This is a genomic window from Mycolicibacterium palauense (assembly GCF_002592005.1).
GTDB classification, from domain to species: Bacteria; Actinomycetota; Actinomycetes; order Mycobacteriales; family Mycobacteriaceae; genus Mycobacterium; species Mycobacterium palauense.
On sequence record NZ_NVQF01000035.1, the window covers coordinates 1 to 57,671 of the forward strand.

General features: G+C 70.8%; 52 protein-coding genes (1 of these 52 running past the window's edge). 21 read left to right on the forward strand and 31 right to left on the reverse strand.

Features of this window, described 5'->3' with window-relative positions; translation table 11 throughout:
• Positions 1-955: phosphopantetheine-binding protein (locus tag CSR00_RS15325; protein WP_245906062.1), on the reverse strand; the 955-nt coding region annotated here is incomplete at its 3' end.
• Positions 956-1,059: 104 nt separating this feature from the next.
• On the opposite strand from CSR00_RS15325, the gene CSR00_RS15330 reads away from it, so the two are divergent.
• Positions 1,060-2,739, forward strand: coding sequence for a (2,3-dihydroxybenzoyl)adenylate synthase (locus tag CSR00_RS15330; protein ID WP_099023276.1), 1,680 nt, complete (start codon positions 1,060-1,062; stop codon positions 2,737-2,739).
• Here the strand turns inward: CSR00_RS15330 and CSR00_RS15335 are convergent.
• The 4 genes from CSR00_RS15335 to hemW form a co-directional block, all read right to left on the reverse strand.
• Positions 2,720-4,459, reverse strand: coding sequence for an ABC transporter ATP-binding protein (locus CSR00_RS15335; RefSeq protein ID WP_099023277.1), 1,740 nt, complete (start codon positions 4,457-4,459; stop codon positions 2,720-2,722). The genes CSR00_RS15330 and CSR00_RS15335 overlap by 20 nt on opposite strands.
• Complete coding sequence (locus tag CSR00_RS15340) at positions 4,456-7,023, reverse strand: ABC transporter ATP-binding protein/permease (RefSeq protein ID WP_099023278.1); 2,568 nt, start codon at positions 7,021-7,023, stop codon at positions 4,456-4,458. Before CSR00_RS15340 ends, CSR00_RS15335 begins: the two co-directional genes overlap by 4 nt.
• Complete coding sequence (locus CSR00_RS15345) at positions 7,023-8,444, reverse strand: salicylate synthase (RefSeq protein WP_245906078.1); 1,422 nt, start codon at positions 8,442-8,444, stop codon at positions 7,023-7,025. The genes CSR00_RS15340 and CSR00_RS15345 overlap by 1 nt, the downstream gene beginning before the upstream one ends.
• A gap of 137 nt (positions 8,445-8,581) precedes the next feature.
• A complete protein-coding gene (gene hemW, locus CSR00_RS15350) occupies positions 8,582-9,766 on the reverse strand; it encodes a radical SAM family heme chaperone HemW (RefSeq protein ID WP_099023280.1) in 1,185 nt (394 codons plus the stop codon).
• Between the two features lie 61 nt (positions 9,767-9,827).
• Between hemW and CSR00_RS31800 the strand changes: the two genes are divergently transcribed.
• The 4 genes from CSR00_RS31800 to CSR00_RS15365 all read left to right on the forward strand — a co-directional run bounded on the left by CSR00_RS31800 (position 9,828) and on the right by CSR00_RS15365 (position 13,202).
• Entirely contained in the window at positions 9,828-9,935 is a 108-nt protein-coding gene (locus CSR00_RS31800) for an Ms4527A family Cys-rich leader peptide (protein ID WP_407662451.1), read from the forward strand.
• Between the two features lie 113 nt (positions 9,936-10,048).
• The gene (locus tag CSR00_RS15355; protein WP_099023281.1) at positions 10,049-11,728 is read left to right on the forward strand and encodes a nitrite/sulfite reductase; all 1,680 of its coding nucleotides are present in this window, start codon (positions 10,049-10,051) and stop codon (positions 11,726-11,728) included.
• Positions 11,725-12,438, forward strand: coding sequence for a phosphoadenylyl-sulfate reductase (locus CSR00_RS15360; protein ID WP_176562077.1), 714 nt, complete (start codon positions 11,725-11,727; stop codon positions 12,436-12,438). Before CSR00_RS15355 ends, CSR00_RS15360 begins: the two co-directional genes overlap by 4 nt.
• Positions 12,435-13,202 (forward strand): sirohydrochlorin chelatase, encoded by a 768-nt coding sequence (locus CSR00_RS15365; RefSeq protein WP_099023282.1) that lies wholly within the window; start codon positions 12,435-12,437, stop codon positions 13,200-13,202. The genes CSR00_RS15360 and CSR00_RS15365 overlap by 4 nt, the downstream gene beginning before the upstream one ends.
• A gap of 25 nt (positions 13,203-13,227) precedes the next feature.
• Here the strand turns inward: CSR00_RS15365 and CSR00_RS15370 are convergent, their stop codons facing one another.
• Positions 13,228-14,490 (reverse strand): ROK family transcriptional regulator, encoded by a 1,263-nt coding sequence (locus CSR00_RS15370; protein WP_099023283.1) that lies wholly within the window; start codon positions 14,488-14,490, stop codon positions 13,228-13,230.
• A gap of 225 nt (positions 14,491-14,715) precedes the next feature.
• Positions 14,716-15,861 carry an LLM class flavin-dependent oxidoreductase gene (locus CSR00_RS15375; RefSeq protein ID WP_099023284.1) on the reverse strand — a complete coding sequence of 382 codons (1,146 nt, stop codon included), beginning with the start codon at positions 15,859-15,861 and terminating at the stop codon, positions 14,716-14,718.
• Positions 15,862-16,069: 208 nt separating this feature from the next.
• Here CSR00_RS15375 and CSR00_RS15380 point away from each other — a divergent pair, with 208 nt between their 5' ends.
• From CSR00_RS15380 to CSR00_RS31270, 8 genes are all read left to right on the forward strand, one after another.
• Positions 16,070-17,089: a methionine ABC transporter ATP-binding protein gene (locus tag CSR00_RS15380; RefSeq protein ID WP_099023285.1), complete on the forward strand. Its 1,020-nt coding sequence runs from the start codon at positions 16,070-16,072 to the stop codon at positions 17,087-17,089.
• A gap of 92 nt (positions 17,090-17,181) precedes the next feature.
• The gene (locus CSR00_RS15385; protein ID WP_407662452.1) at positions 17,182-17,826 is read left to right on the forward strand and encodes a methionine ABC transporter permease; all 645 of its coding nucleotides are present in this window, start codon (positions 17,182-17,184) and stop codon (positions 17,824-17,826) included.
• A 14-nt stretch (positions 17,827-17,840) separates the two neighbouring features.
• Positions 17,841-18,752: a MetQ/NlpA family ABC transporter substrate-binding protein gene (locus CSR00_RS15390; protein WP_099023287.1), complete on the forward strand. Its 912-nt coding sequence runs from the start codon at positions 17,841-17,843 to the stop codon at positions 18,750-18,752.
• Positions 18,753-18,785: 33 nt separating this feature from the next.
• Positions 18,786-20,237: an LLM class flavin-dependent oxidoreductase gene (locus CSR00_RS15395; protein WP_099023288.1), complete on the forward strand. Its 1,452-nt coding sequence runs from the start codon at positions 18,786-18,788 to the stop codon at positions 20,235-20,237.
• A 44-nt stretch (positions 20,238-20,281) separates the two neighbouring features.
• The gene (gene sfnG / locus CSR00_RS15400) at positions 20,282-21,394 is read left to right on the forward strand and encodes a dimethylsulfone monooxygenase SfnG (RefSeq protein WP_099023289.1); all 1,113 of its coding nucleotides are present in this window, start codon (positions 20,282-20,284) and stop codon (positions 21,392-21,394) included.
• Complete coding sequence (locus tag CSR00_RS15405; RefSeq protein ID WP_099023290.1) at positions 21,394-22,617, forward strand: SfnB family sulfur acquisition oxidoreductase; 1,224 nt, start codon at positions 21,394-21,396, stop codon at positions 22,615-22,617. Before sfnG ends, CSR00_RS15405 begins: the two co-directional genes overlap by 1 nt.
• Positions 22,618-22,723: 106 nt before the next feature.
• Positions 22,724-24,118 (forward strand): MASE1 domain-containing protein, encoded by a 1,395-nt coding sequence (locus CSR00_RS15410; protein ID WP_245906066.1) that lies wholly within the window; start codon positions 22,724-22,726, stop codon positions 24,116-24,118.
• Positions 24,119-24,154: 36 nt separating this feature from the next.
• Positions 24,155-24,766, forward strand: coding sequence for a PP2C family protein-serine/threonine phosphatase (locus tag CSR00_RS31270; RefSeq protein ID WP_281259723.1), 612 nt, complete (start codon positions 24,155-24,157; stop codon positions 24,764-24,766).
• Positions 24,767-24,790: 24 nt separating this feature from the next.
• Here CSR00_RS31270 and CSR00_RS15415 read toward each other — a convergent pair whose 3' ends face one another.
• Complete coding sequence (locus tag CSR00_RS15415) at positions 24,791-25,792, reverse strand: sulfate ABC transporter substrate-binding protein (RefSeq protein WP_407662453.1); 1,002 nt, start codon at positions 25,790-25,792, stop codon at positions 24,791-24,793.
• 79 nt (positions 25,793-25,871) lie between these two features.
• Positions 25,872-26,075: a hypothetical protein gene (locus CSR00_RS15420; RefSeq protein ID WP_099023292.1), complete on the reverse strand. Its 204-nt coding sequence runs from the start codon at positions 26,073-26,075 to the stop codon at positions 25,872-25,874.
• Positions 26,076-26,176: 101 nt separating this feature from the next.
• On the opposite strand from CSR00_RS15420, the gene CSR00_RS15425 reads away from it, so the two are divergent.
• A complete protein-coding gene (locus tag CSR00_RS15425; RefSeq protein ID WP_099023319.1) occupies positions 26,177-27,334 on the forward strand; it encodes an FAD-dependent oxidoreductase in 1,158 nt (385 codons plus the stop codon).
• A gap of 77 nt (positions 27,335-27,411) precedes the next feature.
• Positions 27,412-29,427: a glycoside hydrolase family 15 protein gene (locus CSR00_RS15430; RefSeq protein WP_099023293.1), complete on the forward strand. Its 2,016-nt coding sequence runs from the start codon at positions 27,412-27,414 to the stop codon at positions 29,425-29,427.
• 81 nt (positions 29,428-29,508) lie between these two features.
• Here the strand turns inward: CSR00_RS15430 and CSR00_RS15435 are convergent, their stop codons facing one another.
• The 3 genes from CSR00_RS15435 to lepA all read right to left on the reverse strand — a co-directional run bounded on the left by CSR00_RS15435 (position 29,509) and on the right by lepA (position 33,474).
• Entirely contained in the window at positions 29,509-30,684 is a 1,176-nt protein-coding gene (locus CSR00_RS15435; protein WP_176562078.1) for a sensor domain-containing phosphodiesterase, read from the reverse strand.
• Between the two features lie 133 nt (positions 30,685-30,817).
• Complete coding sequence (locus tag CSR00_RS15440) at positions 30,818-31,543, reverse strand: sensor domain-containing protein (RefSeq protein WP_176562079.1); 726 nt, start codon at positions 31,541-31,543, stop codon at positions 30,818-30,820.
• Between the two features lie 32 nt (positions 31,544-31,575).
• Positions 31,576-33,474 (reverse strand): translation elongation factor 4, encoded by a 1,899-nt coding sequence (gene lepA, locus CSR00_RS15445; RefSeq protein WP_099023296.1) that lies wholly within the window; start codon positions 33,472-33,474, stop codon positions 31,576-31,578.
• A 116-nt stretch (positions 33,475-33,590) separates the two neighbouring features.
• Here lepA and CSR00_RS15450 point away from each other — a divergent pair, with 116 nt between their 5' ends.
• Positions 33,591-34,238 (forward strand): type II toxin-antitoxin system PemK/MazF family toxin, encoded by a 648-nt coding sequence (locus CSR00_RS15450; protein ID WP_245906068.1) that lies wholly within the window; start codon positions 33,591-33,593, stop codon positions 34,236-34,238.
• Between the two features lie 58 nt (positions 34,239-34,296).
• Here CSR00_RS15450 and CSR00_RS15455 read toward each other — a convergent pair whose 3' ends face one another.
• Entirely contained in the window at positions 34,297-35,664 is a 1,368-nt protein-coding gene (locus CSR00_RS15455; protein ID WP_328514716.1) for an MFS transporter, read from the reverse strand.
• Here CSR00_RS15455 and CSR00_RS15460 point away from each other — a divergent pair.
• Entirely contained in the window at positions 35,578-35,940 is a 363-nt protein-coding gene (locus CSR00_RS15460; protein WP_099023320.1) for a MerR family transcriptional regulator, read from the forward strand. The two genes, CSR00_RS15455 and CSR00_RS15460, sit on opposite strands and share 87 nt — an antisense overlap.
• Positions 35,941-35,973: 33 nt before the next feature.
• Here CSR00_RS15460 and CSR00_RS15465 read toward each other — a convergent pair whose 3' ends face one another.
• The 10 genes from CSR00_RS15465 to CSR00_RS15510 form a co-directional block, all read right to left on the reverse strand.
• A complete protein-coding gene (locus tag CSR00_RS15465; protein WP_099023299.1) occupies positions 35,974-37,359 on the reverse strand; it encodes an NADH-quinone oxidoreductase subunit N in 1,386 nt (461 codons plus the stop codon).
• Positions 37,360-37,380: 21 nt separating this feature from the next.
• Positions 37,381-38,877, reverse strand: coding sequence for a complex I subunit 4 family protein (locus CSR00_RS15470; protein ID WP_099023300.1), 1,497 nt, complete (start codon positions 38,875-38,877; stop codon positions 37,381-37,383).
• 2 nt (positions 38,878-38,879) lie between these two features.
• Entirely contained in the window at positions 38,880-40,736 is a 1,857-nt protein-coding gene (locus tag CSR00_RS15475; protein WP_099023321.1) for a proton-conducting transporter transmembrane domain-containing protein, read from the reverse strand.
• A gap of 8 nt (positions 40,737-40,744) precedes the next feature.
• A complete protein-coding gene (locus CSR00_RS15480; RefSeq protein ID WP_099023301.1) occupies positions 40,745-41,047 on the reverse strand; it encodes an NADH-quinone oxidoreductase subunit NuoK in 303 nt (100 codons plus the stop codon).
• Complete coding sequence (locus tag CSR00_RS15485; protein ID WP_099023322.1) at positions 41,044-41,607, reverse strand: NADH-quinone oxidoreductase subunit J; 564 nt, start codon at positions 41,605-41,607, stop codon at positions 41,044-41,046. The genes CSR00_RS15480 and CSR00_RS15485 overlap by 4 nt, the downstream gene beginning before the upstream one ends.
• 81 nt (positions 41,608-41,688) lie before the next feature.
• Complete coding sequence (locus tag CSR00_RS15490; protein ID WP_099023302.1) at positions 41,689-42,624, reverse strand: NADH-quinone oxidoreductase subunit H; 936 nt, start codon at positions 42,622-42,624, stop codon at positions 41,689-41,691.
• The gene (locus tag CSR00_RS31275) at positions 42,621-43,862 is read right to left on the reverse strand and encodes a hypothetical protein (protein WP_245906073.1); all 1,242 of its coding nucleotides are present in this window, start codon (positions 43,860-43,862) and stop codon (positions 42,621-42,623) included. Before CSR00_RS31275 ends, CSR00_RS15490 begins: the two co-directional genes overlap by 4 nt.
• The gene (locus CSR00_RS15500) at positions 43,853-44,197 is read right to left on the reverse strand and encodes an NADH-quinone oxidoreductase subunit A (RefSeq protein WP_099023323.1); all 345 of its coding nucleotides are present in this window, start codon (positions 44,195-44,197) and stop codon (positions 43,853-43,855) included. Before CSR00_RS15500 ends, CSR00_RS31275 begins: the two co-directional genes overlap by 10 nt.
• 178 nt (positions 44,198-44,375) lie before the next feature.
• Positions 44,376-44,984 carry a GNAT family N-acetyltransferase gene (locus CSR00_RS15505; protein WP_245906074.1) on the reverse strand — a complete coding sequence of 203 codons (609 nt, stop codon included), beginning with the start codon at positions 44,982-44,984 and terminating at the stop codon, positions 44,376-44,378.
• A gap of 19 nt (positions 44,985-45,003) precedes the next feature.
• The gene (locus CSR00_RS15510; protein WP_099023304.1) at positions 45,004-45,432 is read right to left on the reverse strand and encodes a CBS domain-containing protein; all 429 of its coding nucleotides are present in this window, start codon (positions 45,430-45,432) and stop codon (positions 45,004-45,006) included.
• A 189-nt stretch (positions 45,433-45,621) separates the two neighbouring features.
• On the opposite strand from CSR00_RS15510, the gene CSR00_RS15515 reads away from it, so the two are divergent.
• The gene (locus tag CSR00_RS15515) at positions 45,622-46,458 is read left to right on the forward strand and encodes a ribonuclease Z (protein WP_099023305.1); all 837 of its coding nucleotides are present in this window, start codon (positions 45,622-45,624) and stop codon (positions 46,456-46,458) included.
• A gap of 17 nt (positions 46,459-46,475) precedes the next feature.
• Here the strand turns inward: CSR00_RS15515 and CSR00_RS15520 are convergent, their stop codons facing one another.
• Genes CSR00_RS15520 through CSR00_RS15530 form a run of 3 tightly spaced genes read right to left on the reverse strand, consistent with a single transcriptional unit; the run spans position 46,476 to position 50,084 of the window.
• The gene (locus CSR00_RS15520; RefSeq protein ID WP_099023306.1) at positions 46,476-47,315 is read right to left on the reverse strand and encodes a transglutaminase family protein; all 840 of its coding nucleotides are present in this window, start codon (positions 47,313-47,315) and stop codon (positions 46,476-46,478) included.
• Positions 47,316-47,346: 31 nt separating this feature from the next.
• On the reverse strand, positions 47,347-48,324 hold the full coding sequence (locus tag CSR00_RS15525) for an alpha-E domain-containing protein (protein WP_099023307.1): 978 nt from the start codon (positions 48,322-48,324) through the stop codon (positions 47,347-47,349).
• Positions 48,324-50,084 carry a circularly permuted type 2 ATP-grasp protein gene (locus CSR00_RS15530; protein ID WP_328514717.1) on the reverse strand — a complete coding sequence of 587 codons (1,761 nt, stop codon included), beginning with the start codon at positions 50,082-50,084 and terminating at the stop codon, positions 48,324-48,326. The genes CSR00_RS15525 and CSR00_RS15530 overlap by 1 nt, the downstream gene beginning before the upstream one ends.
• A gap of 292 nt (positions 50,085-50,376) precedes the next feature.
• Here CSR00_RS15530 and rpsT point away from each other — a divergent pair, with 292 nt between their 5' ends.
• Positions 50,377-50,637, forward strand: coding sequence for a 30S ribosomal protein S20 (gene rpsT / locus CSR00_RS15535; protein WP_099023308.1), 261 nt, complete (start codon positions 50,377-50,379; stop codon positions 50,635-50,637).
• Positions 50,638-50,766: 129 nt separating this feature from the next.
• Here the strand turns inward: rpsT and holA are convergent, their stop codons facing one another.
• Genes holA through CSR00_RS15550 form a run of 3 tightly spaced genes read right to left on the reverse strand, consistent with a single transcriptional unit; the run spans position 50,767 to position 54,247 of the window.
• The gene (gene holA / locus CSR00_RS15540) at positions 50,767-51,741 is read right to left on the reverse strand and encodes a DNA polymerase III subunit delta (RefSeq protein ID WP_099023309.1); all 975 of its coding nucleotides are present in this window, start codon (positions 51,739-51,741) and stop codon (positions 50,767-50,769) included.
• Positions 51,738-53,312: a ComEC/Rec2 family competence protein gene (locus CSR00_RS15545; protein WP_245906076.1), complete on the reverse strand. Its 1,575-nt coding sequence runs from the start codon at positions 53,310-53,312 to the stop codon at positions 51,738-51,740. The genes holA and CSR00_RS15545 overlap by 4 nt, the downstream gene beginning before the upstream one ends.
• Positions 53,313-53,320: 8 nt before the next feature.
• Entirely contained in the window at positions 53,321-54,247 is a 927-nt protein-coding gene (locus CSR00_RS15550; RefSeq protein WP_099023310.1) for a ComEA family DNA-binding protein, read from the reverse strand.
• Between the two features lie 144 nt (positions 54,248-54,391).
• On the opposite strand from CSR00_RS15550, the gene CSR00_RS15555 reads away from it, so the two are divergent.
• Positions 54,392-55,042, forward strand: a complete 651-nt coding sequence (locus tag CSR00_RS15555; RefSeq protein ID WP_099023311.1) for a TetR/AcrR family transcriptional regulator — start codon at positions 54,392-54,394, stop codon at positions 55,040-55,042.
• An 86-nt stretch (positions 55,043-55,128) separates the two neighbouring features.
• A complete protein-coding gene (locus CSR00_RS15560; RefSeq protein ID WP_099023312.1) occupies positions 55,129-56,181 on the forward strand; it encodes an NAD(P)H-dependent amine dehydrogenase family protein in 1,053 nt (350 codons plus the stop codon).
• A gap of 22 nt (positions 56,182-56,203) precedes the next feature.
• Here CSR00_RS15560 and CSR00_RS15565 read toward each other — a convergent pair whose 3' ends face one another.
• Entirely contained in the window at positions 56,204-57,088 is an 885-nt protein-coding gene (locus CSR00_RS15565; protein WP_099023313.1) for a DegV family protein, read from the reverse strand.
• A gap of 3 nt (positions 57,089-57,091) precedes the next feature.
• On the reverse strand, positions 57,092-57,671 hold the 3' portion of the coding sequence (gene octT, locus CSR00_RS15570; protein ID WP_099023314.1) for a diglucosylglycerate octanoyltransferase. 170 nt of this gene lie beyond the right edge of the window; the window shows 580 of its 750 coding nt (coding positions 171-750); the start codon falls outside the window, past its right edge; it ends in the stop codon at positions 57,092-57,094.

The window sequence follows — 57,671 nt, forward strand, 5'->3', positions numbered from 1 at the left end:
GCCAGTGCCAGTGCCGGGTGCTGCGCCGGGGGTCGGGCTGCTCGGCGGGCGGCACGGTGGGCAGGGCCGGGGGGCCGGGCAGCTCGGAAAGCCTTTCCCGCCACCAGGACACGTCGGCGGCCCGGGGGGCGTGCCGCGGCGACTCCTCGACCGCGGCGCGGTACCGGCGGTAGCTGTAGGTCAGCTCAGGCAGCGTCGCGCCCCGGTAGAGCCGCGCCAGGTCGCTCATCAGGGTGCGGTAGCTGACGGCGTCGGCGGCCTGCATGTCCAGGTCGACGTGCAGGCGGGTGCGCCCGCCCGGCAACAGCGACAGGGCCAGCTGGAGCACCTCACCGTCGAGCAGCTGGTGCGAGCGCGTCTCTCGGGTGCGCAGCAGCGCCGCGCCGGCCGCGTCGTCGTCCAGATCGCGCAGGTCCTCGACGGTGACGTCGAGGACGCGGGCGCCGATGCGCTGGGTGCCGTCGGGCAGGAATTCCACCCGCAGCATCGGGTGGCGGGCCGACAGCGCGGCCGCGGCCTCGCGCAGGCGCGGCGCCGAGACGCCCGCGCCGTCGAACTCCACGTAGAGGTGTCCGGCGACGCCGCCGAGTTGCTGATCGTCGTTGCGGCCCACCCACATCGCGTGTTGCATGGGCGCCAGCGCGAACGGCTGCCCATCGTGGTCGTGGGACGCGGCGCCGTCGGGGGTGGCCGGCTCGGGTGCGGGGGCGTCCGGTGCGGCGGGCCGGCCCTCGATCAGGGTGCGCCACGCCCGCACGGTCGGGTTGGCGACCAGGGCGGCGAAATCGACGTCGATGCCGCGCTTCCGCCACCGCCCGGACAGCGTCATGATGCGCAGCGAGTCCAGGCCCTCGGCCAGCAGGTCGGCGTCGGCCGCGAGGGTCTGCGCGTCGACACCGAGCAGTTCGGCGACCTCCTCGCGGACGGTCTGGGGACCGCTCGCCGGCTCACCCACGAATTCCCTCCTCCGCATACTTAGTACAGGCTGTCCTAATTTTGTGGAGGCTACCCTATATTTGGGTCGTCGAACACGCCTACCCCAGGACCGGTGAGGACCCGATGAACCCAGAATCCGGACTCGTGCACACGGGTTTCGTGCCCTTCCCCGCCGACCGCGCCGCGGCCTACCGCCGGGCCGGCCACTGGGCCGGGCGCACCGTCGACACGCTGCTCGCCGACTCCGCGGCCCGCCACCCCGACACCACGGCCGTCGTCGACGCCACCACCGCCCACACCTACGCCGAACTGGACCGGCTCGCCGACCGCGCCGCCGCGGGATTCGCCGCGCTGGGCATCGGCCGCGGTGACCGGGTGCTGCTGCAACTGCCCAACACCTGCCGCTTCGCGGTCGTCCTGTTCGGCCTGCTGCGCGCCGGGGCGATCCCGGTGATGTGCCTGCCCGGTCACCGCGCGGCCGAGCTGGAACACTTCGCCGTGGTCGCCCAGGCCGCCGCCCTGGTCATTCCCGACGCCGCCAACGGTTTCGACTACCGGGAGATGGCCGCCACGCTGTGCGCACGCTGCCCGAGCCTGCAGCGGGTGGTCGTCGACGGCGACCCGGGCCCGTTCACCTCCCTGGGCGAGGTGCTCACCGGGGGGCCCACACCACCGGTCGACGGCACCCAGGTCGACGGCACTCAGGTCGACGGCACTCAGGTCGACAGCACGGCCCCGGCGCTGCTGCTGGTCTCCGGCGGCACCACGGGATACCCCAAGCTGATCCCCCGCACCCACGACGACTACGTCTACAACGCCACCGCCAGCGCCGAGCTGTGCCGGCTGGGCGCCGACGACGTCTACCTGGTGGCGCTGCCGGCCGGGCACAACTTCCCGCTGGCCTGCCCGGGCCTGCTCGGTGCGCTGGCGGTCGGTGCGACGACGGTGTTCACCACCGACCCCAGCCCGGAGTCGGCGTTCGCGCTGATCGACCGCCACCGTGTCACCGTCACCGCGCTGGTACCGGCGCTGGCCAAACTGTGGGCCCAGGCCTGCGAGTGGGAACCGCTGGCACCCAAGACTCTTCGCATTCTGCAGGTCGGCGGCGCCAAGCTGGGCGCGGACGACGCCGCCGCGGTACGCGCGGCGCTGACCCCGGGCCTGCAGCAGGTGTTCGGCATGGCCGAGGGACTGTTGAACTACACCCGCCTCGACGATCCGCCCGAGCTCCTCGACCACACCCAGGGGCGGCCGCTCAGCGCGGACGACGAGATCCGGGTGGTCGACGACGACGGCGTCGAGGTCGCCGAGGGCCAGGAGGGTGAACTGCTGACCCGGGGGCCCTACACCATCAACGGCTACTTCAACGCCGAGGCCGTCAACGCCCGCTCGTTCTCCCCCGACGGCTTCTACCGCTCCGGCGACAAGGTGCGCCGCTTCGCCGACGGCTACCTGGAGGTCACCGGCCGGGTCAAGGACGTGATCCACCGCGGCGGTGAGACCGTCTCCGCGCTCGACCTCGAAGAGCATCTGATGTCGCATCCGGCGATCTGGGCGGCGGCCGCGCTGGCCGTCCCCGACGAGTATCTCGGTGAGAAGATCTGCGCCGCCGTGGTGTTCCACGGCGCCGAGCTGACACTGGCCGACGTCCACCGCCACCTCGACGGCCGCGGGGTGGCGACCCACGCCCGCCCGGATGTCCTGGTGCCCGTCGGCTCGCTGCCGACCACGGCGGTGGGCAAGGTCGACAAGAAGGCCATCGCCGCGAGTGTGACCGCGACCCTCAGTGCGGCGCGGCGTTGAGTTCCCACCGCGCCACCGCCTGCTGATGACGCCAGAACTGCGCGAAACGCCCTCCGGCGGCAAGCAGTTCGTCGATGGCGCCGTCCTCGAGAACCGCTCCCCCATCCAGGAACAGCACCCGGTCGGCATGCCGGATGCAGGCTGCCCGGTGGGCGACGATGACCCTGGTGCGCGGCTGCAGGTCTGCGGTGAGCGCATCGACGATAGCGTCCTCGTTCTCGGCATCCAGCGCGCTGGTGGCTTCGTCGACGAGCAGCACCGGTGCGTCCTTGGCCAGGGCGCGCGCGATGCCGACGCGCTGGCGTTCTCCCCCGGACAACGCGGCACCGGCCTCGCCCACCGGTGTGCGATCGCCCCGGGGTAGCCGGGCGACCACGTCGTCGACCCGGGCCAGCCGCATCGCCGCGGCCAGCCGTTCGGGCCCGGCCTCGGGGGCACCGACGCCGACGTTGTCGCGGATCGTGCCGTCGAACAGATACGGGTGCTGGAAGACCACGCTGGTGAGTGCGCGGCGGGCCGGCACGCTCAGCGTCGCCGCGTCGATGCCGTCGATGAGCACCCGTCCACCGGTCGGTTCCCGCAGCCCGGCGATCAGCGCCAGAATGGTGCTCTTGCCGGATCCCGACGGGCCGACGATCGCGGTGGTCTGCCCGGCGTCGAGCACGAAACTGACCTCGTCGAGCACCGGGGTGGACCCGTATCCGAAACTGACCCGGTCGAATTCGATCCACGGCGGCGACACCGGCGCGGCCGGCTCGACGGTGCCCGCCGCGGTGACCGGCGCGGCCAGCACCGTCGCGATCCGGTCCAGGGTGGCGCGGGTGGACTCGATGGCCGGTGCCAGCTCCGAGAGCGCGGTGAACGGTTCGAGGTAGCGGGCGATCACCACCAGCAGCGCGACCGCCTCCGCGACGCCGAGGTGGCCGCGCACCGTCAGCAGCGTGGCCACGCCGGCGAACAGGATCAGCGCGAGCTGGCTGGCCAGGCTGAACAGCAGCTGACCGGGGATCTGCATGGTGAGCAGCCGCATGGTGGCGCCGTGCTGGGTGGCCAGCGCGGCGCCGACCTGGCTGTGGGCGGGTTCGACGCGTCGCGCCGCTCGCAGTGGCTGCTGGGTGCGGGCGAACTCGATCAACCGTTCGCTCAGTTCGGTGTTGGCCGCCTCCGCGGTGGTGTCGGCCGTCCGGGACAGCCGGATCGAGGCCCAGGTGGCGCCCAGCAGCACCGCGACACCGGCCAGCGCGGCCAGCCCCAACGGCCACGACACCGCCAGCAGGGCCACCGCGATGGCCAGGGGCAGCAGCACCGCACCGATGAGCGGGGTGAGCAGATTGACCACCAGGCCCACCAGTTCCGGGCCGGTCGCGGCGATCGCCTGCCGCGCCGTCGCGGTGTTCTCGGCGGTCAGCCAGTCCAGCCGGATGGTCGGTAGCCGGTCGGCGAGGTCGTGCTGGGTGCGGTCCAACAGGGTGAACCCCAGGTCGAAGCCCAGGCGCGCGTTGACGGTGTCGACCACCCAGCCCGCCACCGTGACCCCGGTCAGCCAGCCCAGCCACACCCAGGCCCGCCCCGGGTCGGTGCCGAACAGCGCGGCGATCAGCGGCACGAGCAGCACCGTGCCCGCCGCGCGGAGCAGCACCGACAGGACCGCCAGCACAAGGTAGCCGCGGAACCGGCGCCTGCCGCGCGCCGTCAGCAGTGCGCTCAGCGTGCGGATCATCGGGTGGCTCCCTGCGGTTGGCCGGTGGTGGTGCGTCCGGTGTCCCACAGCCGGCGGTAGCGTCCGCCGGCGGCCAGCAGCTGCTCATGGGTTCCCGTTTCGGCGACGGCACCGTCCTCGAGCACGACGATCTGGTCGGCGTGGGTGATGGTGTGCAGCCGGTGGGCGATGACCAGCACGGTGCGGTCCCGGGTCAGCCGGGTGATCGCCTGTTGCACCAGGTATTCCGACTCGGGATCGGCGAAGGCGGTGGCCTCGTCGAGGATCAGCACGGGCGGGTCGGCGACGAGGGCACGGGCGATGGTCAGCCGTTGCCGCTCGCCCCCGGACAGCCCGGATTCGGCCCCCAGGACGGTGTCGTAGCCGTCCGGCAGCCGGGACACCCGGTCGTGAATCTGCGCGTCGAGGGCCGCCGACCGGACCGTGTCGGGATCGGCGCCGGGGTCGGCCAGGGCGATGTTGTCGGTGACCGTGCCGCGCAGCAGCTGCGACTCCTGCAGCACGAAACCGACTCGGCGGTACAGGTCGTCGGCGCTCAGCGCCCGGATGTCGTCACCGTCGACGAGGATCGCGCCGTCGTCGACGTCGTAGAAGCGGGCCAGCAGCGCCGCCAGCGTCGACTTGCCCGACCCCGACGGCCCCACCAGCGCGGTCATCGTGCCCGGCCGCAGCGTCAGGCTGACGTCGCGGATGACCGGGGTACCCGGACGGTAGCCGAAACCGACCCGGTCGAACACGACACCGGCGGCCGGTCGACCCGGGTGCCGCGCCGCCGGGGCGCCGGCCAACTCGGGTTCGTCGAGGGCTCCCTGGATACGGCGCGCGGCCAGCATTCCGGCGCGGATGCCGCCCAGGCCGTAGCCGATGCCCAGCAGTCGGACCCCGAAGGTGGTGCCCAGCAACAGGAACGGCAGCAGATCCACCGGGTTCATCCGGCCGGTGACGATCAGCGGTGTGCCGACCGCGGTGATCAGCCACAGGAAGGTCGCCGGCCGGGTGACCAGGTCCATCATCGTCTTCTTGCCGGTGAACGGCCGCTGCCAGGCGACCAGGAAGTCGATGTAGTCGTCGAGGCGGCGGCGGAAGCTCGACGACGCCGCCCCGCCGAAGGCCCGGACCACGGGCTGGCCTTCGAGGTAGGCGGTGGCCTCGTTGTTCATCCGCTCGGCCCACCGCTGCGCCTGGGCGATCCGGGGCCCGGACTGCACCGTCATGATCCACATGGTGACGATGTAGAGCAGCACGGGAACCAGCAGCACCAGTCCCAGGCGCCAGTCCACCACGAACAGGTAGGTCAGCACCGCCAGGGGGGCAACCACCGCGGCGACCGCGTCGGGGACGGCGTGGGTGACCAGATAGTGCAACGAGAGCGTGTCGTCGGCGATCAGCTGTTTGATGGAGCCGGACCCGCGGTCGGTGAACCAGCCCAGCGGGAGCCGGGACAGTTTGGCCAGCAGCCGTTTTCGCAGGTCCCGCGCGAACCGGGCGTCGACGGCGTGCAACCACAGGGTCAGCCCCGCCGCCAGTACGGTGCCCGCGCCGAGCAGCACCACCGCGGCGATCCCGACCGGCCAGAGGCGATCCTCACCCGCGCCGGAGAGCAGTCGCGGCGCCAGTTCGACGAGCAGGACATACGGCGCGAGCGCCAGTACCGTGACCACGGCCTGCAGCGCGCCCGCGAGCAGCAGGGTGGTGCGCAGCGGCGCCAGCAACCGGCCGGCGCCCTGGGAGTTCCAGCTGCCGCGGACCGCCGCCGCCGGGGCCTCCGGCGTGTCCGGCGTGCCGGTCGGGGGCTGCGCCGGACTCTTGTCGGCGCCTTCGCCGCGGCGGGTGCCCATCGCGCGGCCCTCGGTCCAGTAGGCCTGCGGGTGCATCTCGGACTTGGGGAAGCCGAACTCGTCGCGCAGCCGGGGCCGAAGCGCCTTGAGCGCACCGGCTTCCGGGGTCACCCAGCAGTACCAGTTGGACCAGTCCCGGCTCTCGATGGCCGCGGCCAGCGATGATGCGTCCCGGCGCACCACCCGGTGCACCCGGGCCCGCGGGTGCTCGGTGATCGGGATCAGCACGTCGTTGTCGTCGTGCTGCTCGAGGTAGATCTCGATCGGGATGTCCGGCGGTACGGCGCCGAGGATGCCGTTGATCGCCGGGGTGGACGCGGCGTCACCGATCAGCAGGTAGCCGGCCGGGGGCGGGTCGGGCACGCCGAACGGCGCCGAGCCCAGCGTCATCACCGCGATGGTGTCCCCCGGCCCCGCGGTGCGGGCCCACCGGCAGGCCGGCCCGGCGGGCTCGTGCAGGACGACGTCGACGGCGAACCGCCCGCCGGCCGGGTCGGCCTCGGTGATCGTGTAGGCGCGCTGGAACTCGGTGTCCGAGCCGTCGGGGTCGGGGAACCAGAAGCGCAGCCACGCCGCCGGTCCGGCGACGGACTCGGAGAACAGCGTCTCCGACACCATCCGGATCCGCACGAAATGGGGTGCCAGATATTCGGTTTCGGTCACCGTGGCGAGGTGGTCGCGCGCTCCGAACCCGCGCAGGACCGCCCCCTGCAAACCCCGCGCCATCAGTCCCGCGGCACCAGGTAGGGGGCCAGGGTGGCGAGCTTCTCGCAGGTCTCCTCGAATTCCCGTTCGGGGACCGACGCCCCGATGATGCCCGCGCCGGCGCGCAGCCAGGTCCGCCCGTCCTGTTCGAACGCCGCCCGCAACACCAGCGCGGCCTCCATCCCGCCGTCGGGGGTGAACCGCACCACCGCACCGGAATACAGGCCGCGGCTGGCGCGGTCCAGGCGCAGAATGGCCTCCACGCCGGCGGCCTTGGGGATTCCGGAGGCCGTCACGGCCGGGAACAACGCCTCCAGCGCGTCCATCCGGCCGAGTGCGCTGCCCAGCGTTCCGCTGACGGTCGAACCGAGATGCTGCACGCTGCCGCGTTCGCGGACGGTCATGAAGTCGCGGACCACGACCGTGCCCGGCTCGGCGACCTCGGCGACCTCGGCCATCGAGGTGCGCACCGAGATCGCGTGCTCGACGATCTCCTTCGGATTGGACTCCAGGTCGTCGCGGGCCGCGCGGTCGTGCGCCTCGCCGCGGCCCAGCGCGCGGGTGCCGGCCAGCGGCTCGGTCACCACGATGCTGCGGTCGCCGCCTCCCCGCACGGCGGCGACGAGCTCCGGACTGAAACCGAGGGCGCGCACACCGGCGAACCGCATCAGGAACGACCGCGCCGGGGTGTTGCGCATCCGGCCCTTGCGGTAGGTGGCCGGGAAGTCCAGCGCGAACGGAACCTCGACGCGCCGCGACAGAATGACCTTCTCGTAGCGGCCGGCGGCGATCTCGTCGACCGCGCCGGCCACCCGCGGCCGGTAGTCCTCGGCGTCCTGCCGCACGTCGACCGCGCGGGCCGGTCGCGCCGGCGGCACGCCCGCGGCGACCAGCCGGCGCACCACCAGGAGCTGCTCGTCGGTGAGGTTCACTAGCCGCAGGCCGGCCGCGCTGACCACGATCCGGGAGCTGGGTCGGAACACCCGCACCAGCGGGGTGCCCTTCTCCAGCCGGTCGGCCAGCCCGTGGCGGTAGACGCCGAATTCGAAGGACACCCACCCGAAGGCCTCGGCACTGTAGGCCTCCGCACTGTTGGTCTCGGCACTGTTGACCTCGGCACTGTCGAGGCCGCCGCCGGCGAGCAGGCCGTCGACGGCCTCACCCAGCACCGCCGCCGGGCTGCCCGTCCAGGGCCGGCGCAGCAGCACGCCGTCGCGCAGCACCCGGATCTCGTCGGTGTCGAGTTCCACGGCCGCCTCGACGCCGAAGGCCAGGATCCACTCACCGTCCTGCTCGTAGACCAGGTATTGCTCGTCGCCCTGTTCGGGCAGCAGCGCGGCGAGCTCGGCGACCACCTCGGCCGGATGAGCACCGGCGGGCAACGGCACGCTCACCGCATCCGCCACCGCCCGATCGCTGCGACGCGCTGCCTGAACGCTGATATTCGGAGCCACCAGGTAAATGTAGCCTAACCTTCCTCGCGGCAGCGGGGTACCCGAGCGCACGCGATACGCCCCGCCGCGCCCCGACATCGGGCGGGCCCAGGGCAGCGATCGGGTCCGGTCGGGGCCCGGGCGGGTCAGTCCCCGAGCAGGCGCCGCACCACCCCGTCGGCGAGCAGCCGGCCCCGATCGGTGAGCACCAACCGGTCGCCCTCGGGGCGCAGCAGCCCCTCGGCGGTCAACTCCGGCACTCGCGCCCGCTCGCCGGCGTCCAGCAGGTCCCGCGGCAGTCCCTGGCGCATCCGGATCCGCAGCAACACGTCCTCGATGTGGCGGTCGGCCGCGGTCAGCTCTTCGAAACCCGCTATGGGCAAGGCTTCTTCGGCCAGCTTCTGGGTATAGGCGTTGGGACGCTTGATGTTCCACCAGCGCGTGGACCCGAGGAAGCCGTGGGCCCCCGGGCCCGCGCCCCACCACTGCCCCCCGTTCCAGTAGCCCAGGTTGTGCCGGCACCACCCGCCCGGACGGCTCCAGTTGGACACCTCGTACCACTGCAGTCCGGCGTCGAGCAGCCACCCGTCGAGCAGCTCGTAGCGCCGGGCGAGCACGTCGTCGTCGACGGCGGGCATCTCGCCCCGGCGGACCCGGCGGGCCAGCGCGGTGCCGTCCTCGACCACCAGCGCGTAGGCGGAGACGTGGTCGACACCGGTCTCGACGACGGCGTCCACCGACCGGCGCAGGTCCTCATCGGTCTCGCCCGGGGTGCCGTAGATCAGGTCGAGGTTGACGTGGTCGAAGCCGGCTGCCCGGGCCTCGCGGGCCGCGGCCACCGCGCGCCCGGGCGAATGGGTGCGGTCCAGGACGCGCAGCACATGCGGGGCCGCCGACTGCATCCCCAGCGACACCCGGGTGTAGCCGGCGGCGCGGATCTCGGCGAAGAACTGCGGTGTCGTCGACTCCGGGTTGGACTCGGTGGTCACCTCGGCGTCGTCGGCGAGCTCGAAGACGTCGCGGACCGCGTCCAGCACGCCGGCCAGCCCGGCCCCGCCCAGCAGCGACGGGGTCCCGCCGCCGACGAAGACGGTGTCCACCGCCCGCCCCGGCACCGCCGCGGCGGCCAGCCGCAGTTCGGTGCGCACCGACGCCAGCCAGCTCTGCGGTGTCGAGCCGCCGGTCTCGGCCGGGGTGTAGGTGTTGAAGTCGCAGTACCCGCAGCGTGTCGCGCAGAACGGCACATGGATGTAGACGCCGAACGGCCCGTCCGGCGTCGCCACCAGCGGCGGCACGTCTGCGTGGGCGGGCGACACGGTCACACCCGCCATTGTCCCTGCCGTGCCCCCGCCGCGGCCGCTCGGTTAGGGCTGGTGGACTCTTCGTGGCACAATGGGCGACGTGACCGCCGCCTCGAGCCTTTCCCAGCGTGTTTCGCTGGTCGCGCGGCGTCATGTCGACTTCAAGCGCGTGTGCAGCTGTTGCTGTCGTTCCGCTTGACGTCGTAGACCTGCCCCTGTACTTCAGCTGGCCGTCGGGTTCTGCGCCGCCGGACCAGCCACCGGTGGTTTTGCGCGTTCCTCACAGCCGGCTCCTCCGCGAAGGAGTCCCCAATGAGCACCCCGACCCGCCCCGCCAAGACCGCCAAACGCCAGCGCGGCGAAGGCCAGTGGGCGCTGGGCTACCGCGAGCCCCTCAACGCCAACGAACGGTCCAAAAAGGACGACAACCCGCTCAACGTGCGCGCGCGCATCGAGGCGATCTACGCCAAGCAGGGTTTCGACAGCATCGACAAGGGCGACCTGCGTGGCCGTTTTCGCTGGTGGGGCCTCTACACCCAGCGCGAGCAGGGCTATGACGGCTCCTGGACCGGCGACGAGAACATCGATGTCCTCGAGGCGAAGTACTTCATGCTGCGGGTGCGCTCCGACGGCGGCGCGCTGACCGCGGCCGCGCTGCGCACGCTGGGCGAGATCTCCACCGAATTCGGGCGCGACACCGCCGACATCTCCGACCGGCAGAACATCCAGTACCACTGGATCCAGGTCGAGGACATGCCCGAGATCTGGAAGCGGCTCGACGCCGTGGGCCTGCAGACCACCGAGGCGTGCGGCGACTGCCCCCGCATCGTGCTCGGGTCTCCGCTGGCCGGGGAATCCCTCGACGAGGTGATCGACGGCACGCCGGCGATCGACGAGATCGTGCGCCGCTACATCGGCAAGCCGGAGTACTCCAACCTGCCCCGCAAGTTCAAGACCGCGATCTCCGGGCTGCAGGACGTGGTCCACGAGGTCAACGACGTCGCATTCATCGGCGTTGTGCATCCCGAACACGGTCCCGGGTTCGACCTGTGGGTCGGCGGCGGGCTCTCGACCAACCCGATGCTGGGCCAGCGGGTGGGTGCGTGGGTGCCGCTGGACGAGGTGCCCGACGTGTGGGAGGGCGTGGTCAGCGTCTTCCGTGACTACGGCTACCGCCGGCTGCGCTCCAAGGCCCGGCTGAAGTACCTGATCAAGGACTGGGGCGTCGAGAAGTTCAGGGAAGTTCTCGAAACGGAGTACCTCAAGCGCCCGCTGACCGACGGCCCCGCGCCGACACCGGTGGCGCGGCCCATCGACCACGTCGGTGTGCAACGGCTCAAGAACGGGCTCAACGCCGTCGGCGTCGCCCCGATCGCCGGACGGGTCTCCGGCACCATCCTGAGCAGGGTGGCCGACCTGGCCGAGGCTGCGGGCAGCGACCGCATCCGCTTCACGCCGTATCAGAAGCTGGTCATACTCGACGTCGCCGACGACAGGCTCGATGCGCTGCGAGCGGGGCTGGACGCATTGGGCCTGCCCTCGACGCCGTCGCACTGGCGGCGCAACCTGATGGCCTGCACGGGTATCGAATACTGCAAGCTGTCCTACGCCGAGACGCGCAAGCGCGCCCAGGACCTGGTCCCGGAGCTGGAGAGCCGACTCGAGGACATCAACGCCGAGCTCGACGTCCCGGTCACGGTGAACATCAACGGGTGCCCGAACTCGTGTGCCCGTATCCAGATCGCCGACATCGGGTTCAAGGGCCAGATGGTGGATTCCGGCAACGGCCCCGAGGAGGGCTTCCAGGTGCACCTGGGCGGCAGCCTCGGACTCGACAGTGGCTTCGGCCGCAAGCTGCGCCAGCACAAGGTGATGTCCTCCGAGCTCGGCGACTACGTCGAACGTGTGGTGCGCAACTTCGTGAAACAACGTGAGGACGGGGAGCGTTTCGCCCAGTGGGCGATTCGCGCCGATGAGGAGGATCTGCGATGACGGTAGAGGTGACCGGGATGACCGAAACGGAGTTGCGCGAGCTGGCGGCGCGCGGCGCGGCGGAGCTCGACGGCGGAACCGCCGAGGCGCTGCTGCGCTGGGTCGACGACAATTTCGCGGGCGACTACGTCGTCGCCTCCAACATGCAGGACGCCGTGCTGGTGGAGATGGCCGCCAAGGTCCGCCCCGGTGTCGACGTGCTGTTCCTCGACACCGGCTATCACTTCGCCGAGACGATCGGCACCCGCGACGCGGTCGAGGCCGTCTACGACGTCAACGTGGTCAACGTCACCCCGGAACGCACCGTAGCCGAGCAGGATTCGGTGTTCGGCAAGGATCTGTTCGCGCGGGAGGCCAACGAGTGCTGCCGGATGCGCAAGGTCGAGCCGCTGTCGAAGGCACTGGGCGGATATTCGGCCTGGGTCACCGGCATCCGCCGGGTGGAGGCCCCGACGCGCGCCAACGCACCGTTCATCACCTTCGACGAGGCCTTCAAGCTGGTGAAGGTGAATCCGCTGGCCGCGTGGACCGACGAGCAGGTCCAGGCCTACATCGACACCAACGGCATCCTGGTCAACCCGCTGGTCGACGAGGGCTACCCGTCGATCGGTTGCGCGCCCTGCACCGCCAAGCCGGCACCGGGATCGGACCCGCGCAGCGGCCGCTGGCAGGGCCTGACGAAGACCGAGTGCGGCCTGCACGCGTCATGACGACGACGGCGCGGCGCGGGCGGCCGCGGCGGCCCGCCGCGCCGCTCGGTCCGGCGCTGGTGCTGACGGCGCACGGCAGCGTCGACCCGCGCTCGGCGCAGACCACACAGGCCGTCGCGGGCCGGATCCGCCGGCTGCGGCCCTGGCTGGACGTGCGGCCGGCGTTCCTGGAGAAGTGCGCACCCGGGCTCGGTGAGGTGCTGGGATCGGTGGCCGCCGAGGGCAGGAGCGCGGTCGTCGTGCCGATGCTGCTCGCCTCGGCCTATCACGCGACCGTCGACATCCCGGGATTCATCGACGACTCCCCGACCGCGGTCGCCCAGGCCGAGGTGCTCGGCGAGGACCCCGCACTGGTGCGGGTGCTGGGCCAGCGCCTGACCGAATCCGTTGTGAATCCCGATGACCCGCACACCGCGGTGGTGGTCACCGCGGTCGGATCCTCGAATGCGGCGGCCAACGCCCGCACGGCCACGGTGGCCGCCCGGCTCGGGGCGGGCACCCGCTGGGCCGGCGTCACCGCGGCCTTCGCCACCGGACCCCACCCGTCGGTGCCCGACGCCGTGGCGCGGCTGCGCGCCGAGGGAGCCCGGCGGGTCGTGATCGCGCCGTGGTTCCTCGCCCACGGACGCATCACCGACCGGGTCGCGGGTTTCGCGAGGTCCGAGGGCATCCCGATGTCCGCGCCGCTCGGCTCGCACAACCTCGTCGCGGCCACCCTGCTCGACCGCTACGACAGCGTCCTGGCCTGCCGCGCCGCGGCCTGACTCGTCTCCGCGGGTGTCGTCCCGATCAGACCGTGGTGTCGTCGCTCGCGTCCGTCACCGCGTCCAGTCGCGTGCGCCGCAACGACCCGACCGGGTCGGCATACAAGGCGCTCAGCGACACCACACCCGCGCCGGCCTGCTGCACGTGGTCACCGAAGGTCGTGGTTCTGATCTCCCGGGCGGGAAGAACAGCCGTCCGGCTGAAGCTCTCCTGAATCACCGCGAACGACTCCGGATAACCGGTGAATGCCTGCCCTCCCACCACGATGTCATCGGGGTTGAGCACATCCCGCAGCAACGCAAGTGACTCGCCGAGTACCCGGGCGCGCTCATCCAGCAACTGCCGCGCCCCCGGACTGCCCGTCCGTGCCGCCCGGTACAGCTCGGCCATCGTCGACCCGGACGCATCGCCGGCAAGGAGCCGCAGCCTCTTCGCGGCCGCGAGCACAGCCCCGTCGCTGACCGTCGATTCCAGGGTTCCGTTCCCGTCCAACAACTCCGAGTAAGCGGGCAGCCCCGCGATGCTGCCCGGGCCACTGCCCGGCGTGTGCACCTTGCCACCGATGACGAGGGCATAGCCGACGGTCTCGCGCGCATACACGTACAAGGTGGTGGTCTGCGACTTGGCCCCGCGGCGAGGCCCGACAAGCAGCTCCGCGGCGGCCATCGCATCGACGTGGGATGCCACCGACACGCGCAGCCCGAGCGCTCTGGCCAGCACGGGCCCCACCGGCGCGTCCACCCAACCGAGCCTGGCGTGGGTCACCGTGCCGGACGCACTGTCCACGATTCCACCGACCGCAACGCCCGCCCACAGCACCCGCCGGCGATGCCAGCGCCTCAGGTAGCGCTTCGCGGTGCCGGACAGCTTGGTCAGCACAACCGCGGAGTGATCTTGCGGGGTGGGGACTTCGAGGACATCGAGTGCCCGGCCGAGCAGATCGGTCGCGACGATGCTCGTCATTCGAGCCCCGATGTGGATGCCCAGCGTCAGGAAATCCTCATGGTTGACCTGGACCGGGATGCGCGGCCTGCCGACAGCCCCCGCAACCGACAGGTCCGCGCGTTCACGAAGCAGGCCGTTCTCAAGCAATCGTCCGACCTGCCTGTTCACCGTCGCCACGCTCAGCGACGTCAGCCGCGCAATCGTCTCCCGGGCGATGGGGCCGCGTACCCGCACCACGTCGAAAACCACACTGGCGGCGGCCTCCGGGACATGCAGGGATGGAGCCACCACGAGGCGCGGGCTCGTGCAGCGGCCACGCTGAGCGACTGGATTGGGGCGCATTTCCGGGTCCTTCTTCGTGAGAGTCGATGAGACGTGCGCCGCGCCGAGAAGCTCTCCACCGACAGGAAACCCGGAGTGCGTCAGTCGCGGCCAGATCCGCGACAACAACGCTCGTGGCCGATGGCCTCACCCGGACCGGGACCGATACGCATGCAGGGAGCCTAGCATCGGCGCGCGGACAATACCGAATCACACTGTGCCGCTGAGCCACTGGCCTCCTCGATATCATCCCGCAGCTGCCGCCGCGAAAGGCGTGGCCGCCGTGAAACCGGGGCGCCGACTCGTGGACCCGACGAACCCCTTGCGCTGCAGGATCGGCAGGACACCCTCGCCGAACCAGTACGCCTCCTCGAGGTGCGGATAACCGCTCAGGATGAAGTGCGTGACACCGAGGCGGGAGTATTCGATGATGCGATCCGCGACCTCGCGATGCGACCCGACCAGCGCGGTCCCGGCCCCGCCCCGCACCAGGCCGACCCCCGCCCACAGATTGGGGGTGATCTCCAGTCGTTCGGTGCTTCCCCCGTGTAGTTCGGCCATCCGTCGCTGCCCCTCGGACTCGCTGCGGGCCAGATCGGCCTGGACCCGTTCGACGTCACGCGGATCGAGCGCCGCGAGGAGGCGGTCGGCCACGGCCCAGGCTTCCTCCGAGGTGTCCCTGGTGATGACGTGGATCCGCAGACCGTAGGACAGGATCCGTCCGTGGTCGACCGCCAGGCCACGAACCCAATCCAGTTTCCTGGCTACCGCGGTCGGCGGTTCACCCCAGGTCAGGTAGGTGTCAGCGAAGCGGGCCGCCACCGGACCGGCCGCCGGCGACGAGCCTCCGAAGTAGACCGGCGGCACCGGGTCGGGGCGGTGGCCGAGGCCGGCCTGCTCGACGCGGACGTGCTCGCCGGCGAAGCTGACGGGTACATCCGATGTCCACAGCTCACGCACGACGTGCAGGAACTCCGCCGTGCGGGCGTATCGCTGTTCCTTGTCCAGGAAGTCACCGTAGGCCCGTTGCTCATGGGCCTCCCCGCCGGTGACCACGTTGAGCAACAGACGACCCCCGGAATGGCGCTGAAAAGTGGCGGCCATCTGGGCGGCCAGCATCGGACTGATCAGTCCGGGCCGCAAAGCCACCAGGAACTTCAGCGTGTCGGTCGTCTCCACCAGCATGGCGGTCGTGAGCCAGGCATCCTCGCACCACGCACCGGTGGGCGTCAGAACGGCGTCGAAGCCGTTGTCCTCGGCGGCGGCGGCAATCTGATTGAGGTAGCGCAACGTCGCGGGCCGGTCCCCGGCCATGGCTGACCCGTGCCCGCCGGCCATCAGCCCTCTCGAGTCGCCATAGGTCGGCAGAAACCAGTGAAAAGACAGCGTCATCCGGATTGTTCTCCTTACGTCCGAGCCTCCATGCTCGCCGAACTCCGGGCATCGGGCACGGGTTGGAATCGTCGTGCGCGCAATAGGCCACGGGGCTCAAATCATCCTGATCGCAAAGGTGTCGAGCCGCGTGCGGCATCTGTCACGATCTCGGCGACGCACCTACCCGGCACACCAGAGCCGACTCACGGAAGACCACAGCGAATCAATGATCGAACTGGACAACCTCACCAAGGCGTACGGCGAAGGCGCCCGGAAAACCGTGGTGCTCGACCGAATCACGTTCCGCGTCGGCACCGGAGAGACCCTCGCCGTCGTTGGTCCCAGTGGTGCCGGTAAGAGCACTCTCGCCCAGTGCGTCAACCTGCTCACGCCACCGACCTCGGGGTCCGTCGTGGTCAACGGTGAAGACCTGACCACGTTGTCGCAGCGCGGGCTGCGAACGGCGCGCCGCCGTATCGGTACCGTTTTCCAGTCCGCGGGACTACTGGAGCGCCGCACCGCAGCGGAGAATGTCGCGTTGCCTCTGGAGTACCTGGGAGTCACCGCGGCGGCCACCCGCCGGCGGGTCGGCGAACTGCTCGACCAGGTCGGCCTGTCCGAGCGTGCCGGCCACTATCCATTTCAACTGTCCGGTGGGCAACGTCAGCGGGTGGGCATTGCCCGCGCCCTCGCGCTTCGTCCGTCGGTGCTGTTGTCCGATGAGGCCACCTCCGGCCTCGATCCGGCCGCCACCGCCTCGGTGGTGGACCTGCTGGGCCGGCTGCGCGACGATCTCGACCTGTCCATCGTGTTCATCACCCACGAGATGGACACCGTCCTGCGGGTCGCCGACTCGGTCGCCAGACTGGAGCACGGCAGGATCATCGAGTCGGGCCGATTGGTGGATCTGCTGACCGACCCGGACTCCTCGCTCGGCGGAGCATTGCTGCCGGCCGCACCGGCGGCCGAAGCGCGCCCCGGCCAACGTCTCTGGCGGGTCGTCTACCGCTCTTCGGATGTGCCGCCGGACTGGATCGGTCGGGCGTCGCTGGATCTGGGTGCCGCGTTGTCGCTGCTGGGCGCGTCGGTACAGGTGGTCGACGGCACCACCGTCGGCAACGCCACCATCGGCGTCCCCGCCGAGGCCACCTCCAGGGCCGTCGACGTGCTGGCGCATTACGGGCTGTCCGCGCGCCCGCTGGACCGGTCTCCGGTGAACGGCAGCGCACTGCGGGGAGTCGCGTGAATCAGTCACTGCTCGCCGTTACCACCGTCCCAGCGAAACAGCTTCCCGGTCTTCTGCTTCCGGCACTGCTGGACACGTTGCTGATGGTCGGGATCGTGATGGCCGTCGTCGTCGCCGTCGGCGTCCCGCTCGGCGCGATCGTGCACAATCTGGCGCCCGACGGATTGTTCGAGAACCGCGGGCTGCACGTGCCGGTGAGCTGGATGGTCAGCGTCGGCCGGTCGCTGCCGTTCTTGATCCTGATGGCCGCCATCATGCCGTTCACCAGGCTCGTCACAGGTACCAACATCGGGATCGCGGCGGCGGTGGTGCCGATGTCCATCGCGGGAATCGCCTTCTTCACCCGGATCGTGGAGAACTCCCTTCGCTCCGTGCCCAACTCGGTGGTCCAGGTCGCGCGTGCATCCGGCGGTTCACGTCTGCAGGTCATCCGGTCCGCCCAGCTCAGCGAGGCTCTGCCTTCGATCCTCGGCGGGCTGACCATCAACACGATCGCGATGATCGAATACTCGGCGATCGCGGGCACCATCGGCGCGGGCGGGATCGGCTACGTCGCCGTGACGTACGGCTATCAACGGTTCGATCAGACCGTGATGCTCGCCACCATCGTGCTCCTCATTCTCACCGTCGCGGCTGTCCAGCTGATCGGCGACGCGCTCGTCCGGATCACAACCCCACACCGCCGTCCCGGTCGTCTCGCCGTGGCTGGGTCACCGCGCCGCGCAACCGCCAACTGATCGAAAGGCTCACCATGACAACGACACCCACCACCACTCAGCATGGCCAACCTGGGTTCGAACTCAGGCATCGCCGTCGCTGGATCTGGATCCTGCCTACCCTCGCGGTCATCGCGGGCGCCGCCGTGCTCATACGCTTCACGATGTTCGCCGACACCCGGTCCGCCAACGAGATTCCGGGGGCGACGCTGGTGGTCGCGACCAACGAAGGCAACGCCGCCGAACAGGCACTGATCGAGTACGTCGCCGCCGAGGTCGCTCCGCGCCACGGAATCAAGGTCGCCTTCCGTGGGCTGTCCGACAGCAACACCATCAACCGGGCCGTCAGCGACGGCGAGGTCGCGGGCACGATCTACCAACACAAGCTGTGGCTCGCGCAGGTCCTGCAGGCCAACCCCGACTTCCACGAGCAGGCCGCAACGCCGGTGTTCCGCTGGGGCTTCGGCATTTGGTCGTCCAGATATTCCGATCCCGCACAGCTGCCCCAGGGCGCCACCGTCTCGCTGTACTCGGATCCCGCCAACGAGGCTCAGGGCCTGTGGCTGCTGGAGCGGGCGGGCCTGATCACGCTCGACCCCAGCGTCGACAAGTGGTCTGCCACCCAACGCGACATCGTCGCCAATCCGAAGAACCTGCGGTTCACCCTCCTCGACTTCGCGGCCCAGTCCCGTTCGCTGCCCGATCTCGACGCGGCCGTCGGATACACCGAGTACTACCTCGCGGCCAATGTTCCACTGCGCCAGCAGATCTTCGCGCCGCCACCCCCGGACGAGTTCGCCGGCCAACTGACCGTCGGAAGTCGCTGGGCCGACGCCGACAACATCAAGAGGCTGGTCGCGGCCTTCCGCGACCCTGACGTCCAGCGATTTCTCGCCTCCGACCCCGCCGTCAAGAACGTCCTGCTGCCGCTTCAGCCGACGCGGTAGAACCCCACCGAGCTCCAAAGGAGGATTCGGCCGATGACCCGCATCATCCGCTTCAATGCCTTCGACATGAACTGTGTCGCCCACCAGTCGCCGGGGCTGTGGCGTCATCCGCGGGATCAGTCGTGGCGGTACAAGGATCTGCACTACTGGACGGAGTTGGCGAAACTCCTGGAGCGTGGCCGATTCGACGGGCTGTTCCTCGCCGATGTGCTCGGCACCTACGACGTGTTCGGCGGCAGTGACGAGGCGGCCATCCGGCAGGCCGCTCAGATCCCGGTCAACGATCCCCTACTACCCATCTCGGCGATGGCCCTGGTAACCGACCACCTGGGCTTCGGTGTCACCACGGGAACCGGGTTCGAGCACCCCTATCCCTTCGCGCGACGGATGTCGACACTGGATCACCTGACCCGCGGACGGATCGGCTGGAACGTGGTCACCGGCTACCTGCCCGCCGCCGCCCGGAACATGGGCCAGACCGATCAGCTTGCGCACGATGCGCGCTACGATCACGCCGACGAATACCTCGAGGTGCTCTACAAGCTGTGGGAAGGCTCCTGGGAGGACGGTGCCGTCGTACGCGACCGCGAGCGGGGAGTCTTCACCGAGGCCTCGAAAGTGCACCACATCGGTCACCGCGGAAAGCACTTCGCCGTGCCCGGGGTGCATCTGTGCGAGCCGTCACCGCAACGTACCCCGGTGATCTACCAGGCCGGCTCCTCGCCTCGGGGCGTGCGGTTCGCCGCCCAGAACGCCGAGGCGATCTTCACCGCTGCCCCGACCAAGGCCATACTGCGCGAGACGGTCTCGGCAATCCGCCGGGAACTCGAGCTGGCCGGGCGAGACCCGTACTCGGCGCTGATCTTCAATCTCACCACGGTGATCACCGCCGGCAGCGACGAAGAGGCGCAGGCCAAGCACGCCGAGTACCTGGCCTACGGCGACCCCGAAGGAGCACTGGTGTTCATGTCCGGGTGGATGGGAATCGACCTCGCCCGCTACGGACTCGACGAGCCGATCGGCAACGTCGACTCCAACGCCATCCTCTCCGCCGTCGCCGCGTTCCAGTCCGCCGACCCCGACGGCCGGGCCTGGGCGGTTCGCGACATCGCCGAATGGGGCGAGATCGGTGGAATGGGGCCGCGCATCGTGGGATCCGGTGTCCACGTCGCCGACACGCTTCAGCAGTGGGTCGACGAGACCGATGTCGACGGATTCAATCTCGCGTACGCGGTGAGCCCCGGAACGTTCGCCGACTTCATCGACCACGTCGTTCCCGTGCTCACCACGCGGGGCGCCTACCAATCCGCCTACACACCGGGCACTCTGCGCAACAAGCTACTCGGCCGGGGAGACCGGCTGGCAGACAGCCACCGCGGCGCGCGCTACCGCGTCGGAGGACCCGGATCGACCATCACCGACCGCCCCCCGACACCGCCGCCCTCGGCGGTGTCCACCTTCGCCCAGCCGACCCGCGCGCACTGACGACAACGCACTGACGACGACGCACTGACGACAAGGAGACAATCGTGACCACCGAAAACATCGCCGAACATGTCCAATTCGCCTACTGGGTGCCCAATGTCAGCGGCGGCCTGGTGACGAGCACGATCACTCAGCGCACGAGTTGGGATTTCGACTACAACCGTAGACTTGCCCGCACCGCCGAGAACAACGGGTTCGACTACGCACTGACGCAGGTCCGCTACATGGCCTCCTACGGCGCGGAGTATCAGCACGAGTCGACGTCGTTCAGCTTGGCGCTGCTCGGCGCCACCGAGCGACTCAAGGTGATCGCCGCCGTCCACCCCGGTCTGTGGCATCCCGCCGTGCTTGCCAAGTTCGGTGCCACCGCCGACCACCTGTCCAACGGGCGTTTCGCGATCAACGTCGTATCGGGCTGGTTCGCAGGTGAATTCACCGCGCTGGGAGAACCGTGGCTGGAGCACGACGAGCGCTATCGGCGCAGCGCTGAGTTCCTGGAGGTCATACGCAAGATCTGGACCGAGGACAACGTCGACTACGGCGGCGACTTCTATCGAATCCGGGACTTCTCCCTCAAACCCAAGCCGCTGAACACCGCCGACAGGCCCAATCCCGAACTCTTCCAGGGCGGAAACTCCTCTGCGGCTCGTCGCAACGGTGGCAGGTTCGCCGACTGGTACTTCTCCAACGGCAAAGATTTCGACGGCGTCACCGAGCAGCTGACCGACGTTCGTGGCGTCGCAAGAGAACACGGCCGGGAGGTGAAGTTCGGCCTGAACGGCTTCATCATCGCCCGCGACACCGAGAAGGAGGCTCGCGACACGCTGCGGGAGATCATCGCCAAGGCCGACCGGCCCGCCGTCGAGGGTTTTCGGGACGCTGTGCGGCAAGCCGGCGCATCGACCCGGGACCGGCGAGGCATGTGGGCCGACTCGACCTTCGACGACCTCGTCCAGTACAACGACGGGTTCCGCACCAAGCTGATCGGGACTCCCGAGCAGATCGCCGAACGCATCGTCGCCTACCGGCAACGCGGTGTCGACCTCATCCTGGCCGGCTTTCTGCACTTCCAGGAGGAGATCGAGTACTTCGGAGCGCGGGTGCTGCCGTTGGTGCGCGAGCTCGAGTCGCAGACGCGACCGGTGGCGGTGGCCTGATGACCGTCGCCGACGTCTGTCCGGTTCTCTCCGCCGAGACCGCGGTGTCCACTGCCGAGGAGCTGGCCGTGGAGTTCGCCGCCGGGGCCGCCGATCGAGACCGGCGCCGCGAACTGCCTTATCGTCAGATCGACCTGGTCGCGGCGAGTGGTCTCCTGGCGATGACCGTGCCCGCCGCTTTCGGCGGCGCGGACCTACCGCCGAGTGTCGTCGCCGACGTGGTGCGCATCCTGGCCGCCGCCGACCCCAACATCGCGCAGATCCCACACAGCCACTTCGTCTACCTGAATCTGCTCCGGCTCGCCGGAGCCCCGGAGCAGCTGAACCGCTACTTCGGCGAAGTGCTGCGGGGAGCCCGGATCGCCAACGCACAGTCCGAACGGGGCGGCGCCACGATCGCCGACATCGGTACGACACTGCGCCCCACCGAGGGGCGGTTCCGCATCGACGGGGTCAAGTACTACTGCACCGGCGCGCTGTTCGCCGACCTGCTCGCCGTGCTCACCCGACTCGATGATCCGGGCGGGGTCAGCGGCCTGCCCGCCGGGGAATATGTCGCCTTCCTGCCCGCCGACACCCCCGGTGTGCGGATCGCCGACGACTGGGACGCCCTGGGGCAGCGCACGACGGCCAGCGGCACCATCGCCTTCGACGGCGTCGCCGTCGCGCCGGACCAGCTCGTGGCCCGCTCCGCCGCGGTGAACGCACCCACCGGCTACGGTGCGTTCGCCCAGTTGCTGCACGCCGCCATCGACGCCGGGATCGCGCGGGGAGCCCTCAACGCCGCCGTCGCGTTCGTGCAGGAGCGCAGCCGACCGTGGTTCGAGGCGCAGGTGACACGCGCTGCGGACGACCCGCTGCTGATCCAGCGGATCGGTGAGCTCTCGGTGGCGCTCGGCGCCGCCGAGGCGGCGGTCGCCGTGGCGGGTTCCGCGGTCGATGCCACGATGTCCGGCGGGGCGGTGGTTCGGCCGCGCACGTCTGCGCACGCATCGATCGCGGTGGCAACCGCCAAGGTGTTGGCCGACAGGGCCGCCACCGACGTCAGCAGCGCCCTGTTCGAGGTGTGCGGGACCAGAAGTGCGGCGCCGGAGGCAAACCTCGATCACTTCTGGCGCAATGCCCGGACACACACCCTGCACGATCCGATCCGATGGAAGTACCAGCACATCGGGCGCGCGGTGCTGCACGGCACACCGCCGCCCCTGCACGGCGTCATCTGATCCCTGAACGGGCGGATCACCGCCGGACCGGCAAGTGCCTCCCACGGTCGAACGCAATTCCCGTCAGTGGCGCCCCGACCCGCGTCGGCGGTGTCATAGTTGACCGGTGAGTCCCGTCCCGCCCGCGACCGCACCCACACGCGTGCGGTCGCGGGCGGGTCACATCGCGTTCATCGGGGGCTCGTTGCTGGCGGTGCTGACCATCGGGTGGTTCTCCCTGGTGACCCAGCCGGCGGCGCTGACCACCTCGGCATGGTGGCCCGCGGCCGGTGTCGCGCTGGGGCTGGGCCTGCGGTATCCGCGGCGCTACGTGTGGCCGCTGGCCACCGCCGTCGCCGTCATCACCATCGTGATCGCCGTCTGGGCCGGACGCGGCGCGCCGTTGTCGGCACTGCTGTCGCTGTCCACGGCGATCGAGATGATCATCGGGACGGTGATCCTGCGGGGCCGACGCGACGTGCTGCCGTCACTGGCCGCCCCACGCGACATCGTTCGGCTGCTGCTGGCGATCGCCGTGGCTTCGGTCGTCTACGCCCTGCTCTCGTCCGGGGCCGCCCTGGCCGTCGGCGACCCGGCCGGCGCCTGGACCCGGCTGGTCACCGCGGCACCCAAACACGGCGCCGGGATGATTCTGCTGGCGCCGCTGTTCATGCACCTTCCGCGGCGGCCGCGGCAGGCCGGCACGGTCGAGACACTCCTGCAGATCACCGCTTCGCTGGCGGTCGCCGTGTTCGTGTTCGTGATCAACGGCCGACTCCCGCTGGCCTTCCTGCCCTTCGTCCCCCTGGTGTGGGCGGCCACCAGACTTTCGACGCGGCTGCTGCTGGTCCAGATGCTGGCCATCGCGGTGATCGCCTCCTACGGCAGCGCCTACGGCGGCGGGCCGTTCGCCTTCCCACGGCTCAACCCGGAGACCGGCAGCATCGTCCTGCAGATCTTCGAACTGTCGATGGTCATCGTGTTCCTCGCGCTCTCGCTGTCGATGGGACACGAGCGCGACACCGCCCAGCGGCTGCACGACAGCCAGGACCTGTTCCGCAAGATCTTCGACAACTCGGTGGCGGGAAAGCTGATCATCCGCAGGCAGGACGACGGCTGGTACGTCCTGCGCAGCAATCCCTCCGCGGCGGCCATCCTGCCGGAGCTCAACGAGGGGAAGGTCCGTCTTCGCGACCTGCTCGGTGAGCGGGCCGCGCAGGCCGTCTGCACCGAGGCCAACGACCTCACCGACACCAACGCCCTGGTCACCGTCACCACCGGCCGGGGGCGGATCCTCTACATCAGCATCACCCTCATCTCCCGTCCGGGCCAGGACCGGGTCCTCGCGCTGCAGTTCCACGACATCACCGAAGCGGCCCGGGCACGCCGTCTCGAGCAGGAGGAACTGGAGCGGGCCGCGGAGATGGCCCGCGCCCTGCTGCCCTGGGAGATTCCCCACGCCCCCGGGTGGAGCGCGGCCGCGCTCTCGGTGCCGGCCAGCCAGGTGGGCGGGGACTTCTAAGACCTGCGGATCAGCGACTCCCTCGCGGTTCTCAGCCTGGGGGACGTGATGGGCAAGGGCGTGGCGGCGGGCATGCTGGCGGCGGCGGCCAGGGCCGCACTTCGCGCCAATACCCCCGAGATGAGCCCGGCCGAGGCGGTGGCGAAGGCGGCCGGGGTGCTCGAGGGCGATCTGCACCGCAGCAGCGCGTTCGTCACACTGGCCTATCTGCAGGTGGACCTGGCCTCGGGCGAGTACGGCTACACCGACGCCGGCCACGGCCTGCACTTCATCGTCCGCGGCTGCGGCACGCGGGTTGAGCGTGTCGCGTCCGAGGACATGCCGATGGGGTTGGGGCACGGATGGCAGGAGATGCGCGGCACTCTGGAGCCCGGCGACGCGGTGCTGCTGGTCAGTGACGGCGTGATGGACCTGTGGGGAGGCAGCGTCGAGCAGCTGCACGACGCGGTCTCGGCGTGTGTGCGTCAGCACTGCGGCGATCCGCAGGCGGTCCTGGATGCGTTGTGCGGCAACGCCGACGGTGCCGTCGAGCGCGACGACGTCACCGCGGTGGTGCTCGGGCGGAATCCCTTGGCGAGCAGGGTCAACGGCAATTCTCACGAGGCCGGTCGGGAGGCCGGCGGCCATGAGGCCGTCGGCATGGCGTGACCACCCGGCGACGGCCGGTCGCCGCTACCGGGTGGCCTGTTTGTAGATGGTGGTGATGCTGCCGTTGTCCGGGTCGAACAGTGCCGGGTCGACGACATCCCAGCCGCCCAGATCCGCGATGGTCCACAGTGTGCGCGGCGCCGGGAACCGCTCGGCGAACCGCTCGGCCACCGACGGGTCGACCGGCCGGAACCCGGCCTCGGCCCACAGCCGCTGCGCCTGCGGTGTGAAGAGGAAGTTCTTCAACGCGGTGGCCTGCTTCTGATGCCTGCTCGTGGTGAGCACCGCGACCGGGTTCTCGATCCGCACCGTCTGCGCCGGGATGACGTGCTGCACCGGCTTGCCTTGGCGCTCAACGTCGATGGCCTCGTTCTCGTAGCTCAACAACACGTCGCCGGTGCCCCGCAGGAACTCCTCGGTGGCCTCCCGCGCCGACGCGGGGCGGGTCTTGATGTGCGCGCCGACCAGCTTGGCCACGTAGTCCAGTCCCGCCTGCGGGTTCGCGCCACCATCGCTCTTGGCGGCGTAGGGCGCCAGCAGGTTCCACTTGGCCGACCCGGAGCTCAGCGGGCTGGGTGAGACCACCTCCAGGCCCGGCCGCAGCAGGTCGTCCCAGTCCCTGATGTTCTTCGGGTTGCCCGCGCGGACGACGAGGACGACCACCGACCCGAACGGGACACCGCGGGTGACCCCGGCGTCCCAGTCGGCGGCGACCTTCTCGGCGCGGACCAGACGGGTGATGTCGGGTTCGGCGGACAGGTTCACCAGGTCGGCGGGTTTGCCGTCGACAACGGCGCGGGACTGCTGCGCGGAGGCGCCGTAGGAGGCGGTGACGGCCACCCCCTCGCCCGCGGCAGTGGCCTCGAACGCGGGGATGATCGCGCTCCAGCCCGGCTCGGGCACCGCGTAGGCCACCAGGGCCAGCCTGGTGTCCACCGCGGGGCCGTCGGCCTCCCCGCCGCCGCAGGCGGACAGCACCGCCGCGAGCAGGATCACAGCCGCCGCCAGTCGGCCAGCACCGGTCAACGCGTCAGCAGCCACATCACCACGACGAGCACCAGCAACAACACCAGCGCCAGGGTCACCCGGGAGCGGGGCATCTTGTTCACGAGCGCACCCCACCGGCCCCGCGCCGCCCGAGCACGCGGTTGAACAACCGAATCGTCATGCCCAGCAACACGTCCAGCAGCAGCGCCAGCCCCCAGGCCAGCAGCAGCACCACCGGCATCACCACGACGGTCTGCGCCACGAAACCCAGGCCCGAAAGCCACAGTTCGACGCCGTCCCACCAGCTCAGCACCCCGTCCATTGCCTACACCCTACGATCATGGAGTGGCCGAACCCAGAACGGGGCAACCGGCGGTCGAAACGGGCACCACCTGCCTGATCGCCGGCGGCGGTCCCGCAGGCATGATGCTCGGGCTGCTGCTGGCACGCGCCGGTGTCGACGTGACCGTCATGGAGAAGCACGCCGACTTCCTGCGCGATTTCCGCGGGGACACCGTGCACGCCAGTACGCTGCGGCTTCTCGACGAGCTGGGCCTGGCCGAGACCTTCGAGAAGATCCCGCACCGCCTCATCGACAGCGTCGTGCTGAACGTCCAGGGCACCGCGGTGTCGCTGGACCTCGACCACCTGCCCGGCGCGCACCGGCACATCGCCCTGGTGCCCCAGTGGGACTTTCTGGAGATGCTCGCCGACGCCGCCGAGGCCGAACCGAGTTTCACGCTGTTGCGCAGCACCGAGGTGCTCGGCCCGCTCTACGAGGGCGGCTGCGTGGCCGGTGTGCGCTACCGCGACGCCACGGGCACCGAGCGACGGATGCGGGCACTGCTGACGGTCGCCTGCGACGGACGCTCGTCGACGCTGCGCGACGCCGCCGGGCTGTCCCCGCGGCGGTTCGGCACCCCCATCGACGTGGAGTGGTTCCGGTTGCCCCGCGGCGAGGGCGACCCGTCCGGGCTCAACGGCAAGTTCGAGGACGGCCACGGCGTGGCGATCATCGACCGCGGCGACTACTACCAGATCGCCTACCTCATCGAGAAGGGCGGCGACGCGGGCATGCGCGCCGAGGGCATCGACTCGCTGCGCCGGCAGCTGGCCCGGCTGGTGCCGTGGCTGGCCGGGCGGGTCGACCACCTGGAATCGTTCGACGACGTCAAGCTGCTCGACGTCCAACTGAACCGGCTGCGCCGGTGGTCGGTGTGCGGGATGCTGCTCATCGGTGACGCCGCCCACGCGATGTCTCCGGTGGGCGGTGTGGGCATCAACCTCGCGGTGGCCGACGCCGTGGCCGCCGCGCGGATCCTGGCCGGGCCGCTGAAGTCGGGCCGGGTCACCGAACGCCACCTGATGGCGGTGCAGGTGCGCCGCTGGGTGCCGGCGGCGCTGATTCAACGGGTGCAACGTTTCGTCCACGACCGGGTCCTGGTGGCGGCCCTGGCCGGCGACCGCCCACCGGCGGCCATGGGGGTGGTCAACCGGATTTCGGCGTTGCGCAGGGTGATCGCCTACGGGGTGGCCATCGGCCCGCTTCCCGAGCACGTCCCCGACTACGCCCGCCGCTGATCTCGACACGGCAACAGCCCGGGCCCACGCCGCGCCACGAGTAGACGGCGACGGTGTCGGCGACCCATGATGGGCGAATGACGACAGACGCCGACGACCGGCCCGCCGTCCAGCTGGCCGGGCCCGGGGAGTCCCCACCGTCGCTCGCGGCCACCGCACCGGTCACCTACGCGCCCTCCGGGCCGCTGCTGCGCAACCCGTTCCCGCCGATCGCCGACTACGGTTTCCTCTCCGACTGCGAGACCACCTGTCTGGTGTCCTCCAGCGGATCGGTGGAGTGGCTGTGCGTGCCGCGCCCCGACTCGCCCAGCGTCTTCGGTGCGCTGCTGGACCGCGGCGCCGGGCACTTCCGGATCGGCCCGTACGGCGTCTCGGTGCCCGCCGCGCGCCGCTACCTGCCCGGCAGCCTGATCCTGGAGACCACCTGGCAGACCCACACCGGCTGGCTGATCGTGCGGGAGGCGCTGGTGATGGGCCCGTGGCACGACATCGACTCGCGGTCGCGCACCCACCGGCGCACCCCGATGGACTGGGACGCCGAACACATCCTGCTGCGCACGGTGCGCTGCGTGAGCGGCACCGTCGAACTGGTGATGAACTGCGAACCCTCCTTCGACTACCACCGCGTCCCGGCCACCTGGGAGTACTCGGCGCAGGCCTACGGCGAGGCCATCGCGCGGGCCAGCCGCAACCCCGACGCGCACCCCACACTGCGGCTGACCACCAACCTGCGGCTGGGCCTGGAGGGTCACGAGGCGCGCGCCCGGACGCGGCTGACCGAGGGCGACAACGTCTTCGTGGCGCTGAACTGGTCCAAGCATCCGGCGCCGCAGACCTACGAGGAAGCCGCCGACAAGATGTGGAAGACCAGCGAATGCTGGCGCCAGTGGATCAACATCGGCGACTTCCCCGATCACCCGTGGCGCTCCTACCTCCAGCGCAGCGCGCTGACGCTGAAGGGGCTGACCTATTCCCCGACCGGGGCCCTGCTGGCCGCCAGCACCACCTCGCTGCCGGAGACCCCGCACGGGGAACGCAACTGGGACTACCGCTACGCCTGGGTCCGCGACTCGACGTTCGCGCTGTGGGGCCTCTACACACTGGGCCTGGACCGCGAGGCCGACGACTTCTTCGCCTTCATCGCCGACGTGTCCGGCGCCAACAACGGTGAACGGCACCCGCTGCAGGTGATGTACGGCGTCGGCGGCGAACGCAGCCTCGTCGAGGAGGAACTCAACCACCTCTCCGGCTACGACGGCGCCCGGCCGGTGCGCATCGGCAACGGCGCCTACAACCAGATGCAGCACGACATCTGGGGCACCATGCTCGACTCGGTGTATCTGCACGCCAAGTCCCGCGAGCAGATCCCCGAGACGTTGTGGCCGGTGTTGAAGAACCAGGTCGAGGAGGCCCTCAAACACTGGCGCGAACCCGATCGCGGCATCTGGGAGGTGCGCGGCGAACCGCAGCACTTCACCTCCAGCAAGATCATGTGCTGGGTGGCGCTGGACCGCGGCTCCAAGCTGGCCGAGCTGCAGGGCGAGAAGAGCTACGCCCAGCAGTGGCGCGCGGCCGCCGAGGAGATCAAGGCCGACATCCTCAAGAACGGCGTCGACGCCCGCGGAGTGCTCACCCAGCGCTACGGCGACGACGCGCTGGACGCCTCCCTGCTGCTGGCGGTGCTGACACGGTTCCTGCCGCCCGACGACCCGCGGATCCGCGCGACGGTGATGGCGATCGCCGACGAGCTCACCGAGGACGGCCTGGTGCTGCGCTACCGGGTGGAGGAGACCGACGACGGGCTCGCCGGCGAGGAGGGCACCTTCACCATCTGTTCGTTCTGGCTGGTCTCGGCGCTGGTCGAGATCGGCGAGATCCACCGGGCCCGGCACCTGTGCGAGCGGCTGCTGTCCTTTGCCAGCCCGCTGCACCTCTACGCCGAGGAGATCGAGGCGCGCACCGGACGCCACCTGGGCAACTTCCCGCAGGCGTTCACCCACCTGGCGCTGATCAACGCCGTCGTGCACGTCATCCGCGCGGAGGACGAGGCCGACAGCTCGGGGGTTTTCCAGCCCGCCAACGCCCCGATGTGACGGGCCCTTCGACGGCGCGCCGAGGCTGCACGTTGTGACACCCCGCCCTGGGGTTTCGCGTCACAAGTTGCAGTGTCGGCATCAGTCGATCTGCACGGCGGTCGCGGCCTCCGGTTCCGCCGCCGGCGTGCACATGATCAAGTAGCCCAGCAGCTCGCCGTCCTCGGTTCTGACCGCGCGGAGCATGATCAGGGCACGCACCCCGCCGGGTGTCGTTTCCTCCAGTGCGGGAAAGGGTTCGCCGAGCAGGTCGATCGCGCGTAGCTCGGCGAACGTCGCGGGGGTGACGGCCATCAGTTCCCAGATGTGCCGGCCGGTGGCGACGGCGTCGCGGGGGGCCATCATCTGCGCGAACGCGGGACTGGCCGCCACCACCGTGCCGCTGGGATCGACGAAGGCGATCGGTGTCTTGTCCGTCCGGTAGCGCTCCGACAACTGGCGGGTGCGGGTTTCGGGGGACATCGGCGTCGCGGGGGCGACGCTGACCCGCGACGAGGGATCCTTCCCCAGCAGCTGCGCCACCTCGGCCGCCGGGGAGGGCCGGCCGAACAGGTAACCCTGCGCGAGCCTGCAGCCCATCCGCCTGAGCAACTCGGCTTGGGCCGGGCTCTCGACGCCCTCGGCCACCACGGCCTGGCCCAGGCTGTGCCCCAGGCCGATCACCGCCGCCACGATCTTGCGGCTCTGCCGGTGCTCGGTCATGGCCAGCACGAAGCTCGCGTCGATCTTGATCTTGGAGAAGGGCAGGGTGCTGAGCCAGGTCAGGCTCGAATAGCCGGTGCCGAAATCGTCCATGGCGATCATGCAGCCCAGATTCAGCAGCCGCTCCAGCGTTCGCCGCGATTCGGTCAGGTCGTCGATGAACCCCGACTCCGTCACCTCGATGTGGACGCGGCTCAGCGGGAAGGCAAACTCGCTTGCCGCCCTGGCGACCCTGGCCGCCAACTGCTCGTCATGCAGTTGGGTGGGAGAGACATTGAATCCGAGGAACAGGTTGTGCGGCCACGTGCGGGCGGCCACGAATGCGGTGCACATCAGGTGGTCCAGCAGCCGATCGAGCAGGCCGAAACGGTCTGCGATCGGGATGAACCGGGCCGGGTCGACCTGCCCGTGCACGGGGTCCGACCAGCGGGCGAGGACCTCCAGACCCAGGATGTGCCCGTCGTCCAGGGACACGATCGGCTGGAAGAACGGGCGCACCGCGCCGTCGTCCAACGCGGCCGACAGGTCTCGCGCGAGACGCTCGTCAGCACTCAACGCCCCGGCTCCCCTCCTGGCCCGCCCGGCGACGGCCACCGAATGACAACGAACGTTACCGGGCGTGTCGGTCAGCGGCCAGCAAATCGGCCGGCACACCGAGACGGGTCGGGCCGCGCACCCGCGGCGGCGGCTATTCGATGCGCTCGGCGATGCTGCGGGCCAGGTCGGCCGCCTCGGGGCCCGCGGGGCTGCCGCACGTCGCGGCCTCGACCACATAGCTCGACACCGCGGTCAGGGCGTGCCGGCACTGCCACCCACCGCTGTCGGTCTGGCTGGCGGTCTGGCTGACGATGCCGTCGGCCACCGTGATGCCCTCCAACCGCCAGCTGAAGTCGGACTCGCCGTCGGTGACCACCACCTCCTCGCCGATGCAGTTGGTCCACTGCTGCACGGAGGACTGATAGAAATCGCTGGCGCGCTCACGGGATTCGAAGGCCACGATGGTCTGCTCGGCCCAGTGCGCGCTGTTGGCCTCCGGCTCGGCGAACACCTGATCGACGACATCGGTCCAACCGGTGCCGTCGTAGACCGACTCCGCCCCGTTGAGCAGGGCGCCCAGGCACTCCGGTCGGGTGGTGGCGGTGTACTCGTCGGCCATCGCGTTGGCCGCCCCGACCAGGGTCATCCCGGTGGCGTTCAGGATGCGGTTGACCTCGGCGGCGTCGAGCAGATAAGCCGTGAGCGGGCTGTCGATCTTCTCCGGCTGCACCGGCACGCTGGTCTGATCGGCCGTCCTGGTGACGCTGACCGAGCCGTCGGTGGTCCGCGCGCAACCGGCCAGGACCGCCAGCACCGCCAGTCCGGCCACCACCCACAGTGCCCGTGTCGTCTGTGTCGTCCGTGACGTCCCTGTCACCGTCGTGGTCCTGCTCACCGTCGCCCGCCGGGTCACTTCTTGGAGGACTTGTCCCCGCCCGCGTCGGTGGACAACGCGGCGACGAACGCTTCCTGGGGCACGTCGACGCGGCCGATCGTCTTCATCCGCTTCTTGCCCTCCTTCTGCTTCTCCAGCAGCTTGCGCTTGCGGGTGATGTCGCCGCCGTAGCACTTGGACAGCACGTCCTTGCGGATCGCGCGGATGTTCTCCCGCGCGATGATCTTCGAGCCGATCGCGGCCTGCACCGGCACCTCGAACTGCTGGCGCGGGATGAGCTCCTTGAGCTTGGTGGTCATCCGGTGCCCGTACTCGGCGGCCGCGTCCTTGTGCACGATCGCGCTGAACGCGTCGACGGCCTCGCCCTGCAGCAGGATGTCGACCTTGACCAGCTGGGCTTCCTGTTCCCCGGCCTCCTCGTAGTCGAGGCTGGCGTAGCCGCGGGTGCGTGACTTCAGCGAATCGAAGAAGTCGAAGATGATCTCGCCGAGCGGCAGGGTGTAGCGCAGCTCGACCCGTTCCGGGGACAGGTAGTCCATGCCGCCGAGTTCGCCGCGCCGCGACTGGCACAGCTCCATGATGGTGCCGATGAACTCGCTGGGCGCGATCACCGTGGTCTTGACCACCGGCTCGAACACCGTGCCGATCTTGCCGTCGGGCCAGTCCGAGGGGTTGGTCACCGTCAGTTCGGTGCCGTCGTCCTTGATCACCCGGTACACGACGTTGGGCGAGGTGGAGATCAGGTCGAGATTGAATTCCCGCTCCAGGCGTTCGCGGGTGATCTCCATGTGCAGCAGCCCCAGGAACCCGCACCGGAAGCCGAACCCCAACGCCACCGACGTCTCGGGCTCGTAGGTCAACGCGGCATCGTTGAGCTGCAGTTTGTCCAGCGCGTCGCGCAGGTCCGGATAGTCCGACCCGTCCACGGGATACAGGCCCGAGTACACCATCGGCTTCGGTTCGCGGTACCCGGTGAGCGCCTGCTCGGCTCCGTGGCGGGCGGTGGTGACGGTGTCACCGACCTTCGACTGCCGGACGTCCTTGACCCCGGTGATCAGGTAGCCCACCTCGCCGACGCCGAGGCCCTCGGTGGCCTTCGGTTCCGGTGAGACGATGCCGACCTCGAGCAGCTCGTGGGTGGCGCCGGTGGACATCATCTTGATCCGCTCGCGGGGCACGATCTTGCCGTCGACGACCCGGACGTAGGTCACCACGCCGCGGTAGATGTCGTAGACCGAGTCGAAGATCATCGCCCGCGCCGGGGCCTCGGCGTCGCCCTGCGGTGGCGGGACCTGGCGGACCACCTCGTCGAGCAGCTCGGCGACACCGGCGCCGGTCTTGCCCGACACCCGCAGCACGTCGGAGGGTTCGCACCCGATGATGTGGGCGATCTCCTCGGCGTAGCGGTCCGGGTCGGCGGCGGGCAGGTCGATCTTGTTCAGGACCGGGATGATCACCAGGTCGCGGTCCAGCGCCAGGTAGAGATTGGCCAGGGTCTGCGCCTCGATGCCCTGGGCGGCGTCGACCAGCAGCACCGCGCCCTCGCAGGCCTCCAGCGCGCGGGACACCTCGTAGGTGAAGTCCACGTGGCCCGGGGTGTCGATGAGATGCAGGACGTACTGTTCCTCACCGCCGGGGCCCGTGACCGTCCAGGGCAGCCGGACGTTCTGGGCCTTAATGGTGATGCCGCGTTCGCGCTCGATGTCCATCCGGTCGAGGTACTGGGCGCGCATGGACCGCTCGTCGACCACACCGGTCAGCTGCAGCATCCGGTCGGCCAGCGTCGACTTGCCGTGGTCGATGTGGGCGATGATGCAGAAGTTCCGAATCTGCGCCGGCGCGGTGAAGGTCTTGTCGGCGAAACTGCTGATGGGAATCTCCTGGCGGACAGGGCGCGGGGCGCCGTCAAACATCCCTGGTGGGCCCGTCCAGAGTATCGACCGGGCGCCCCCAGACCACAATCGTGCGGCAATCCAGCGCCCATCCCGGCTCCCGCCGCACCCCCGCGGGCTCGCCTATGCTGGCCTCCATGACGTCGCAGTGGCGGACGTTTCAGAAGTTCGCGAAGAACGCCGAGGGCTTTGTGAGGACCCAGGTGGTCACCCAGGGCCCGAAGGTCCTGCGCCAGCTCCAGAACCCGCAGGCCATGCAGCGCACGATCCAGCACAACCTGCAGCAGGGGCTGCAGCAGGGCCTTCAGCAGGGGATCAGGATCGGACTTGAGGTCATCGCCGCCAACACCGCACCGCAACGGGTCGCGATCACCGCGGGACGCCCGGTGACCGACAACAGCGCGCCCACCGCCCACCGGGCCCGCCGAATCGCCTACTCCCCCGACCTGGACGGCCGCGCGGACCCCGGCGAGATCGTGTGGACCTGGGTGGTCTACGAGGACGACCCCACCCGCGGCAAGGACCGCCCCGTGCTGGTCGTGGGCCGCGACCGGCAGACCCTGCTGGGCCTGATGCTCTCCAGCCAGCAGTACCACAGCGACGACGCGGACTGGATCGCCATCGGGACGGGCCCGTGGGACTACGAGGGCCGGCCCAGTTGGGTGCGCCTGGACCGGGTACTCGACGTTCCCGAGGAGGGCATCCGCCGCGAAGGGGCCATCCTGGAGCGCTCGACGTTCGACGTGGTGGCCGCGCGGCTGCGCACCGAGTACTCCTGGAGCTGACGCACCGGGCCGGAGCAACGCCATCGACGGCCGGGAGATCCCTGCAATGGGAGAACGCTCATTGGCGCTGTCGAGCCGCTGCCGGGAACCCGTGCCGGTGGGCGCATGCGGTCACGATCAGGGCCGGCAACACCAGCGCCAGGACGGCCCAGGGCAGTGCGCCCGGGCCCGCGGCGCTGAGCAGGACCCCACCGGCAACTCCTCCCCCCGCGATGCCGATGTTCCAGCAGGTCACCACCAACGACTGCGCGACGTCACCCGCCTGTCCCGCGGCTTCGGCCGACGCGGTCTGCAGTAGCGTGGCCGCCCCACCGAATGCCAGGCCCCAGACACCCGCTGCGAGGTACACGCTCCAGGTTTGACCCCCGAAGACCCCGAAGACACCGGCCGCCAGGGCGAACAGTGTGCAGCTCAGGATCATCATCGACCGTAGGCGGCCTTCGATGAATGCTCCGGTGAGCCAGATGCTCATCAGCGACATCACGCCGAATACCAGCAGCACGGAGTCGACCCGCTCGGCCAGCCCGATCGGGGCCAGGAATGGGGCGATATAGGTGTAGAGGATGTTGTGTGCGAATACGAAGGTGAGTGTCACGACAAGCACCGCGGCCACGCCCGGTATCCGGATGGCGCGGTGCACGGGCAGTCGATCGCTGCGCGTCGTACCGGGAAAGCGGGGCACGGTGGCGATGATCGCGACGATCAGAGCCGCCGTGAGCAGGGTCATGATCCCGAACGTGTAGCGCCACCCCACAAGGTTGGCCAGGTAGGTGCCCGCCGGTACTCCGATCGACAGCGCGACCGGGGTACCGGCCATGGCGATCGCCATGGCCCTGCCCCGCAATTGTGGGGTGACCATGCGCCGGGCGTAGCCGGCCAGCAGTGCCCACAGCAGGCCGGCAACGACACCGGCGACCAACCGCGCACCCATCGTGAGCACGTAGCTGGGCGAGACCGCCGTCACGGTGTTGGCGACACAGAAGCCCCCCACCGCGATCAACAACAGCCGGCGGCGGGGCCAGCCGATCGTCAGCGCGGTCAACGGGACGGCGGCCAGGGCCGATCCCAGCGCATACACCGTCACCGTCTGGCCTGCCGCGGACTCGGTGACACCCAGATCGCGGCTCATGGCGGGCAGAATCCCCGCCGGAAGAGCTTCCGTCATGATCGTGATGAATCCCGCCGTGCCCAACGCGAGGAGACCCGCAAGCGGGAGCCGTTCGGATCCAGATTCCGCGTTCGGCGTTTGCTGTGCTTGTGTCACGTCGCTAGCATCGATCGTTGACGTTAACGTCAAGGTCAAGGCGGCGACGCGGTGCGGGAAGTGAGGTCGATCACGGTGAGAATCGGGAAACTCGCCGAGCTGACCAACACCTCGACGCGGGCACTGCGCTACTACGAGACGGAAGGTCTCCTTGTGCCGCACCGGATGCCGAACGGGTACCGGGAGTACGACGACTACCTGGTCGATCGAGTCATCCAAATCCGCGGTCTACTCGACGCCGGCCTGCCGACCCGCATCATCAAGCAGATCCTGCCCTGCCTCGACAAGCCCCGGACGATCCACTTCACCGACGCCACTCCGGAAATGCTCACGACGCTGGAGCGCGAGCGCGACCGGATGACCACGCGCATCGAGGTCCTGGCCCGCAACCGCGACGCCATCGACAACTATCTCGAAGCGGTCCGCAAACTGGCGTGACCCCGGCAACTGCCCGGCGCGACCGCTCTTGCGCTATCCGCCCAACACCGGCCACAGCACACCGGCGCCCAGCCCGACCAGCAGGCTGGCCGCGGCCGCGGACACGGCCACCGCGGCGGACCAGCGCCGCACCGTGAAGCCCGGCTCGGCGCCGTCGCGCTGGTAGCAGGGCACGATCCAGCGCAGGTAGTAGAACAGGCTGATCAGCGTGTTGACGAAGACGACGACCGCCAGCCAGGCCGCCCCGCCGTCCCAGGCCGCGGTCGCCGTCATCAGCTTGCCGACGAACACCCCGGTGGGCGGCGTGCCCAGCAGCCCGAGCAGCGCGACCACCAGCGCGCCCGCCAACCACGGACGGGCCCGCGACAGACCCCGGTAGTCGCCGAGATCGCGCAGGCCGGGCAGCGCCGTCGACACCGCGAACGCCGCGGTGTTGGTCACGGTGTAGGCGGTCAGGTACAGCAGCAACGCCGGCAGTGCCAGGTCGCTGCGTCCCAACACCGCGACCGGCACCAGCAGGTAGCCGACCTGGCTGACCGTCGACCAGCCCAGCAGCCGCCGCGGGTCGCGCTGCCAGAAAGCCGCCAGGTTGCCCAGGGTCATCCCGGCCACGGCCAGCACCGCGATCAGCAGCGGCCAGCCGACGGTGTCGGGCATCGCCGAGACCAGCCGGTACAGCGCCACCAGGGCGCCGATCTTGGGGACGGTGGTGGCGAACAGCGCGGCGGTACCGGTGGCGCCCTGCGCCGCGTCGGGCACCCAGAAATGCGCGGGCACACCGCCGGCCTTGAACAGCACACCCCCGAGCACCCCGATCAGGCCGGCCGCCACGGCCGGGGCAGGCGCCGCGGCCAGCCCGTCGGACAACGCGGGATACCAGCTGGTGCCTGCGAGCGCGTACAGGATGCTCACCCCGGCCAGCAGCACGATCCCGAACAGCGCACCGATCAGATAGGTCTTCATGGCCGCCTCGGCGGCCCCGGCGGTGCGGGCCAGCCCCACCAGCGCGTAAAGCGGAATGCTGGCCAGCAGGTACCCGGTGGCGAGTACCAGCAGGTCGGCGGCGCCGGCCATCACCAGCACGCCGGTGGCGGTGAACAGCATCAGGGCGTAGGTTTCGCTCTCGCGGTCCGACCCGGCGATCTCCCCGCCGGCCACCCCCAACGCCAGCAGCGTGCCGACCGCGGTGAGGATGCGCACCACCCCGGTGGCGGTGTCCACGGCGAAGGTGTCGCCGAAGGCCGCGCCCGCCGAACCGGCCAGCTGAACTCCCCCGAGCACCCCGGCGGCGGTGGCGGCCGCGGCGGCGGCCACCCGCCCGCACCACTGCCGGCGCCGCGGCAGGAACGAGCCGCCGATCAGAACGGCCAGCCCGGCCCCGAAGAACAGCATCTCGGGGACCATCGAGGACAGGTTCATCGCGGGGTGCGGGGTCACCGGCTACCTCCCGACGAGGCCGATGAGCGCGTCGGAGGCCGGCTCGATGGTGTCGAGGAGAACGCGCGGGAACAGGCCGATGACCGTCGCGAGCACCAGCAGCGCGCTCACCGGCACGTTCTCGACGGCGCGGATGTCGGTGAAGCCGGTCGACAGGCCCCGCGGCGCACCGGTGAACACCCTCTGCAGCGCGCGCAGGAACAGTGCCGCGGTGATGACGATGCCCGGCAACGCGATCGCGGTGACCGGCGCGGCGGCGATCGCCCCGGTGAAGATCTGGAACTCGGCGATGAAACCGGAGAAACCCGGCAGGCCCAGCGACGCGAACGCCGCGACCGCGAACAACGCCGCCAGCCGCGGCGCCGAGGCGGCCAGGCCGCCGTAGTCGCCCATCCGGTAACTGCCGGCGCGGGACCGGAACACGCCGGCCAGCAGGAACAACGCACCGGTGATCAGCCCGTGGCTGACCATCTGGGTGACCGCGCCGGTGACCGCCAGCGACCGCGCCTCGGCGGCCCCGGCGGCCACCAGCCCGGCCGCGCCGACGGCCAGCACGATGTACCCCATGTGGTTGATCGAGGTGTAGGCGATCATGCGCTTGAGGTCGTCCTGGGCCAACGCGACCAGCGCCCCGTAGAGCACCGACACCACCCCCACCGCGATGATCACCCAGGCCCAGTCCCGCCAGGACTGCGGCAACATCGGCATGGCGATCCGGACGAACCCGTAGGTGCCCATCTTCAGCAGCACCCCGGCCAGCACCGCCGAGCCGATCGCCGGTGCGTCGGTGTGTGCCGGCGGAAGCCAGGTGTGGAAGGGCACCGTGGGCGTCTTGACGGCCAGCCCGACGACGATGGCGGCCAGCACCAGCCCGCCGGCCAGCGGCCTGCCGGACAGCGGAGCGGCCCGGGCCAGTTCGACCATGTCGAAGGTGTGCGGTTGCGCGGCGATGTAGAGCCCGATGAATCCGACCAGCAGCGCCAGCGACCCCAGGAAGGTGTACAGGAAGAACTTCAGCGCCGAACGCCCCGCGTCACCCGGCTTCTCCCCGTGGCCCCAGCCGACGATCACGAAGTACATCGCCACGATCGACAGGTCGAAGAAGACGAAGAACAGGATCAGGTCGGCCGCCACGAACAGCCCGAGGCTGACCGTCTGCAGGAACAGGAACAGCGCCGCGCGTTGCGGGGTCCGTTCGTCGTCGCGCAGCGCGTAGACCGCACAGGCCAGGAAGATCACCGCCGTCAGCGCCACCAGCGGCAGCGACAGTCCGTCGACACCGATGTGGTAGCTGCTGTTCACCCCGGGAATCCACGGGGCCTGCTCGTCGAAGGCCAGCTGTCCCGGCGCGGGCGCGTCGTAGCGCAGCCAGACCGCCACCACCAGGGCCAGATCGACCGCGCAGGCCAGCACCCACAACCACCGGGCCAGCCGGTCGCTACGGCCGGCGAGCACCGCCACGGCCGCCACCAACGGCAGGAACACGATCACGCTGAGCATGCTCACCTCACCACCACGAGCAGCAGGACACCGGCGGCCAGCGCCACCACGGCCGCCATGTAGTAGCGGTGCAGTTGCCCGCCCTGGGCGGTGCGCGCCCACGCGCCCAGCCGCCGGGTGCCGGCGGCCAGCCCGTCGACGACCGCATCCACCCCGCGGCGGTCCACGATCGAGGCCGCCGCGGCCAGCCGCAGGGTGCCGTCGGCCACGGACTGCACACCGCGGTCGAGCACCCGGTCGTCGAACCGGGCCAGGCCGCGCGCCAGGGCCATCGTCGGCGCCACCACCGCGGCCCCGGTGATGCGCCCCAGCCCCAGCCAGTCCAGCGCCCACCGGGGTTCGGGCACGCCCCAACGCAGGACCGCCAGCACGACGACGGCCGTCAGCAGCGCCGAACCGGCCAGTTCGGCGACCCCGGCGTGCACACCCGGGCCGCCGTCGAGCGCGCGGCTCAGCACGCCGGCCAGCGGCGGCAGGGCCAGTACCCCGCCCAGTGCGGCGCCGGCGGCGAGCACCACCAGCGGCAGCTGCTCGTAGACCGTCGGGGCCGCAGGACTGCGCGGCTCCCCCTCGGCCCCGGCCACGGGAACGTCGCGGCGCCAGATCGTGGCGAGGATCTTCGCCGAGTAGGCCGCCGAGAGGGCGGTGGCGGCCAGCCCGGCGACGTAAAGCCACCGCGAGTGATCCAGCGCCGCGGCCAGCACCGCATCCTTGGTGGCCCACAGCGGCAGCGGCGCGACGCCGGCCAGCGCCAGCGCCGACACGCTGGCGCTCACCCCGATCACCGGCCAGACCCGGGCGGCCCCGCGCAGGTCGGCGATCCGTTTGGTGCCCAGCAGCGTCAGCCAGGCTCCCGCCGCCAGGAACAGCCCCGCCTTGGTGCAGGCGTGCGCCACCAGCTGCGCGGCGCCGCCGCTGATGGAGCCGACCGCCGCGGCGACGACCACGAACCCCAGTTGCGCGGCCGTCGAGGCGGCCAGCAGCTGTTTGAGATCACGCTGGGTGACGGCCACCGCGCCGAGCAGCACCGCCGTGGCCATCCCGATCCACGCCGCCGCCGTGGCCGCCCAGCCGGTGACGGTGAACACCGGGGCGGTGCGCAACAGCAGGTAGGCGCCCATGGCGACCATCGCCGCCGAGTGCAGCAGCGCACTGACCGGACTGGGCCCGTGCATCGCCCGGGACAACCAGAACGAGAACGGCAGCTGTGCGGCCTTGCCGAGGGCCGCCACGAGCAACCCGGCCGCCAGGACGTGCCGCCAGCCGGGGCTGGCCGCGGCCAGGTCGGACAGGGCAAGCCCGGCGCCGCCGGCCAGCGCGGCCCCCGCGGCCAGGTAGAGCCCCAGGTCGGCGCTGCGGGTGGTGACGAAGGCGGTCAGCCCGGCCGACACGCGTTCGTCGTCGCCCCACCGGTAGCCGATCAGCGCGTAGGAGGCCGCGCCCATCAGCTCCCAGGCCAGCAGCAGCGTGGGCAGCGTGGTGGCCGTGGCCGTGATCAGGGCCGCGGAGGCGAACAGCAGCATCATCCCGTGGAAGCGCCCGCCCGTCACCTCCGGATCGCCGGTGGCGAAGACCAGCACCAGCAGCGTGACCGCGGCGACCACCGGCACGACCGTGGCGGCCAGCGTGTCGACCCGCAGGCCGAAGTCGGCGCCGGCGACGAAGGCGACCCCCACGGCCGGGCGCAGCACCGCCGCCGCCGTAGCCAGGGCCGCCGTGGCCGCGGCGACCGCAACCGAGACCGCCGCGGCCACCCGGTCCACGGTGTCGCTGTACAGCCGCGCCAGCAGCAGCGCCGAGCCGGCGGCGGCCGGCAACGCCACCAGCGACCACAGCACCAGCTGGGCGGGAGTCGTCATCGCCGCGCTCACCCCGACAGGTCCGTGGCCATGTCGGTCATGTCGGCGCCGCGGGCCCGGTGCAGCAGCGTCGCGATCGCGAAGCCCGTCGCCATCTCCACCGTCATGGCCGCGATGATCACCATCAGCAGGACCTGGCCGGTGGGCTGCGGCGCCAGGAACCACCAGAACCCGGCGGCGGCGAGGATGACCGCGTTGATCATCACCTCCAGGCCCATCATCACCATCACGACGACCTGTTGGGACAGCGCGCCGTAGAGGCCGACGCTGAACAGCGCGGCCGCCACCAGGAGCACCGCCTGCAGCGTCATCGGCCGACCCCGCCCGGCTGCGGGTCGCGCGGTGGGCGGTGGTCCAGATCGTCGCCGAACCGGTCGTAGCGGGTCCGGTGTGCCGCCAGCACGACCCCGCCGACGATGGTGGCCACCATGACGGGGCTGATCACGACCATCGCCAACATCTTCGGGCCCATCAGCGCGTCGCCCAGGGCGGCGGTGACGTCGGCCGGCGGCGCACCGCGTCGGGCGGGCCAATCGATCAGCAGGATGCCGGCGGCCAGCAGCACGAACACGCCCACGGCCAGGCCGAGCGACCAGCGCTTGTCATGCACCATGCTCATCGGCATCAGCGCCGGGTTCATACCCATGAACATGACCATGTAGACGGCCATCACGGCCATTTCCATGACCATCATGAGGATGACCACGACGCCGACGTAGTTCTGTTGCAGCACCAGCACCGCCACGCCGACCGCGATGAACGACACGGCCAGGGCGTAGGTCGCCCGCGCCATGGAGTTCACCACGAACACCGCGGCACCGGCCAGCACCGCCACCACCGAAGCCACCCAGAACACGATGTCGTTCAGCACCATTGGGCACCCCCGGGAATTCCGTCGAACACGTTGCCCTTACCTCCACGCGGCTATCGGCACACTGATTTCTCCACACTGCTATCTCCACACTGCGATGACCGCCACCACCAGGTCCTGAACCAGGACGGCCGGCAGCAGCACCAACCAGCCCACCTCCATGAACTTGTCCGGACGCAGCAGCGGCAGGCGACGCCGCAGCCACACCAGGACCGTCAGCAGGACAACCGTCTTGACGATCACCCACAACCAGTCCGGCAGCAGCGGGCCGGCACCGCCACCGAGGAACATGGGCACCGCGAAGGCTGCGCCGGCGGCCAGCAGTCCGTAGCGGCCGGCCTCGAACAGCAGCCGGTCGACGCCCGACAGCTCGGCGCCCGCACCGCCCGCGATGTCGGCACCCACCGCCGCCGACATCGGCCCCCACACCGAAAAGCCGGCCACCCCAAGGCAGTACACGACAAACGCCACCGGCATCCACACGACGAACCACAGCCCGTGCTGGGCCGCCGCGATACCGCCCACCCGCAGGCTCTCGGCGGCGATCGCCGGGGCCACCAGAGCGAACATCAACGGCAGCTCGTAGCCCAGGCCCTGCGCCAGGAAGCGGTACCCGCCCACCAGCGAATGCAACGAGTTCGCGCCCCACCCGGCCAGCCACACCAGCGCCCACACCGCGACGTCCATCGCGTTGAACCACACGACGCCGACGTCGAGGTCGAACAGGGTCCAGCGGCCCAGCGGAACGACAGCGACCATCAGCAGCGCCACGACGATCAGACCGCCGTCGCCGATGCGCCACAGCAGCCGGTCCGCGGCGACGGTGACCCGGCGCCGCTGCCGCAGGAGGCGCGCGGCCTCCAGGGCCGGGGTGTGCAGCCGCAGGCCGCTGGCCCCATCGTCACGAGCGCGCAGCGCGCCGTCGAGGGCCGCGGCGTAATAGCCCAGCACCGCCAGCAACCCGGCAGCGGCCACCGCCCACAGCCCCGACACCGTCACCACGCCGTCGACGGTCACGTCGCCCCCACCGCCGCGCTCACCGCGGTGTCGATGTTCACCCCGGCGAGCACCAGGCGGGCCGCGGCCAGGTCCAGCCCGCTCACCAGTTCCGGCAGCGCGTCGAGCATCTCCGGGGTGACCGGCCCGGGATCGTCGGCGCCCCCGCTGGCCGACCCGGCCGCAGCGGCGCGCCGCAGCCCGCTCAGCAACCGGTCGTAGGCGTCGCCCTCCCACCAGGCCGGCAGGTTCCGGTCCTGCAGGTCGGCCGCGGTGCACGGCGCCAGACCGCGCAGTGACCACCGCAGCACCCGGGAGCGACGGGCCCGCCGGTGCAGGGCGTCGAGGAGCCGCATTCCGACCTCGGGATCCCCGTGCAGGAATGCGTCGCGGCACCGACGCGCCGCGACCGCGGCGGCCGGCCACCCCGCCAATGCCAGCAGGTTGCGGGCGTGATCGCACTGCCGGGCCGCTCCGAGCGGCCCGGTGGGGCGGGCCGGCCCGGCCGACGCGGCGCCGGCGTCGAGCAGCGAGGCCGCGGCACCGGTGATGACGTCACCGTTGAGCGTGCAGCGCAGCACCAGGCCGGCCGGCCAGTACGGCAGCACCGGGCCCAGCGCCGCGTGCAGTTCATCCATCTCCAGGCCGTCGCGGTCGTCGGTCCCGCCGGCCAGCGGGATGCCCTCGGGGGCCATGTCCATGCCGCCGTGGTCCATGCCGCCGTGGTCCATCGCTGCATGGTCCATGCCGCCGTGGTCCATGCCCTCGTGGTCCATGCCCCCGTGCCCGGCATGGTCCATCTCGCCGTGCCCGCCGTGGTCCATCGCTGCATGGTCCATCCCGCCGTGATCCATCCCGCCGTGATCCATGCCGCCGTGGTCCATCCCGCCGCTCTCCGCGGCGAGTTCGGGTCGTCGGGAGCGGGTCTGGGCATCGTCGCGGTGTCGCCTGTCGTCCAGCAGCGACTCCGCGGCACGGCGCAGTGCGTCGTCGACGTCCGCCGGACCCGCGACGTCGACGCGTACCCTCGGACCGGGCAACTGGTCCCACACGGCGTCGATCGCACCCGAGAGATCGGTGCCCGCCGGCCCACACACGGCCAGCACGTCGGCGGCGGCCGGTGCGCCGGCGCATCGCCACCCCCTGGCCAGCAGGTGGGTCTCCAGCGTCGCCCGTGTCACCCAGTACCCGGGGACCTCCACCATCAGCACATGCGCCCGCCGCACCGCCGGCCGGCTCAGGGCTGCGCTCAGACCCACCGCAGCGCCCCCTCCCGCCATGCCCACGCCACCGCGACGAACAGGACTCCCAGGAACACGAACATCTCGACGACGGCCGACGCGCCGCGGGCGGCCACGACCACCGCCCACGGGTACATGAACAGCATCTCCACGTCGAAAGCCAGGAAGACCAGCGTGGCCAGATACCAACGCACGTGATAGCGCGATAGTGCGTGTTCCGTTGGCGCCCAGCCAGACTGGAAGGGCAGGGACACCAACACACTGGAGGACACCGCGGTGATGCGGTGCAGCACATAGGCACTGGCGATCCCGATCACGCACACGAGGAGCATCGATCCGATGCCGGTGTACATCGACTCCGCCCCCATCCTGCGGTGGTCTTCGCGCTTCCTACCGAGCTTCCTTACCCCGCTTGCGCCCTCACTACTCAGGTCCGCTCACGCCGCCCCTGATTCACCGTGGCTGCCGCCACCCCTGATTCACCGTGGCTGCCGCCACCCCTGATTCACCGTGGCTGCCGCCACCCCCGTCTCACCGTGGCTGCCGCCACATGGGCCACAGGGACGGCCCACCCTCGGGAACCGCGAGCTCGCCGGTCACCTCGAAACCGAACCGCTGGTAGTAGGGAATGTTATCGGCGTTGCTCGATTCCAGATAGGCCGGCGCGTGCTCGGCGTCGATGCGGTCCAGGCGCGACCGCATCAACGCGTGACCGAATCCGCCGCCCCGGAACGCCGGGTCACTGCCGATGACGGCCAGATACCAGTGCGGTTCATCCGGGTGGTTGGCCTTCATCAACGCGTCGACCTGCTCGCCACGCCGCGCCTGGCTGCCCAACGCCCGCACGAATCCCGGCATCATCAGCAGGTTCTCCAACTGTGAGGGCTTCCAGCGTCCCGGCGGGTCCCACAACGCGGCCGCGGCGATCCGATCTCCGGTGCCGGCCACCTCGCAGGCACCGCCGCCGAGGAAGTGATGGCGGACCATCGTCGCGAACATCCGGGGCAGCCCCTTGGCGCGTCGCGGCGGTTCGGGGAGCATCCAGCTCATCACCGGGTCCTCGAAGAACGCCCGGCCCAGGGCGCTGGACAGCCGCCGGACATCCGCCTTGCGGGCCGGCCGCACATCGATGACGTCCACCCGACCACCCTGACACAGGTCACCCCTGCGTGATGTAGGCCTGCAGCTGCTCGTGCTCGGCTTCGAGCTCTTCCATCCGGGTCTTGACCACATCCCCGATGCTGACGATGCCCACCAACCGCCCCTCGTCCATCACCGGAACGTGGCGCACCCTGTTCCTGGTCATCAACGCGCTGAGGCTGTCCACGGAGTCGGTGGGGGCGCACGTGGCCAACAGCGACGTCATGATCTCCGCGACCGGCCTGGTCATCAGGTCGGGGCCGTGCTCGTTCAGGCTGCGCACCACGTCCCGCTCGGAGACGATGCCGGCGACCCCGTCGGGCGACACCACCACCATGGCGCCGATGTTGTGGACCGCCAACTCGGTGAGCAGGCCGCTGACGGAGGTCTCGGGCGTGATGGTGGCGACCGACGCCCCCTTGTTGCGCAACACGTCGGCGATCCGCATCGCACACCTCCCTGTGTGACCGCTATCACATACCAGGGTAAGGCGATCGGCGCCCGCACGTGACGACTCTGGGCATTCCGGCGCTTTGCGGCCGGGATCTCGGCGCCCGACGGCGGATACCGCGGCCGACACGCCGCAGAATCCGGGGAAGGCGAGCGACCGCGCCCCCGGTGTGCGATACCTGAACCCGTGACCATCGAGATCACCCTCCTGGGTACCGGCAGTCCCATCCCCGACCCCAACCGCGCCGGACCGTCGACGCTGGTGCGCGCCGGCTCGGCGACCTTCCTCGTCGACTGCGGCCGCGGTGTGCTCATGCGGGCGATCGCCGCCGGGGCCGGGGCCAACACCGTGACCGCGCTGCTGCTGACCCACCTGCACAGCGATCACATCGCCGACCTCGGCGACGTGATCATCAGCCGCTGGGTCACCACCTTCGCACCCGATCCGGCGCCCTTCCCGATCATCGGACCGCCGGGGACCGCCGCGGTCGTCGAGGCGACGCTCAAGGCGTTCGGGTTCGACATCGGCTACCGCATCGCCCATCACGCCGACCTGACCACGCCGCCGCCGGTGACGGTGCACGAGTTCACCGAGGGCACCGTCTGGGAGGCCGACGGGGTGACCGTCACCGCCGGCCCCACCGACCACCGGCCCGTCGAGCCGACGATCGGGTTCCGCATCGACCACGGCGGCGCGTCGGCGGTGCTGGCCGGGGACACCGTCCCGTGCGAGGGGCTGGATCGCCTGGCCGCCGGGGCCGACGCGTTGGTGCACACCGTGATTCGCAAGGACCTCGTCGATCAGGCCCCGCTGCAGCGGATCCGCGACATCTGCGACTACCACTCGACGGTGCAGCAGGCCGCGGCCACCGCGCAGCGGGCCGGGGTCAAGACACTGGTGCTGACCCACTGTGTGCCCGCGGTGGTTCCGGGCCAGGAGCAGCAGTGGCGCGCGCTGGCGGCCACCGAGTTCGGCGGTCGCGTCGAGGTCGGTGAGGACCTGCTCAGGGTGCCCGTCGGCTGACCCGCCGGGGCGCCGGACTACGCCAGCCGGGTGATCTCCACGACCACGTCGAGGTCGGTGGACCCCTCACCGGAGTAGATGCCCTTCAGCGGGGTGACGTCGGCGTAGTCGCGGCCGACACCGACACTTATGTACTGCTCGTTGATCTCGGTCTCGTTGGTGGGGTCGTAGTTCCACCAACCGCCGGTCCACGCCTGGATCCAGGCGTGACTCTGCCCGTCGACGGTGTCGCCCACCGCGGCCTTGGCCTTGGGGTGCAGATACCCCGACACGTAACGTGCCGGAATTCCCATGCCCCGCAGCAGGATCAGCGTCAAATGGGCGAAGTCCTGACAGACGCCCTTGCCCTCACGCAGCGCGTCCAGGCCCGAGGAGTGCACCCCGGTGGTACCCGGGACGTAATTGAGCTCCTCCCGCACCCAGCTCGCGGCCTCGATGACGGCCTCGCGCGGGTCGTGGTACTTGGCGATCCGGCGCCCGACACGCGAGATGCGCTTGCTGGCCGGGGTGTAGTCGGTGGGGCTGAGCACCTCGTAGAACCGGTCGACGACCGCCTCGGTGTCCAGATCCTCCCAGCTGGCCAGTTTCTCGGGTGCCTCGGGCTTGTCGGTCTCCACCACCGACGACGCGGTCACCTCCAACTCGGTGTGCGGCGCGTGCAGGTCGAAGGCCGTCACCGCGGTTCCCCAGTAGTCGACGTAGCGATAGGACCTGGTGGCCGGTGCCGTCTCGACGCGGTTGAGGATGACGTTCTGGCGGGAGTCCGAACGCGGCGTGAGCCGGGCCTCGTTGAACGACGCGGTCACCGGCGACTTGTAGGCATACCCGGTCGCGTGCACCACCCGCATGCGCCACATCAGCAACTTCCTTTCACACACATGCTCATCGTCAGATCTCGCCCTCTTCGATGACCAGCGACCCGTTGCGTCCGGCATCCGTCCACGCCACCCAGGGGGCGGCGTGGAAATACTGCAGGGCCAACGCTTCCCCGACCTCATAGCAGGTCTGCTGCAGGGCGGCCAGCCGCTCGTCGAGCGACTCCAACAGCACCCCGGGCCGCAGGAACTCCAGCTCGCTGCGCGCCCGGCCCAACAGCCGCTGCGCCTCGGCGGTGCTGCCGACCCGGTTGTGCGGCCGGTTGAGCAGCTCGTCGAGGCTGTGCTCGGCCAGGCGCAGCGAGTAGAACACCGACCGCGGGAACAGACGATCCAGCAGCATGAACTCGACCACCCGCGCCGCGTCGAGCACCCCGCGGTAGGTGCGCAGGTAGGTGTCGTGGGCGCCGGCCGAGCGCAGCACGGTCACCCACGCCGGCGAGGACGCGCTGTCACCGACCCGCGACAGCAGCATCCGCACGGTCATGTCGACACGCTCGATGGCCCGGCCCAGCACCATGAAGCGGTACCCGTCGTCACGGGACAGCGTGGAGTCGGCCAGCCCGGCGAACATCGCCGCACGCCCCTCCACGTAGCTCAGGAACTCGTGGGGGCCCAACCGCTTGGCGGCGCGCTCGCGTTCGGGCAGCGCGTTGTAGGTGGTGTTGAGGCACTCCCACATGTCGGTCGAGGTCACCTCGCGGGCGCCGCGGGCGTTCTCGCGGGCCGCGGAGATGGCGTCGACGATCGAACACCCGCCCAGGCTGTTGCGCGAGAACGCCACCAGGTCGGTCAGCGACCAGACGTCCAGCGACTCCTCGGGGGGCTCGATCCCCAGGACCCGCAGCAGCACGCGCGACGTCTCGTCCGGGTCGACGCTGGCGTCCTCGAGCAGCTGATGGACCGTGACGTCGAGAATGCGGGCGGTGTCGTCGGCGCGTTCCACATAGCGACCGATCCAGTACAGCGATTCGGCGTTGCGAGCCAGCATCAGTCCACCACCGCCTGCTGTTGTTGCTGCTGGTTCTGCTGTTGCCCGCCCTGGGTGACGGGTTGTTGTCGGATGGTCAACGACTGCGAGTTCGGGCCGGCGCCGTCGCTCTTGGCGCCCTTGGCCGACTTCCCGGCCCTCGTCGACTTCTCCGCCTTCTCGGCCTTCTCGGACTTCTCGGCCTTCTCGGCCTTCTCGGCCACCGTCGGCGGCAGGCTGCGCACCACCTCCGCGGCGGCCAGCTCCCGATCGGCTCCCGAGGTCCGCGAGGCCAGCACCCAGGTGTCCTTCGAGCCGCCGCCCTGGCTGGAGTTGACCACCAGCGAGCCTTCGGGCAGCGCGACGCGGGTCAGGCCGCCGGGCAGCACCCAGACATCGTCACCGTCATTGACGGCGAACGGGCGCAGGTCGACGTGGCGGGGGGCGAGGCTGCCGTCGATCTCGGTGGGCACGGTGGACAGCTGCACCACCGGCTGGGCGATCCAGCCCCGCGGGTCGGCCCTAATCTTCTTGGTGATCGTCGCGAGTTCCTTCTCCGAGGCGTCGGGCCCGAACACAATGCCGTAGCCGCCCGAGCCCTCGACCGGCTTGATCACCAGTTCATCGACGCGGTCGAGGACCTCCTCGCATTCCTCTTCCAGCCAGCACCGGTAGCTGTCGACGTTGGCCAGCAGCGGCTTCTCCCCGAGGTAGTACTCGATGATGGTGGGCACATAGGTGTAGACGAGCTTGTCGTCGCCCACCCCGTTGCCCACCGCGCTGGAGATCACGACATTGCCGGCGCGGGCGGCGTTGAGGATGCCCGCCACCCCCAGCACCGAGTCGGGCCGGAAGTGCAGCGGGTCCAGGAAGTCGTCGTCGATGCGGCGGTAGATGACGTCGACCTGGCGTTCACCCTCGGTGGTCCGCATGTACACGGTGTTGTCGCGGCAGAACAGGTCGCGGCCCTCGACCAGCTCGACGCCCATCTGCCGGGCCAGCAGGGAGTGCTCGAAGTAGGCGGAGTTGTACACGCCGGGGGTCAGCACCACCACGGTCGGGTCGGCCTCGTTGGTGGCGGCGGCGTTGCGCAGCGCCCGCAACAGGTGCGAGGAGTAGTCGCCGACCGCGCGCACCCGGTTGGACGCGAACAGGTTCGGGAACACCCGCGCCATGGTGCGGCGGTTCTCCATCACGTAGGAGACCCCCGACGGTGAGCGCAGGTTGTCCTCGAGCACCCGGAAGGTGCCCTGACCGTCGCGGATCAGGTCGATACCCGCGACGTGGATGCGCACCCCGTTGGGCGGGACGATCCCGGCGGCCTCCCGGTGGAAGTGCTCACAGGAGGTCACCAGCCGGCGCGGGATGACGCCGTCACGCAGGATCTCCTGGTCGCCGTAGATGTCGTCGAGGTACATCTCCAGCGCCTTGACCCGCTGGATGATGCCCTTCTCCAGCCGCGACCACTCCGCCGCGGAGATCACGCGCGGGACCAGGTCCAGCGGGAAGGGCCGCTCCTGGCCGGAGAGCGAGAAGGTGATGCCCTGGTCGACGAACGCACGCCCGAGGGCCTCGGCGCGCGCCTCGAGGTCGTCGGCGTCGGACGGGGCCAGCTCGGCGTAGATGTTCTTGTAGGGCCCCCGCACGTTGCCCGCGGCGTCGAACATCTCGTCGAAGGCGTCCGAATACTTGCCACGCGAGTTGTAGCCGTCGAAGATCCGTTCGAACTCTTTCTTCTGCCGGGCGTTGCTGCGCGACTGCCGGCCGGTCTCGCTGGGCAATGTTCGAAGGCTCACGAGTCACATGCTGCACTAATTTGCCTGTTTCGGCAGGCCACTGAACCGCAATTCGGTGACGAAACTCCGTTGCGCGGTGCTGGAGCATCCTGGGAGGCACCGCACCCCGCCCGTGCCCTGCGGTGACGAAACTCCGCGGCGGCCCGACGACTTTGGGAGATCCACCGCCCGGCTGGTAACCTGAACAGTCGCTGCCCGCAACCGGGCGCCTTGGACCGCGCCCGCCGGGGCCGGGCCGGACCATCACCCAGCTTGAGATTTACGAAGGAACTGACGCGTGGCCAACATCAAGTCGCAGGAAAAGCGCATCCGCACCAACGAGCGCGCCCGACTGCGCAACCAGTCGGTGAAGTCGTCGCTTCGTACGGCTGTGCGCGGGTTCCGCGAGGCTGTGGACGCCGGCGACAAGGACAAGGCCGCCGAACTGCTGGCGTCGACCAGCCGCAAGCTGGACAAGGCCGCGAGCAAGGGCGTCATCCACCGGAACCAGGCGGCGAACAAGAAGTCCGCGCTGGCGCTGGCCCTCAACAAGCTCTGACCCGCCCAGCGCCCCGATCCGGGCGCGCGGCAGCTCGGCTGGCACCACAGACCGACTCCTCGGACTGACCCCTCGGGCTGACTCCTCGGGCTGACTCCTAAGACCGACACCGAGGCTCCACCGGCACGTCTACCGGTGGCCACCGCCGTCGGCCAGTTCGGCCACCCGCCGCACGGCCTTCTCCAGCGCATAGTCCGCGTCGGCCGCGGCGCCCTTCACATCGGCGTTGAGCGCCGCGACGACGCGCACCGCACTGGCCACCTTGTCCCGCGACCACCGGCGGGACTGCTTCTGCGCTTTCTGAATCCGCCACGGCGGCATCCCGAGTTCCCCGGCCAGCCGGTAGGGATCACCCGAGACCGGCCCGACCCGGGCGATGGTGTGCACGGCCTCGGCGAGCGCGTCGGCGAGCACGACCCGCGGCTCCCCGCTCATCATGGCCCAGCGCAACGCCTCCGCGGCACCCTCCACATCGCCGACGATCGCCTTGTCGGCGATGTCGAACCCCTTCACCTCGGCCCGCCCACTGTGGTAGCGCCGGACGGCACCGGGATCCACCCGCCCGTCGGTATCGGCCACCAATTGTGAGCAGGCGGCGGCGAGTTCGCGGATGTCTGAGCCCACCGCGTCGATGAGCGCGGCGACCGTGTCGTCACTCACCTTGACCTTGAGCCCGCGGAACTCGCGACGCACGAAATCAGCCCGCTCGGCGGCCTTGACGATCTTGGCGCAGGGGTGCACGCGCGCGCCCAGGTCGCGCAGCTGACCCGCCAGCGCCTTGGCGCGGCCGCCGCCGGAGTGCACGACCACCAGAACGGTTCCGGGCGGCAGATCGGCGGCCGCCGACCCGATCAGCGCCACCGCGTCCTTGCCCGCCTCGGCGGCGGCCTCGAGCACCACCACCCGCTCGTCGGCGAACAACGACGGGCTGAGCAGTTCGGCGAGTTCACTGGTGCCGACCTCGCCGGCGCGCAGACGATTCACCGGGACATCCTCGGTCCCGCTGTCCGCCCGGGCATCCCGCACGATCTCGGCGATGGCCCGCTCGACCAGCAACTCCTCATCACCCAGGACCAGGTGCAGTCCCGGAACCTGTTGACTCACCCCACGATGGTGTCACGACCCACCGACGCCGCCGCGGCGTACCCGGCCGGCGGACCCGACAGCGTCCAGGCGAGCAGGCACACCGCGACCGCGGCGGCGGCACGCCGGAACCAGCGCCGCCGCCACAGCAGCAGGGCCGCCAAGCTGCTCAGCGCCACCACCGTGACCCCGGTGACCCCGGAGGGCACCGGCACGGTCGCGGCCGGCGCGGTGCCCAGCCAGTGCGCGACGTGCTGCAGCCACCACAGCGGCGGGCCGGTGAAGCGCATCGCCAGCCGCGCCCCGTCCGGCCAGAACGTGCCCAGCGCGGCCGCGGCGGTCCCCAGCAGCGTGATCGGCGGGATCACCGCGGCCACCGCCAGGTTGGCCAGCACCCCCACCACGCTGACCGCGCCGCTGACCCCGGCGACCAGCGGCGCGGTCACGAACTGGGCCGCCGCGGCGACGGCGACGCCGTCGGCCAGCGGCCCGGGCCAGCCCCGGGTCTTCAGGAGCCCCGACCACCGCGGCGCGATAAGCACCAGCGCCGCCGTCGCCGCCACCGACAACGCGAACCCGACGTCGACGGCCATCTGCGGGGCCACGACCAGCACGGCGAGCACCGTGCCCGCCAGCGCGGGGACGGCCTGGCGCCGCCGGGCCGTGAGCACCGCCAGCAGCGCCAGGGCGCCCATCACCGCCGCCCGCAGCACACTGGCCGTCGGCTGCACCACCACGACGAACGCGGCCAGCGCCAGACCGGACAACACGACAGCGCCGCGCGGGCCCACGAGGTAGGCCGACAGCAGCACCGCGCCGCACACGATGGTGACGTTGGCGCCCGACACCGCGGTCAGGTGCGTCAGTCCGGCCGCGCGGAACTCCCGCTGGGTGCCGGCGTCGAGGGCCGAGGTGTCCCCGAGTACCAGTGCCGGCAGCAGCGCGGCCCGGCCGGCGGGCAGTACCGCAGTCGCGTCGACGGCGAACCGTTCCCGGATGTCCGCGGCCATGCGGTGGATGACGTGAGCCCGCCCGACATCGGGTGCACCGGCCGCGGTCAGCACGGCCACGGTCAGGTCATGGCGGGTGGGCGGGGCGATCCCGGCCCGGAACCGCACGGGAGTGCCCGCACCGATGCGTCCGAAGTCGACCGCGGGCGCGAACACCACGACCAGGCCACCGGCGTCCTGGGCGTCCAACCGCCGCAGGTTGGCCCGCAGCAGGACCCGCCCGGAGCCGAGCGGACGCGGGCTCTCCGTCACCACGACCGTGACGTCGCCGACCGTCCCGAACCGCTGGGTGACCGGATGGTGGGCCACGGCGTCGCCGCGCAGGGTGATCGCCACCGCGAAGCCCGCGCCGACCACGGCGGCCGCCGCGGCGGCGGTGCCGAGAGCCCGCGCGGCGGTGCCGGCCGTCGTGCGGGTCCTGCGCCACAGCACGGCCGCGCCCCCCACCGCCAGGCAGCCGCCGACGAGCACTGGGCCGACGGCCCAGCGGATACCCAGCGCGGTGACCAGCCACGCCGTCAGCGCCGCGGGCACCAGCCGCAGATCCAGGACCGGGCCCGGGGGTGCGGCGGGGGCGGGCACCGGGTGACTCAGACGCGGACACGGTCGCGCAGTTTGGCCAGCCGCGCCGGCCCGATGCCGTCGACGTCGCCGAGTTGGTCCACGCTGTCGAATGAGCCGTGTTCATCGCGCCAGGCCACGATCGACTCGGCGGTGACCGGCCCCACCCCCGGCAGGGCGTCCAGCTGCTCGACGGTGGCGGTGTTCAGGTTCACCGCGGCGCCCGCCGGCGCGGTCCCCGACCCCGAACCGGGCGCGGGGAGGGCCGCCGACGTCGCCCCGGTGACCGAGCTTCCCATCAGCGCGGGCGCTCCCGGCGCCGTGGAGACCCCGACGACCACCTGCTCCCCGTCGGCGAGATGGCGGGCCATGTTCAGGCCGACGGTGTCGGCGCCGTCGAGGGTTCCGCCGGCGGCGCTCACCGCGTCGGCCACCCGGGCGCCCGGCGTCAGGGTCACCAGACCGGGGGTTTGGACCAGCCCGACGACGCTGACGACCAGTGGGGCGTCGCCGGCCGGGGGACCCGGCGTGCTGGAGGCGACCATGTCCACGGCGGGCAGTTTCGCCGAGACGACCGGGGCCGGATCGTCGCGCACCAGGGTGAACACCGTGACCAGGACGGCCAGCACGGCGACCCCGCCCAGCGCGATCGCCCCGGCCCGGCCGGGGTCGGCGCGGACCGCGGCCAGCCACCCTTCCCGCTGCGCCACGGCTTCCGGAAGCCAGCGCGGCAGCAACGCGTTGGCCGCGCCGTCGTGGCCGTCATCCGGCGCGTCGGAGGGCCCGTCGGAGGACCCGTCGGGGGGCCCGTCGGACCCGCGGCCGGCGACGCACCACTGGTCGACCGGGCCGACCGGGTCGTCCGGGCCGGGTTCCGCGGCCTCGGCGACGGACGTGGCCGCGGCCGGACCGGCCAGTCGATGGTGTAGCCGCTCACCGGGGGGATCTGCTCGCATGTGCCCGAACCTATGTACCGGCACCGGACACGACCATGCCCACCAACGGTTTTCGCATCGATCTGTGGATGACGGCGCGACTGTGCACGGCAGTCCCGGGCGGCCTCCGCCGCGTCGGCGCGGCCCCGGGGTAGTGTCGTCGCCGTGACGGGGAACCTCGTTCCGACCACCGCGGGCCTGCGTGAGCGCAAGAAGCAGCAGACGCGGCACACGCTGATCGTGGCCGCGTTGGACCTCGCCGAGGAACAGGGCTACGAACACACCACGGTGGAGCAGATCGCCGACCGGGCCGAGGTCTCGGCGCGCACCTTCGCGCGGTACTTCCCCACCAAGGACAGCGTGATCCTGTCGGTGCTGGCCTGGCTGGCCGCCGGCGTCCGGGACGGGCTGCGAGACGTCCCCGGTGACGTGTCGTCGTTCGACGCGCTGCTGCGGGCCACGTTGTCGCTGCTGGACCGCACCGAGCGGGGCGCGATGGCGATGCGCCCGGACCGGCTCCTGACCGTGCTGCGGGTCGTGCACTCCTCGCCGGGCATGCAGGCCGCGGCGGCCGACGTCTGGTCGACGAGCACCGCGGCGGCACTGGCCGAACGGATCGGCGACGTCGCCGGCGACCGGACCATCCAGCTGATCAGCGGGGTGTGGTCGGCGATCCTCACCAGCGCGTGGAGCGAGCTCGGCGCCCTGCAGGCCGCCTCCGCGGTCACCGCGGAAACCCTGCCCGGACAGATGGCAACCGCCCTGATCAGGGCGTATGACGACTTCGCCGAAGTCGCCGGCAACCCGCGTCGCTGACGGCGCCGCCACGCCACCCCGCGGGGTGTACATTCGCGCCAGAGTGTCTACTCAGGGTGGTCCACTCACCGGTAGAAGGAGCGTCGATGAACCGTCCCGACCGTCCGCTGCGGGTGATTCAGTGGACCACCGGCAACATCGGCCGCCGGTCCCTGCACGCGATCATCGGCAGGCCCGATCTGGAGCTGGTCGGCGTGTATGCCCACGGCCCCGACAAGGTGGGCACCGATGCCGCCGAGCTGGCCGGCTGGCCCGAGCCCACCGGGGTGCTCGCCACCGATGACGTCGACGCGCTGCTGGCACTGGACGCCGACGCCTGCTGCTACAACCCGCTGTGGCCCAGTGTCGACGAGCTGGTGCGTCTGCTCGCCGCCGGCGTCAACGTCTGCTCCAGCGCCGCATGGATCACCGGCGGCAAGCAGAGCCCACAAGACCGGGAACGCATCCTGATCGCCTGCGAGACAGGGCAGTCCACGATATTCGGAAGCGGCGCGCACCCGGGGATGACGAACATGGTCGCGATGGTGCTCTCCGGGTCCTGCGAACGGGTCGACGAGATCCGGATCACCGAGTCGGTGGACTGTTCCACCTACGAGTCGGCCGGCACCCAGTCGGCGATGGGCTTCGGCCGCGACCCGCAGACCCCCGGCCTGGCCGACAGCGTCCGCCGGGAGAGCGAGGTGTTCGCCGAGTCGGCGGCGATGATGGCCGACGCGATCGGAGCGCCGTTGGACCGCATGACGTTCGACGTCGAGTTCACCGCCGCCACCGCGGACACCGACCTGGGCTTCATGACGATTCCCGAGGGCAGCGTCGGCAGCGTCTACGGGTACCACCGCGGCTGGGTGGGCGAGCGCAACGTCGTCAGCGTCGGGTTCAACTGGACGATGGGCGATCACGTCACTCCCCCCAAACCGCTGGAACACGGCCACGTCATTCAGGTCTGCGGCATGCCCAACATGCGCACGGTGCTGCACTGCCTGCCGCCCCGGGACTGGGCCGAGCCCGGCTTCATGGGGCTGGGCATGATCTACACCGCCATGCCGGTCACCAACGCCGTTCCCGCGGTGGTGGCCGCGGCGCCGGGCATCGTCACGCCCAAGGATCTGCCACCGGTGACGGGCCGTTTCGCCGGCTGACCGGTACGACCCGGCGCTGCCGTCAGGGCGTTTCGCCGGTGCCGGCGTCGATATTCGTGTCTCCATCCGTGCCGGTATCGGTGCCGGTATCGAGGGTCACCGCCAGCGCACCCGCACCGACATGCAGCGCCAGCACCGGCCCCAGCTCGGTGACGAGGGCAGGCGGGCAGTCCGGCAACCGCGCGGCCAGCGTGGCCGCCAGCTGCGCGGCGCCCTCGGGATCGGCGACGTGGTGCACCGCCAGGCGCGCCGACCCCGCACCGACGATGTCGCAGACCCGGTCGGTCATCGTCGCGACGGCCTTGGAGGCGGTGCGAACCCGCTGGGCCAGAACGAGTTTCCCCTCGTCGATCCGCAACAACGGCTTCAGCGACAGCGCGGTGCCCAGCCAGGCGGCCGCCCCGCCGATGCGCCCGCTGCGGCGCAGATTGTCCAGCCGGTGCACCACGATGAACGCGTGCACGTATTCGCGCGCCCGCAGGGCGGCCTGCCCGACGGCGTCCAGGCCGGATCCGGCCGCCGCGGCGCGGGCGGCGGCCAGGGCGACGAAGCCGGTGCCCATCGCCGCGGAACGGGAATCGATGACCCGCACGGCGGGCCCCACCTCCGCGGCGGCCTGCTGGCCGGCGTTGAACGTCGCCGACAACGACGACGAGATGTGCACCGCGACCACGCCGTCGCCGTCGCTGGCGGCCAGTGCGTCCCGGTAGGCACCGGCCAGCTCGACCGGGCCCGCTGCGGCGGTGCTGGCGCTGCGCTCGTGGATGTCCTCGGGCACCGGGTCGACGCCGTCGCGCAGGTCGGTGCCGTCAACCAGGATGTGCAGCGGAACCACGCGGATCCCGTACTGCGATGCCAGGTCGGCGGGCAGACGCGCCGAGGAGTCGGTGACCACCACGACGGGCATGGCTCACCGGTCCCCGCGGTCGGCGGTGGCGCCGGCCTCGGCGAGCGCCTTGAGCATCGACTCCGCGACGGCGCGGTGCGCCTCGAAGTTCCAGTGGATGCCGTCGGGATTGCCCTGCCCGCCGAAAATGTGTTCGGCCACGGCATCTTTCAGGTCGACCAGCGGAATGTCGTGTTCGGTGGCCCAGCTGCTGATCGCCGCGACGGTGCCATCTCGGCCGTGGTGCGCACGCCCATAGGTGTCGGCGACGTGCACGCTGGGCAGCGACGCCACCATGGGGACACCGGGACGGTTGAAATCGATGGCGCCGCGGGTCATCTCCAGGTACTCGACACTCAGGTGCGGGGGCAGGGACGAACGCGCCACCGGCGAGAGCCGGGGCTGCACCCAGCCGTAGCCGTCGCGGACCCAGCGGCGCAGCCGGGGCGGGCGGACGTAGCGGATGAGTTCGCGCAGCGCCGTGGGCAGCACCGAGGGCAGCGAGTCCATGCCGCTGGTGGCGAACACGACGGCGCCCGCGCGCGGCAACGCCGCCCACGAACGCGGATCCTGGGTGGCCGCCCACCAGACGTCGCGACAGGTC

Bases quoted from the DNA above. Each gene is read 5' to 3' on its own strand.
- CSR00_RS15405 (WP_099023290.1), top strand. From the start codon at position 21,394: ATGACCGTCGCCGACGTCTGTCCGGTTCTCTCCGCCGAGACCGCGGTG.
- CSR00_RS15500 (WP_099023323.1), bottom strand. From the start codon at position 44,197: ATGTACACCGGCATCGGATCGATGCTCCTCGTGTGCGTGATCGGGATC.
- CSR00_RS15480 (WP_099023301.1), bottom strand. From the start codon at position 41,047: ATGACGCTGCAGGCGGTGCTCCTGGTGGCGGCCGCGCTGTTCAGCGTC.
- CSR00_RS15450 (WP_245906068.1), top strand. From the start codon at position 33,591: ATGACGTCGCAGTGGCGGACGTTTCAGAAGTTCGCGAAGAACGCCGAG.
- CSR00_RS15430 (WP_099023293.1), top strand. From the start codon at position 27,412: ATGACGACAGACGCCGACGACCGGCCCGCCGTCCAGCTGGCCGGGCCC.
- lepA (WP_099023296.1), bottom strand. From the start codon at position 33,474: ATGTTTGACGGCGCCCCGCGCCCTGTCCGCCAGGAGATTCCCATCAGC.
- CSR00_RS15420 (WP_099023292.1), bottom strand. From the start codon at position 26,075: ATGGACGGGGTGCTGAGCTGGTGGGACGGCGTCGAACTGTGGCTTTCG.
- CSR00_RS15395 (WP_099023288.1), top strand. From the start codon at position 18,786: ATGACCCGCATCATCCGCTTCAATGCCTTCGACATGAACTGTGTCGCC.
- CSR00_RS15520 (WP_099023306.1), bottom strand. From the start codon at position 47,315: ATGTGGCGCATGCGGGTGGTGCACGCGACCGGGTATGCCTACAAGTCG.
- CSR00_RS15380 (WP_099023285.1), top strand. From the start codon at position 16,070: ATGATCGAACTGGACAACCTCACCAAGGCGTACGGCGAAGGCGCCCGG.
- CSR00_RS31800 (WP_407662451.1), top strand. From the start codon at position 9,828: ATGGGCGACGTGACCGCCGCCTCGAGCCTTTCCCAGCGTGTTTCGCTG.
- hemW (WP_099023280.1), bottom strand. From the start codon at position 9,766: ATGGCGGGTGTGACCGTGTCGCCCGCCCACGCAGACGTGCCGCCGCTG.
- CSR00_RS15365 (WP_099023282.1), top strand. From the start codon at position 12,435: ATGACGACGACGGCGCGGCGCGGGCGGCCGCGGCGGCCCGCCGCGCCG.
- CSR00_RS15390 (WP_099023287.1), top strand. From the start codon at position 17,841: ATGACAACGACACCCACCACCACTCAGCATGGCCAACCTGGGTTCGAA.
- CSR00_RS15550 (WP_099023310.1), bottom strand. From the start codon at position 54,247: ATGCGAGCAGATCCCCCCGGTGAGCGGCTACACCATCGACTGGCCGGT.
- CSR00_RS15525 (WP_099023307.1), bottom strand. From the start codon at position 48,324: ATGCTGGCTCGCAACGCCGAATCGCTGTACTGGATCGGTCGCTATGTG.
- CSR00_RS15370 (WP_099023283.1), bottom strand. From the start codon at position 14,490: ATGCGCCCCAATCCAGTCGCTCAGCGTGGCCGCTGCACGAGCCCGCGC.
- CSR00_RS15470 (WP_099023300.1), bottom strand. From the start codon at position 38,877: ATGCTCAGCGTGATCGTGTTCCTGCCGTTGGTGGCGGCCGTGGCGGTG.
- CSR00_RS15475 (WP_099023321.1), bottom strand. From the start codon at position 40,736: ATGACGACTCCCGCCCAGCTGGTGCTGTGGTCGCTGGTGGCGTTGCCG.
- CSR00_RS15560 (WP_099023312.1), top strand. From the start codon at position 55,129: ATGAACCGTCCCGACCGTCCGCTGCGGGTGATTCAGTGGACCACCGGC.
- CSR00_RS15565 (WP_099023313.1), bottom strand. From the start codon at position 57,088: ATGCCCGTCGTGGTGGTCACCGACTCCTCGGCGCGTCTGCCCGCCGAC.
- CSR00_RS15360 (WP_176562077.1), top strand. From the start codon at position 11,725: ATGACGGTAGAGGTGACCGGGATGACCGAAACGGAGTTGCGCGAGCTG.
- CSR00_RS15330 (WP_099023276.1), top strand. From the start codon at position 1,060: ATGAACCCAGAATCCGGACTCGTGCACACGGGTTTCGTGCCCTTCCCC.
- CSR00_RS15510 (WP_099023304.1), bottom strand. From the start codon at position 45,432: ATGCGGATCGCCGACGTGTTGCGCAACAAGGGGGCGTCGGTCGCCACC.
- CSR00_RS15465 (WP_099023299.1), bottom strand. From the start codon at position 37,359: ATGAACCTGTCCTCGATGGTCCCCGAGATGCTGTTCTTCGGGGCCGGG.
- CSR00_RS15340 (WP_099023278.1), bottom strand. From the start codon at position 7,023: ATGGCGCGGGGTTTGCAGGGGGCGGTCCTGCGCGGGTTCGGAGCGCGC.
- CSR00_RS15375 (WP_099023284.1), bottom strand. From the start codon at position 15,861: ATGACGCTGTCTTTTCACTGGTTTCTGCCGACCTATGGCGACTCGAGA.
- CSR00_RS15335 (WP_099023277.1), bottom strand. From the start codon at position 4,459: ATGATCCGCACGCTGAGCGCACTGCTGACGGCGCGCGGCAGGCGCCGG.
- CSR00_RS15425 (WP_099023319.1), top strand. From the start codon at position 26,177: ATGATGCTCGGGCTGCTGCTGGCACGCGCCGGTGTCGACGTGACCGTC.
- CSR00_RS15355 (WP_099023281.1), top strand. From the start codon at position 10,049: ATGAGCACCCCGACCCGCCCCGCCAAGACCGCCAAACGCCAGCGCGGC.